We start from the raw sequence: 57,671 nt of genomic DNA, 5'->3' as shown, positions 1-57,671 counted from the left end.
GACCTAAGAAGCTCGTTACATCCGGCAATAGCCAGTTAAACATATCAATAAAAGATCCAAGGAAAAGTATATTCAACCAAGTACCCAGCTGTGGCAATTTCTTAGTTCCGATTATGGTTACGATGACAATAACTAAACCTGTTAAAATAGCCCAAGTACCAATGGATAAACCTAAATGACGAAAGAGGCCCACATGTAAAACATCCCACGGTCCTACCCCAAAACGTTGCCCTATTATCGTCATGGAAATACCTAAAGACATAGACATAATACCAACTACAAAAAATACCCAGCGCCAAACTAATTGTTTCATTTTTTTATCCTACTTTCTATAACCGAAAAAAATCCATTCGCAACAATGTTGGAATGGAATAAATTCTATTAAGTTCATTATAGCCTGTATGAGCTAAAATGCTAACCATTTTTAAATTTTACTAATAGTAGCAACTTGTCCCTTAGTTATCATAAGTAAATCTGATAAGGAAAGCTTTACCTGAAGTCCTATTCTTCCTCCACTCACAATAATAAAATCAAGATTTTGCGCGCTATCATCCACTATTGTAGGAAATAACTTTTTCATCCCAATAGGAGAGCATCCTCCACGAATATAGCCAGTAGTTGTTAGTAAATCCTTCAGGGGAAGTAATTCTACCTTTTTCTCTCCGATTACTTTTGCAACGTGCTTTAAATTTAATTCGTTACTTACTGGGATAATGCATACAAAATATTTATTGGAACCTGCCGTGATAAGTAGTGTTTTATACACAACATTTTCAGAGTAGCCTATTTTGTTCGCTACGGTTACCCCGTCTACTTGATCACCTGTGAGCTCATATTCAATTAATTCAAATGGTATCTTTTGCTGTTCCAACAATCGAACCGCATTGGTTTTTTGCTTTTTCACCATTTATTTATTCTCCTAAGCTATACGGAAGAAGCTAGGTTGTAGGTCGGTAAAACCATAGCGCTTCAAATGTACTTGATATGAATATTTGGCAATCGCTTGTTCTTTTAATCGTCTTTTCTGTAAGTTCTCCATATCTTCTTCTATTGATTTGGGAGATTGAAAATCTGATTGGATCGAGCGATTGAATACAGCTGCTTCATCTTCTATTTGTCTTTTAGCTTCTAATGTAATTTGACGAGATGCTTCTTGATTTAACGTAATTTGAGATTGAACTCTTTGTATTTTTGCAGATGCACTGGCAGCAACACGCAAGTCTTGTGGAGTTGGTTCAGTTGGTGCTAGTGCAGTACTTCTTACTTTCTCTAAAAGCTCAATCGTTTTTTCGAGCGTTGGCCCACCTAATGTTTGCACAGGAGTGCTAGGTCCTTTTATATCCAACATATTTTGGGGTCTATTATTTTGCTCTATTTGCTGATACTCTCTAACAGCCGCACTTAATTCAGGTGTGTCTTGTTCTCTTTCTTTATTCCCTAGAAGTAGATCTTCTAGTTCACCTAAAGAAGGCATTTTTGGTTGGAAATATTCCGCTTGTTTCCGATATGCTTCTCCAGCATCTTTACGCTGCAGTGCACGCTTTCTTTCCTCGAAGTTCGAAACACTATTGGACATACCGTTGCCTGTAGATTTTACCAAACTCATATCGTTCACCTCCATCTATAAAGTTCTCCTATATATCATTCTATCATTTTGTCAGAATAATCCAACTAACTATAGTCATAAGAAATATGAGAAATAAGATTCAAAATGAGATTTGCATTTCTATGTATGTATTAGTTCTATATACTCAAAAAAAAAAAAAAAAAAAATATAAAATGGTGCTGTCCCTAAAGTCATACATTGACTGAGAGATGGTCCCTTTTCCAATGTATTGATTTCCGTTCCAAGACGGACGCTTTCCGCGGGCATGGCTTCAGTCTCCTCAGGCCAACACGATGTTGGTCACGAAGGCGTTACCACAGGAGGTGGCGTTCTTAGCCTTCGTTCCTTTGTTCGCTCCTGCGGGGCCTTCAGCTCATGCTCATGCACCTGCCGCTTCGCTTTCGGTGCAGAAAACATCTGCTAATCCCGCTGGAGTCGCCGTCTTTCACTACAATCAATTGCCTACAAAATAGTAGTTTTAATAAAAAATATATAAAAAACAGGTGTAGAAAAAGACTCGCTTTTCTACACCTGATTCATTTTAAACTAAAAGATTAAATTGGCATAATTTGCTCCATATAATTCTTAATCATTTCTTCATTCATTTCCCCTGTAATTATTTTCTCTATTTTACCTTCAGGGTTAATAAGTAAAGTTGTTGGTAAAGGATTGATATTGTACGTCTCCATTACACTTTTATTGTCATCAATTAATACTGGAAAAGTTAAGCCTTTTCGATCGATAAATTTTTGCACAGCAAAATCAGATTCACCTACGTTTACAGCTAATATTTGAAGACCTTGGTCTTTATATTCTTGATATTGTTTGTCCATTAAAGGGAATTCTCTTTCACATGGTTTACACCAAGTTCCCCAAAAGTTCAAAAAGACACCCTGTCCTTTATATTCCGATAATTGATGCTTTTCTCCATTCATATCAACAAGTGCAAAGTCAGGAGCATCATCGCCTACCTGCAGTACCGCTGTTCTCTCTTTCGTTACGTTGGAATAAATAGTGAAGACGATTGCTCCAACCATTATTGCCAAAATGATCAGGCGCATGTAAAAGCGTTTTTTCTTTTTATTATCCATAGCTGCGATTGTCCTTTCTTCCCTAGAAGGAATAATTGAGAAAGTTGAATTATTTGCGTTTCCAAAGTATCAGCATCATTACTGTAATGAACGAAAATGCGATGAGCGCTAAAAATGGAATTGTTACAAATCCGAACCAGTTAATATATTGGCCTGAGCATGGAACCCCACTCGTACATGCACTGAATTCATGCATGGAAGGAATCTTTTGCAGCGCATAATGATAACTTGAAATACCCATACCGATGACAGACATCGGTAAAATGTATTTATAAATAGTTCGATCATTTCGATAAAAAGCGATACCTAGGAACATAACAAGTGGATACATCAAAATCCGTTGATACCAGCAAAGGGTACATGGAATAAAACCCATTCGCTCGCTAAAAAACAAACTTCCCACCATTGCTATAATGGACGCTATCCACGCAAGGAGAAGGGGTTTATTTACCACTCGTATCCGCCTCTTCCACCATTTTTTTCATATCATCCATTGTACTTCCAGTGAATTCTTTTCCACCAATATAGATCGTTGGCGTTGAGTTGACACCAAGATCATTTGCTGTACTCATATCTTTATCCCAAGCTTCCTTCCCTTTACCTTCACCGAAAGCTAGCATAACTTTTTCTGTTTCCTCAGGAGTTGCAACCTCTGATAATACTGCTTTTAAAAATTCCTCTGTCATAAAATTCGCTTGTCCAGATTCCGAATTTTGGTTTGTAAACAATAAGTGATGGAACTCCCAGAACTTTTCATTCCCTAGTTCCTTGTAAACTGTTTCCGCAAATTGTGCAGAAGTCGTTGAATCGGCAGCAATAAATGAATAGTTCATAAAGTAAAACTTCGCTTTCCCCGTTTCAACTAATTCCTGGTTGATGATTGGAAAAAGACTGTTGTTGAAATCTCCACAGTGAGGACATTTGTAATCGCCAAATTCAACTATTTCAACTGGTGCTGATTCTTCCCCTAAAAATGGTTGACCTTCATAATCTATCACTACTGACTCTTCTTTAGCATCGCTTAGCATTACAATTGCAATAAGGGCTACAGCCACAATACCGATTATCCAAAATATATTCTTAGACATATAAAACACTCCTATTATCAAATTTGCCTTGGCGAATTTGTGTTCAGATTTTGTATCCTGCTTGCCGGATAAACTCCTTTACAAAATCTGTAACATCCGCCGGCGGTTTTAACTACACTATGTAGTGTAATGGGGTAAAAAATTTACGCTAGCGCGTAAATAAAAAAGATACAAATTAAGATAAAAATTGCGAACGACAAGAATGCGTCTTTCAATGGAATCTTCCACTGAACATCCGTTAATGGGTTTAACATATATTCAATCCGATAATTTACGGATGTATCCGCAAATGAGGCATAAGCAAAAGGCATTTTTTCTAACTTTCCTACTTTTAACATTTTCAAAAGTGCACTGCCTAAATTCACAGATGTCTCTTGTTTTTCAATTGCAAATTCGTCTGCTAACACTTCCTGAATGATTCTATATTTTTGGTTAAACCATTTCAGAATGGGAATATAGCCCAACGTAGAAGAAAAAAGTGATAGCAAAAAGATTTTTAATGGATCCCGATTTACTTTATGATAGTTCTCGTGCGCAATGACCGCTTTTAATTCATCTTCCGTTAAAAGGTTTATCAAACCAGTTGTTACGATGATTTTAGGATGAATAAAGCCCATGGTTATCGCAAATGTTCCAGGATAGGAAATGACTAAAAAATCCTCATTTTTACTCTCATATGTTTCGTTCATTTCGATTGTCAGCACTTTCTCTTTATACTGCTGAAATCGTTTTTTCATTCGTGTAGCATAAATCAATTGAGATACCATTTTCCATAGTGAAAATAGTAGCGTATAGATGACTAGCGCATCTAGAACATATTCTAGGGATGACAAACCGAATGCTTTTAGCGTACTATGACAAACTTCAACGATGTTAAATTTGACGTTCCAGCCTGCCAACATGGAGATGACGTATAAAGCCATCTGTAGAAAAATTGTTCCTGAAATGACAAGAGAAACAATAAACATGAGCGATGATTGACGTTTTGTCATATGCTACATATCCTTTTTCAATTCTTTAATTTTTTGCTCGAGTTTTGCGACAAGATCATCATCCACGTCTTCAAGCGCATCTAACATATGGCTGACAACAACGTTTCCGAATTCATCCATCAATTCATTTGTCATTTCTTTTGACTGCGCACTCAAAAACTCAGCTCTAGTTTGAACTGGTTTATAAAGGGAGGATCTACCTTCTACCCTCTTTTGAAGAATTCCCTTTTCGACTAATCGGTTCATGACGGTCATAACTGTGTTAAAATTCGTCACTTTTTCCAGGTCAAGGACTTGCTGAACATCTTTTATGGTCATTTCCACATCGTTCCATAAGATATCCATAATCTTTGCTTCAAGAGGTCCGAAAAAGCGATTCAATCCACTTTCGTTTATTTTAAATTTTCGAATCAACATGGTTTATCCACCTCACATTACTCATTGTAGTGCGAGTAACTTTTCCAGTCAAGATTTGTTAATCGAAAATGATGAAATAAACATTTTTTAAAATCTTATAGCTGAATTTTCTTGCATCTCCTGTTACACTACGTAATGTAGTTTATATGAAAAAGGAGATTTATGCAAATGAATAACAAACGGATCATTATCGTGGGTATCGTCTTAGTGGTGGTGCTCATCTCACTTTTTTTCCTGTTTAAAAAGAAGGATACAACCTATGAAACATATAACACTGACACTCCTTCTAGATTAGAAGGAGTACACCTGATTGTTTCTGATCTTGATAAAATCTCTGCATTTTATCAACAAGTAATCGGCTTTGATATTTTAACGGAAGAGCAAAGTAAAGTTACGCTAACTGCTGATGGACATACCCCTTTGCTAGTGTTAGAAGAAGTTGAAGACACAGTGGAAAGACCTTTAGGAACAACTGGACTCTATCATCTCGCTATTCTGATGCCGGACCATGCCAGTTTAGGGAATATGCTTCTTCATTTGTCTGAAACCAAGTATCCGATGCAAGGAGCAGCAAATCATCAGTATAGCGACGCACTGTATTTAGCTGATCCGGACGGAAATGGAGTGGAAATTTACGCTGATCTCCCTCCTACTAGTTGGGAACGAGACAAGGATGGCGGATATGTAGGTGGTACTAACCAGATTGATTTCGAGAAATTAGTCGAAGAAGCATCCCCTTCATGGATGGGACTTCCGGAGGACACACGTGTTGGTCATATGCATTTGCAAGCCTCTGAACTTGAAATAACCGAACAATTTTACGTTGACGGGCTCGGTTTTGATATTACAACTAAAGGAAATGGAAGCTTGTTTTTATCAAAAGACAGCTACCATCACCACATTGCATTGAACACGTGGGCTGGCACCGACCTCCCTTCACCTCCATCTAACTCGAGAGGATTAAAGAAGTTCACGATTATTTTTACACAAGAGGAATTAGATGAAGCAAAGTTACAACTGAAACGTTTGGAGTTTCCTTTTGATGAAAAAGAAGATTCTATTATCGTTCAAGATCCTTCTGGGAATACCCTTCATATTGTAACCAAGTAATGCAAGGCTGCCACACCCTCCTTTATATCCGATGGTCTGGCAGCTTTCTTTTTTTATTCGGCTACGTGTCTTTCTACAAAACACTACGATTTATGCTATATTTAATCTCAATGGTTTCCGTGGAAAGGATGTTTTAACATGAAGAAAAGTGTAGTAATTGCAGAAAAACCTTCCGTAGCTCGTGATATCGCACGAGTATTAAATTGTCATAAAAAAGGGAATGGCTTTTTAGAAGGCGACAAATTTATTGTCACATGGGCACTAGGACATCTTGTTACACTAGCTGATCCTGAAGTATATGATACAAAGTATAAAACTTGGAATCTAGATGATTTACCAATGCTTCCAAATGACTTAAAGCTTGTTGTGATTAAGCAAACGAGTAAGCAATATAACGCTGTCAAAAGTCAGTTACTGCGCACGGATGTGAGTGACATTATCATCGCAACTGACGCAGGCCGTGAAGGTGAATTAGTTGCTAGATGGATTATTGAAAAAGCAAAAGTAAATAAGCCAGTAAAACGTCTTTGGATTTCCTCTGTTACAGACAAAGCGATTAAGGAAGGCTTTCAAAATTTAAAACCAGGTAAGGCTTATGAAAACCTATATCATGCAGCGGTTGCACGTTCTGAAGCAGACTGGTATATCGGATTAAATGCAACAAGAGCACTTACTAGTAAATTTAATGCTCAGCTGTCATGTGGGCGTGTGCAGACCCCTACTGTCGCTATTATTGCGCAAAGAGAAGATGAAATACGTAATTTTAAACCAAAAACGTATTACGGATTAGAAGCACATACGGACCAAAATTTAAAACTAACATGGATTGATGGCCAAACAAACGACTCTAGAACTTTCTCTAAAGAAAAAGTCCAACAGCTACTTGCAAATGTAGATAAAAAACAAGGCACAATTGTAGATGTTGATAAGAAACAAAAGAAAAGCTTCGCTCCACAGCTTTACGATTTAACGGAATTACAACGGGATGCAAATAAAATATTTGGCTACTCCGCTAAAGAAACACTTAGCATTATGCAAAAATTGTATGAGCAACACAAGGTTTTAACCTATCCTCGTACAGATTCCAGATACATTTCAAGCGATATTGTAGAAACACTTCCAGAGCGCTTAAAAGCCTGTGGTATTGGCCAGTACAGACAGCTTGCGAATAAAGTATTACAAAAGCCTATTAAAGTAACTAAATCCTTTGTAGATGATAGTAAAGTTTCCGATCATCACGCAATCATTCCAACAGAAGAAATTGTCAATCAAGCTAACTTCAATGATAAAGAACGCAAAGTCTATGATTTAGTTATCAAACGATTTTTAGCGGTATTGTTTCCTCCATTTGAATATGAGCAAATTACAGTGAAGGCTTCTATTGGAACGGAAACTTTTGTAGCCAAAGGTAAAACAATTCTTTCATCCGGGTGGAAGGAAGTATATGAAAATCGTTTTGAAGAGGACGAAAACGCGGACGATATGAAGGAACAAATACTTCCTCGTATCACAAAGGGCGATAAATTATCTATTAGATTAGTGACAGAAACTTCGGGTCAAACGAAAGCACCTGCCAGATTCAATGAAGGTACTTTACTTACAGCAATGGAAAGCCCAGCAAAATACATGGGTACACAAGATAAAGAATTAGCCAAAACACTTGATAAAACGGGTGGCTTAGGTACAGTTGCTACAAGAGCAGACATTATTGAGAAGCTCTTTAATTCATTCCTTATGGAGAAGAAAGGGAAAGACATTTACCTGACATCCAAAGGGAAACAGTTGCTTGATTTAGTTCCGGCAGATTTGAAGACCCCTGCTCTTACTGCGGAATGGGAGCAAAAACTAGAAGCAATTGCAAAAGGCAAGCTGAACAAAAATGTGTTTATTAACGAAATGAAAACTTATACAAAAACAATCGTCCATGATGTAAAAAACAGTGATAAGAAATTTAAACATGATAATATTTCAACGAAAAGCTGTCCTGATTGCGGCAAGCCGATGCTTGAAGTGAACGGCAAAAAAGGGAAAATGCTCGTATGCCAAGACCGTGAATGTGGTCACCGTAAAAATGTCGCAAGAGTGACAAACGCTCGCTGTCCGCAATGTAAGAAAAAGCTAGAGCTTCGTGGTGAAGGCGAAGGACAAATTTTCACTTGTAAATGTGGATATCGTGAAAAACTATCCGCTTTCAACAAACGTCGTAAAACGGATTCTGGCGGAAAAGCAGATAAACGCGATGTTCAAAAATATCTAAAAAAACAAGATCAAGAAGAAGAGCCTATGAATAACGCATTAGCAGAAGCTTTGAAGAAGTTGAATTTGGAATAACAAAAGAGTGACGCTAAAAACCGTTTATTACGGCTTTAGCGTCACTCTTTTTTTGGTGTTGTAATACCCTCTTTTGAGATGAGCGCTCTCGTTTCGAGGTCGATTGCTCTCGTATTGCAACAGCTTCCTCTCGAATAAAATACGCGCTTTCGCAAAGCTTACATTTCAAAATCAGCTATTACTACGAAATAATTAACAATCAAACATACAGACCAACTAACGTGATTATCAAAGCTAGGTAAATAATTATTATTTAATTTGAATCGAAACTGAACCATCCAAATAATTAGGATAAGCAATGAAAGGAATTTTCACTGGATTTATAATATCTTTAGCTTCTAATGTAATGGTGGAGTAGTTATAATCGACATCACTCCATGTGGCTTCCGTTGGTATGCTGACATCACCTCCATTTGCATTTTCTCCTTGAGAAAATAGAGAGTAAGTATGATTATCCCTTATTGGACGATATTTTACCTCGATAGAATTATTCTGGATATTTGTTACTTCGACTTTCTTGTTACTAGGTTGTTCCAAAACTTCCTTCTTTTCAAAGTCGACCAATAAATAACTTTCATCTTTAGATAGCGCCTGGACTTTGTTAAATTTTAAATACAATTCTTTTGGCTGTTTGAAATAGTTACTTTGTAAAAAGTATGTTCTTTCTTTATAACCTACTCCCCCAAAACCACTTATTCCATTTTGAATAGAACTCCAAATTTCCCCGTTTTCGTCCTCTAAACGTATATCTTCAAATTGTAAAATTTCCATCTCATTTTTTTCGTCATATTGAAGGGTGACTGCTACACGAAGTGGATATACTTTTACTTGTTTCACCACTATTTTTTGCCCGTCCATTGCTACTTCTTCATTAACTTCATAAACTTTCCCTCTCATCAAATCGTTTTTAATGGTAAAAGGAACTTGAAAAGTTGTTTTGTTATTTTTATCCACTTGAATTTCGAACATTATCTCAAAATCATTAGAAGTAAATTCCTGGATATCTTGAAAAACGAAACTAAATTCATCTACCTTTCGATTGGCATATTCTTGATTGGGTGAATTATAACCGATAGAACTGATTAAATTTTTATTATCATTTAATAAGTCTATTTTGTTGTAATCTATATTTTTTATGGAATGAGGAGCTTCTAATGTATAAAAAATTTCTGCTCCTGTTTCATCTATAATAACCCCGTCCAGTGTAAATGTAATATTGTCTTTCACTTGGCTAATACCTATAGGCTCGTAATAATCATTTTCAATAATCGCTTCTAACCCTTTATCATTCTGGAGTAAATGGACAAACCGTTCTAATCCTGGTATCGAGGCGACTGCACTTGCAAATACCGGAGAGACACGAACCGATGTGACAAACGTGAGAATTAAAATTGCCGCAACAGTAAGAGACCAAAGTGATTTTTTACGTTTTCGTTTTTTAGCTTTTGCATGAAGTAAGCCTAGCTGAATTGCATCATTCAGTTGCTGATCAGGAATTTCCATTTGCTCCATTTGCTTTCTTGATTCATTTAGCATCTCTTCTTCTTTTTCATACATGGTCTACCCCTCCTTTCTCTGTTAGAAAGTTCCTTAGCGACTTAAGTGCTTTGTTTAGTCTTGATTTCACGGTACCTTCCGGAATGTCATCTATTTCAGCTATTTCTTTGATTTTCGTATTTTGATAGTATTTTAAGTGAATTAGTTGTTGCTCTCTCATAGACAAAGAGGCAATCGCTTCTTCTATTTCCAAATAAGAAATGCCTGAGTCATCCCTCAACTTGTGAATTACTTCATTGGAAACAAAACGCTGATTCTTTTTCAACTGATCCTGACAATAATTCATCATAATTCGAACAAGCCAAGTTTTCACATATTTAGGTTCTTTAACTGTATGGATTTTTTGATAAGCCCTGAATGTCACTTCTTGCATAGCCTCTATTGCATCATGTTCATTCCTTAAAAAAGCAAAAGCTGTTCGATAGAGCGTGTCTTTATGTGCTTGCATTAATTGCAAGAAAGCCTGCTCATCTCGATTAATTGCTTTGCTTGCAACCTCTATTTCCTCCACTAAAACACCCCTTTCCATTTGCTCTTATACATTAGACATCTGAAAGCCGAAAAAGTTCATTTTTATTTTCAAATGGCTCCGTTAAACGAACATGGTTGTTATTTGGTAGAATTCGCTTGCTTTCCGCGGGCGAACCGACAAGCCTCCTCGGCTGCACATACGGGGTCTCGTCTGCTGACTTTCCCGCAGGAGTCTGCGCGGATTCAACCGCAAATTATATGCTAAAAAACAACAGTAAAATATAACAGCGTCTTTTAAATAAATAAAAATAGGGGCTGTCCAATAAGCCCATAAATTGAAGAAGGTGTAGAAAAAGGAGTATTTTTCTACACCTGTTTTTTGTATACTTTTCTATTTTTTTATAGGCAATTGATTGAAGTGGAAGACGGCGACTCCAGCGGGAATAGCAGATGTTTTCTGCACCGAAAGCGAAGCGGCAGGTGCATGAGCTGAAGGCCCCGCAGGAGCGAAAGTGACGAGGAGACTGAAGCCATGCCCGCGGAAAGCGTCCGTCTGGAACGGAAATCAATACATTGGAAAAGGGACCATCTCTAAGTCAGTATATGACTTTAGGGACAGCCCCTTCTATTAAATAATTAGTGCGTATCGATTGGTTCTTTGCTAAGCGTTTTGCTCATTTCTGCGTATTGTACAAAGACACGTGCTAATTCTCGAAGACGATTATGTACGTCTTCATCTACTATTATATTATTTTGATCGAAATGGCTAGAATGTGTGTACACATAGTTTGGTGTCACTAGGCATCTGAAGTAGTCTAAAATAGGTTTCAGCTGATTTTCGATTACTAGGTGATGCTGATATGTTCCACCATTTGCAACGATGGACACTGGTTTGTATCGCATTGATTTAGGATGTAAAAAGTCGAACGTGTTTTTTAATACACCAGGAATAGATCCTTGGAAGATTGGCGTCGCAATAATATAGCCATCTGCTTGATCGAACTTACTTACGAGCAATTTCATATCATCATTATATTGTTGAAATGGTCGGCCATCTACAAATTGATGCTCATAATTAGCAAGCTTAATTATTTCCAAAGTATGCTCTTTATTAATTTCTTCTATATAGTCTTTCACTTTTTCTAATATGACACCTGTTTTTGTGCCGATAATTGTTCCGTCTACAAGTAAAATTTTCATCTAACAGAACCTCCTTTATCCGTTCCTTATTGTATCAAAAAAGCAGCTTTATTTAAGTAAAAAAATGTCTGTTTGACAAAGTTCATCCTTAAGGCTGAGAAATTTATTACTTATTAATGTCCATCTCGTCCTTGAAAAATATATAAACAGATTAATGCATTATATGCATCTATATCAGTAACGGCAATTGTTAGGACACTTCATCTTTATCGCTTATTTTTCATCTTTGTCTACAAAAATATCTTTCCGTTTCTCCCAATTAAATAGCTCTTCTCTTGGAATCGGTGTCTCCTCGTTTACAACAATCGGTTTTACATTTAGAATATCTACCGATTTATACAGATTGAGTTTATTTTTCCTTCCATGGACCGCATAATGATACATGGCAAATGCAAGTTGTTTTCCTTCTATCGAGCGCATTCTTTTGAATGGACCTACTAAAATAGGATTTATTAACTGAAAAACGCCTTCTGATAGTCGTTCTGCAAATCGAAATTCCCCTCGATTTCCTGATAATAAGGAGGGACGGTATATAGATAAATAAGGTAGCTTTAATGCGATAAGCTCCTGCTCCATTCTTCCTTTTACACGGCTATAGAAAAAAGGTGATTTTTCATTCGAACCGACTGCTGAAATGACATGAAAATTGGGAATCCCACGTTTTTTAGCTAAGGAAGCTATTTGTAGAGGATATTCTAAATCAACTTTTTCAAAGTTTTCTTTCGTTTTTGCTTTTTTCATGGTCGTTCCTAAACAGCAGAATAAATCATCCGCAATTTCTAAATCGTTCTCTTCTAACTTATCGAAATCTCTTATTTTCACATCTAGTTTTTTATGTGTATATATAATATCTCTTCTCGCAATAACCGATATAGCTGCGTACTCTTCACTTTCACATAATTGTTTCACTAAATACTGCCCTGTAAATCCTGTTGCACCAACTACTATCGCAGTTCGCCTTACCATATCCATGCCTCCCTAATCGTAGAAAAAAATTGTAATTGTAGCGAAAGTCTCGAACTTAAACGGCATTCCTCTTAGTCTCCTCCTGCCACTTTTGTTAAAGAATAAGAAAATACGACTCTTCTATATAGTTACCGTCTAGTATCTATGCGCCGTCAGCTCAAGGTCAAATGCCAATTTTCCTATTGTCATATACACCTGTCCGTTTCCATACAATAAAAAGATATCTTTGGAAAGGAAGATGATGAAATTGAAAATAGCCTATCTATTAAACACATTTCCACATCGTGGACTATATCCTGCTGACCGAGCAAAAACGCTTCTCCCAGCGTTGAAAATGGAAGAGTACAAAATTTTTGTGCCTAGCTCAAATACAAGCCTCATTCAATATTTAGAAAAAGAACAAATCAAACCAACTTTATTTAGAAATAATGCACATTTATTAGAAGAAATAAAATTATTTAACCCGAATTGTATTATTCATGATAGCGGTAACTCGGAAAAAGATTTAATTCGTCGCTTAAAAACAATCAATTGTCCGCTGATCCATTTCGACGATCATGGAGATGGCGGAATGTTAGCCGATCTTGTTTTCCAAACATTATATGAAAATCCGAAAGACCTTTCAAAAGAGCATTATATATACGATACTATTGGATATATTCCAGCTCATAAAATTGCATTTACAAAAAATCACACGTCACATGATACACCACATATTGTCGTATTCTACCCACATGAGGACCCAGAAAATTTAACTTACCGAACTTTGAGACATCTCGTACAATTGCATATACCTTTGCGTATTAGTGTTTTAATAGATGAAAACTATAAACATGATATAAACGAGCTTAAAAGATTTGCACTTACTCGCAAATCCATTCAAATTATTTCAACGAGTGAACCTGAATCTATTATCCCTACTAGTGATATCGTCATTACTTCTGGAACTTATATGCCCTTCCTAGTTGTACAACTTCAAATCCCTTGCATTATTCTTTGTGCACACGAAGAAGAAGTCAACTACGCATTTGCAACAGAGATGAATGGCTTTGCCAATCTAGGGTTAGGGAGAAAAATTAAACAATCATACTTACAAAATGCCGTAATGGAGATTATTTTACATGAAAATCGAAGAAATGCTTATAAGCATAAACAAAAACACTTTGACTTTAGTTCTAATCTTTCTACAGTAGTAGAACTTATCGAACAAACGATAGCGAATAAAAAAGAGGAAGAAGAAATCGCACACTAGGAAAGATTTTATGCTACAATGAATGCAAAAAGCTGAAGGTGAACATTCATGACAAAACAACAGCTACAAGCGGAAATTGCTGAGTTAAAAATGGACTATATTCGATTACAAGATGACATGGAAAAACTTGAATCCAACGGCCATCCCACTCAAGTAGAAAATGCTGAACGTAGACTAGCCAAAATGGAAGAAGCCCTTGCAGAACTAAACAAACAGCTCGCGGAATTAATATAAGCCGTAGAGCTTTCTTTTTGGAGGAAATAATAGATGAGCTTATTAAACGTAGAAAATTTGGGACACACATTCGGAGATCGTACGCTTTTTAAAGAGGTTTCTTTCCGCTTAGTTGAGGGGGAGCATGTTGGACTTGTGGGAGCAAATGGTGTTGGTAAATCGACATTGATGAACATTCTAACTGGTGAGATTATTTATGATGAAGGCCGTGTAGAATGGCTACCTGGAACACATTATGGATATTTAGATCAGCATACTCGCCTGCAGCAAGGACGCTCGATGTTTGATACGCTTCGAGATGCATTTTTACCTCTTTATAAAAAAGAGGAAGAATTAAACGATATTATTGCAAAAATGGCAGATGCAACTCCGGAAGAATTAGAAGTATTACTGGAGCAAATGGCTGATATCCAAGATACATTAGATGCTGGTGACTTTTATTCGCTTGATATGAAAGTGGAAGAGGTTGCGCGTGGTCTTGGGCTAGATGCAATCGGTTTAGATCGTCCTGTAGAGGCTCTTTCAGGAGGACAACGTACAAAAGTTCTTCTAGCAAAACTATTATTAGAAAAGCCAAAAGTTCTTTTACTAGATGAGCCTACTAACTATTTAGACGAAGAGCATGTAAACTGGCTATCTAACTATCTGAAAAACTATCCACATGCATTTTTATTAATCTCGCATGATACGGAATTTATGAATGGAATTGTAGATGTTATCTTCCACCTAGAATTCTCTAAATTAACTCGCTATACAGCATCATATGATAAGTTTTTAGAGCTTGCCGAGTTAAATAAAAGACAGCATATCGATGCATATGAAAAGCAACAAGACTTTATTAAAAAGCAAGAAGACTTTATTGCCAAAAATAAAGCACGATATTCTACGACTGGACGAGCAAAATCTCGTCAGAAACAATTAGACCGAATCGAACGCATTGATCGCCCTGAAACAGCAGCGAAACCTGAATTTAACTTTAAAGAATCTCGTAGTTCGGGTCGTTATGTTGTAGAAGCAGACCATTTAGAAATCGGTTATGATAAAGCATTGCTTCCACCATTAACATTTACTATCGAACGCGGTGAAAAAATTGCACTTGTTGGGATGAATGGTATTGGTAAATCAACATTACTTAAAACGATGCTTGGTAAAATTCCTGCCCTAGGCGGAAAAGTAATACGTGGGGATTTCTTATACCCTTCTTACTTTGAACAAGAAGTAAAAGCAGGAAATATCACACCAATCGAATCGATTTGGGAAACATACCCAAGCATGGAGCAAAATCAGGTTCGTGGTGCATTAGCTCGTACTGGTTTGAAAAGTGAGCATATCTCCCGTCCACTTTCTAGTTTAAGTGGTGGTGAGCAAGCTAAAGTACGCCTATGTAAATTAATGATGGAAGAAAGTAACTGGTTAATCTTTGATGAACCGACTAACCACTTAGATATTCATGCAAAAGAAGAGTTAAAACGTGCGATGAAAGAATTCAAAGGCACGATCGTGCTTGTAAGTCATGAGCCTGAATTCTATGAAGGCTTAGTAACAAAAGTATGGAATGTAGAAGAATGGTTCTCTACTGGAAAAGAAGTAATTGAATAAAACGTGTGTCAGCCCCCTGCTCTGTTGCTCGGGGCTTTTTTTTAATAAATTCCTTAACGAGACCAATCGTCTTCGAACCGAGACCAATTTTCTGTAAACTGCAACCTATTTGCCCTTAACCGAAACCGTTTCTCAAAGTAAAGAGTTGCCTATTTGAGGGAATGCTTTACTCACTGTAATTATTTTCTTCTATTAGTTACGAAATGGCTTAATGAGACCAATTCAGCTGTAACCGAGACCAATCGACTTCGAACCGAGACCAATTTCCTGTAAACTGAAACCTATTTGCCCTAAACAGAGACCATTTCTCAAAGTAAAGAGTTGCCTATTTGAGAGAATGCTTTACTCACTGTAATTATTTTCTTCTAATAGTTCGGAAATGGCTTAACACCCCAAAACAAAAAAGAGCCATCCAACAATTATTTGTTGGTTAACTCTTTCTTTTTACACTAATATTAAGGAATCCATTGCTAGCTCATCATTCATAATTAATTCCTTTAAGCGTTGTTTTGCTCTGAATAATCTTGATTTCACTGTCCCAATGGAAACTTTCATCACTTCTGCAATTTCCACTAATGAATATTGGTGAACATAGAAATACATCACTGTCTTTTGATAAATGCCATCTAATTCCGCAACTTTCGAGCGAATAATTTCACCTACATCTTCTTTCTCTAGTTGCTCTTCTACTGATAACACATCTGAAGCAATTAAATCCAATAAAGAAACATCCAATTGCTCCGGTTGATGCGCCACATACTTACTACGTCTTACTTGTTTACGGTATCGATCACGAAATGTATTCATACAAATTGTTGTTAACCATGCTTTTACATGTTCAACCTCTTTCATATAGGATTCATATCGTACCACTTTCATCCATACCTCTTGCATTAAGTCTTCTGCTTCTACTTGATTTTTAGTTAGTTTTAAACATAAGTAATATATATATCGATTATACTCTTCATAAATATCTTCAATTTTAACTTGCATGTTTTATTCCTCCGGTCGGCTAAACTTTATATTTCTATAATGCCAAACCTAAACCTTACCCTCTATCGTATTCTCTTTCAGAAAAATTACAAACGTGTAAGAAAGAAAAAACGCAAGAGGAAGTATTACTCCTCTTGCGCTTCGTTATTAATACGTTCTTCGTTTTTCGTAATCGTCAATTTCACAATTCGACTACGATCCATTTCATTTACTTCGATCAATAAGTTCTCGTAAGTGAACTGCTCATTTTCTTCTGGAACATGCCCTAACCGTTCTAAGACAAATCCACCGATTGTTTCATTTTCATTAATAATAGATATATTAAACAGTTGGTTGACTTCTTCAATTTCTAAACGCCCTGCGCAAATTAAGCGACTTTCCGTCATTTCATGCACTAATATTTCTTCATTGTCATCTGTTTCATCTTCAATTTCTTGCCCAATCATTTCCTCGATTAAATCTTCATGCGTCACAATCCCAAGTGTTCCACCGTATTCATCTAACACAATGGCCATATGTTTTTTGTGCGTAAGCATTAGTTTAAAGACTTTCTCCACACTTAGTGTTTGTACTACAAACAGTGGATCTTTATCAATAATTGTTTCTAATTTAAACGATGGAGTCATGGACCATTCGATTAATTTCTTCGAATAAAACATCCCGACAATCGTATCCAGACTATCGTCATAAACCGGATACCTTGTGTAAAAATGCTCGAGAATGGTATCCCGCACTTCTTCGTACGTAGCATCTACTGGAATACCAACAACTTCTGTACGATGTGTTGATAAAACGTCCGATACATCTTTGTTTGGGAAGTCGAGAATACCTTTAATACGCTCTGATTCCTCATCTTCAAATGTACCATCCGTGGAAGCAAGATCTACCATAGAAAGAAGCTCTTCTTTCGTAATCATTGTTTCTTTAACAGCACCCTTCGAGCCAACTCGAATAAGCATATTCGTTAATCCAGCTATGAAAAATGTTAATGGACGCATAATTCCAATAAGCAAACGAACAAATGGTGCTACTAAATAGACAATTCTTTCTGAAAATGTTGCGGAAATTGTTTTCGGCAAAACTTCGCAAAATAAAATATTAAAAGCTGCTAATATGACAACGGACAAGCCAACATGCCATTTGTAATGTTCTGCAATTAATATTACTAGTAAAGTCATTGTAATATTTGCAATCGTATTCCCTACCAATATGGTTATAATCATTCGGTCCGGCTTCACTAGCTGAGCAAGTAATTTTTCAGCAGCTTTGTCCCCTTGCTCCGCTCTGAGCTGAACCTTCGTCCTATTTACTGTCATTAATGCAGTTTCACTACCCGATAAGAAAAACGAAGCGAGTACAGAAACGGCTAAAAGTACAAATTCTATGTACAATTTTGTATCCTCCTAAAATAAATTCGTGCAATATCTCTTCTTATAACTATAGCATACTGTGATTTTAGTTGTCATAAAACTTATGCTATACTATTTCTAAACACGAAATTATTAGAAAAGAGGGGTCCTAGTGAGTCAATTACCTACATTAGACAAATACTTCACAGAAAAAAGAGAAGAACATCTAGAAGAATTAAAACAGTTTCTTCGCATCCCAAGTATTTCATCTTTATCTGAACATAAAGATGATATGCAAAAAGGCGCACAATGGTTAGCTGAATCCTTAACAAGAGCTGGTTTAGAAAACGTAATGGTGGATAAAACTAGCGGCCACCCTGTTGTGTATGCCGACTGGCTTCATGCAGAGGGCAAACCAACCATGCTTATTTACGGACATTATGACGTTCAACCAGTGGATCCGTTAAACCTTTGGGAAACAGAACCTTTTGAACCACAAGTTCGCGATAATAAATTATATGCTCGTGGTGCTAGTGATGACAAAGGGCAAGTATTTATGCATGTGAAAGCTATAGAAGCTCTTCTTCAAACAGGCGGGTCCCTACCTGTTAATGTGAAGCTTTTAATCGAAGGCGAAGAAGAAGTAGGCAGTCCTAATTTAGAAGAATATATTGAAAATAATAAAGAAAAACTTGCAGCAGATGTTATCATCATTTCGGATACAGGTATGCAAGGTCCTGGCCAACCAGCAGTTTGCTACGGCTTACGTGGCCTTTGCGGCGTACAAATTGATGTAAAAGGTGCAAAAGGTGACCTTCACTCTGGTCTTTATGGTGGAGGGGTTCAAAACTCGATCCATGCACTCGTTTCCATTTTAGATTCTTTCCGTGATTCAGAGGGTACGATTGAAGTAGAAGGATTCTATGACAATGTCCGCCCTTTATTAGAAGAAGAGAAGCAAGCATACGCTGCACTTGGTTTTGATGAGGAAGAGTTGAAAAAAGAAGTCGGCGTGGACGAACTATTCGGTGAAAAAGGCTACACTCATTTAGAACGCACTTGGGTCCGCCCAACTTTAGAAATTAATGGTGTATTCGGAGGATTCTCTGGAGAAGGTATTAAGACTGTTTTACCAAGTGAAGCCGGAGCAAAAATCACTTGCCGTTTAGTACCAGACCAAGACCCAGATGAAATTGTCGCTAAACTAAGAGCACATATCGAAAAGAATAAACCAGTTGGTGTAACGGTAACTTTAACTGAATTCGATAAAGGAAAACCGTTCATTACACCATTTGACCACCCTGCTATTCAAGCAGCTGGTCGTAGTTATGAAAAAGTATATAATGTACCAACGGCATATACGCGCGGTGGCGGATCTATTCCAATCGTTGCAGCATTTGATGAGATCCTTGGATTGCCAGTCGTGTTAATGGGCTTCGGATTATCTTCAGAAAACTTCCATGCACCTAACGAGCATTTCCACTTAGAAAACTTTGATCAAGGACTGCGAGTAATCGGCGATTACTACTATGAACTTGCCGAACTTTCTAAGCAAGACTTAAAAAAATAATGTAACTAAAACACATGGGTATTCATACAATCCATGTGTTTTTTTATGTATTACTACTAGGGCTATCTACCATCGAGTTATCTCTTTACTATGAGAATTGGTCTCGGTCGTAAGGAAATTGGTCTCGCTTCAGTAGTTTTTGATCTCGGTTAGGAGTTAGTTGGTTGCGATTCTCTATGAATTAGTCTCGTTAAGCCATTTTATAACTAATAAAAGAAAATAATCCCAATAGAATTTATCATAAAAAGTGGCTATCTCTCCAAGAGATAGCCACTTACTTATTCTTATTCTCCAAATATAGTCACTAGTTGCTCGACACTTTTACGAGGTTTTGGTTTTGGCATTTCATCAAAATAACCAACTTGAAGCATACTAATAATACGTTCTCCTTGTTGTACACCAAGAGCTTCACGGAATTTAGGATTATCTAAAAATCCAGGTGTTTTCCAGCAAGATCCAATCCCACGATCCCATGCAAGTAACTGGATGTTTTGGATAAGCATACTAGCTGCTGCGAAGTCCTCTAAGCGTTCTTTTTGACGCGGATCCTCAGGCACAATGACAAATAAGTACCCACCAGGATTCGTAAATTTCTTCATTTGCTTCTCTAGGTCATCTTCAGATAATTCTTTCCATTTAGGTACTGCGAATTCTCTCAATAGCTCATGCAATTCTGAAATTTCTTTTCCACAAGCGACAACAAAACGCCAAGGTTCTCTTAATTGATGATTGGCAGCCCAGAAAGAATCTTCCATAATGGATAGTAATAATTCTCTTTCCACTGGTTGGCCATTAAATGCTTTAATCGATCTTCTTTGAATAATTGCGTCGCGAACAGTTAATGATTGCTCTATCATGTTATGTTAACTCCCTTTTTTCTTCATTCATAATTACTAACATCATACCAATTTATTCAGTACATTAAAAGAGTGACAACCTTCACAATAAGTAACCTGGTTTTTTCCATTACCCTTGGATGCATAGAACGCTTGATACAAGTAGTTTTTAATAAACTTATGATTTTATGTAGTAGCATAAGAAAAATATTTGTTGAAAAATTAACTAATGCTGCATGCCGTTTTCGATTACATGCTAAAATTAATACATATATTATGTAGAGAATAATTAATACTATTACTAGGTATCTAGGTTATTTTACCAGCAAAACATTCTTGTGCCAATATTAGCTTCTCCATTTATCACAACTGCCCTTCACTGGATGCACTTTACAAGAAGCAAATAGTAAATATATTGTTCAAGTTATGTTAACTCGCTTATTATTCATACACATTTTGGAGGTGATAGAATGCTTCTATACTGGTTTTTTAGTTACTTTATTGGCACTTTCCTAACTGCTTGGTGGATTGGTAAATGGAAAAAAACAGACTTACGTAAAATGCGCAGTGGAAATTTAGGTGCTAGAAATGCAGGTGCTGTCCTTGGAAAATCTGCGTTTTTATTAACCTTTTTAGGTGATGCACTAAAAGGAGTTTTCGTTCTATTCATTGGCTTTTATTATAGTTTTCCCGCTGTAATTATTGCAACTGGTGGATTTTGGGTTATTGTAGGCCACTTGTATCCTTTTTGGTTAAAATGGAAGGGTGGAAAAGGAATCGCTACTTTTGTTGGGGTCGCACTTCTCTTTAATCCATCGTTATTTGGGATTATGGCGGCTATTTTCATCTTTTTCATTGCTATATTAAGAAGTGCAACCTTAAGTATGATTATGGCGTTTAGTGCATACGCTATTTTATGTTGGGTAATTCCTACTTTTTGGAGCGCATGGCCTCTTTCACTTGCTGTTATCATTATTCTCATTCGCCATCGATTTGATATTGTTGAATCTTGGGATGAACGTTGGTGGAAAAAATAACAATAACTATTATCCATTCCATAACATTTGAGGAATAAAATGAAACACTAATATGCTATAATTATTATAAATTAAATAATAAATTAGATAGGATGTTCAGAATGATTATGAAAAAAATTGCTTGGGTAGTAGATAGTAGTGCATATATAAATACCCTTTTAAAAAATCATCCGGATGTTTATGTCATTCCCCTTAATATTCATTTTGGTCATGAGCAGTTTGTTGATGGCGTTGACCTAACTCCTGAACAGCTTTATGATCGTATTCGTAATGGTTCTGATTCAGTCAAAACTTCTCAACCTTCTGCTGGTGAATTTGCAGAGCTTTATACGAAGCTTAGTACGGAATACGAGTCTATTATCGCTGTCCATGTTTCAAATAGTTTAAGTGGAACGATATCTTCTTCACAAAGCGGTGCTCAGATAGCTCAAGTACAAGTAGAATGTGTCGATTCCCTTTCTTTATCAGCTGGCATAACAGGACTAGTTGTAAAAGGACTCCATTTGCAAGAGAAAGGCTTATCATTTGAAGAAATTGCAACTCAGTTAAGAACAGAAGCAACTAAATTTCGAAATTTCATTCTAATTGGCAATTTAACGCAGCTTTATAAAGGCGGAAGATTAAGTAGTGCACAGTTTTACTTAGGTAGTTTATTGAAAATCAAGCCAATTATTCAAATTAATAATAAAGGCGAACTACAAGAGCTTGATAAAGTAAGGTCTTATAAAAAGGCAATACAGTATTTAATTAATAAAGTTGTTGAATCCGTACAACAAGAAGACACAAAAACAGTATACATTATGCATGCGAATGCTCTAGAACAAGCAGAAAGTTTGAAAGAAGCTATTTTACTTCAAGCACCTAATGTCGAATTAGTTGTTGGAGAAATTAGCACCTCTTTAGCAGTTCATGCAGGGGAAGATACAATTGCAGTCCTTTGGTACTTGCCATAATGAGACACACGCAAGCTACTATGTAGAAAAGTTTATACTTTCTTTTCTGTTGAAAAGGGGCTGTCCCTAAAGTCATACATTGACTGAGAGATGGTCCCTTTTCCAATGTATTGATTCCGTTCCAGACGGACGCTTTCCGCGGGCATGGCTTCAGTCTCCTCGTCACTTTCGCTCCTGCGGGGCCTTCAGCTCACGCTATTCCCGCTGGAGTCGCCGTCTTTCACCACAATCAATTGCCTACAAAAATTAGTAGTTTTAATAAAAAGTATAGAAAAAACAGGTGTAGAAAAAGACTCGTCTTTCTACACCTGCTTCAATTTATGGGCTTATTGGACACCCCCTTTTGTTTTTCACTTATTTCCCATTAAAAATGATCCTTAACATGGATAAATACATACTTCGTATTTGGTGTATGTGCATAGGAGTCCATATAATTCCAAAACCTATCTTTACTATTGTTTGTGTGTGCGTTTACATAGGGCATGCCATCTTGAATGCTTGTTACAATTGTAGAATGATCGTATCTCCCATCTCCTTCAAAATCATAAAAAATAAGATCTCCTAATAGAAGTTTAGTTGGCGAGTCTACCTGCGTTCCTTGTAATCCAATTGTGGAACCTGCAAAGTACCACCGTAATGAATGAGGAGTACTCCAGCTAAGGCTCCACGTATTATTCCCTAACCACCACCCCTTCTCTCTATTAGGTTGACCTCGCATAGGAGCACCACCTGCATACAAACATTGAGAAATATAATTTGTACAATCGACATCAAATACAGGAAACTTCGGATTATAGCTATTCCACCATTTTTGTGCATAGGCTACCGCAGCTTCACGGTTATACGTTGTTGCCAATTTTCCACCTCCTTCTATTTTGTTTATATGTTTTGCGTGAAATTATATGCTAGTATTAATCTAAATAAAATAATTTTACATCGAAGAATTCTACTTTAATGAAAGGAAGATGGCTAATGCGGCAGCATGCAGAGAAAGAAATTACAGTGGCGACTTTGCTATGTGATGAAAAAGGAAATTTGAATCCAAAAGCGATTGGATATGCAAAAAAACCACTCATCCAAAGTAACTTGAAAGGTCACTATATGCGGAAGAAAAAGTGGAATTACTGGTGTGTATTTGGAGATGAAATCCTCTTTTCTGCAACAATTAGTCATTTAGATTTTGCAGCTGTTTGTATTGTATACTTTTTAAATTATGAAACGCAGAGATATGTAGAAAAAACGATTACAATTCCCTTAGGGAATAAAATAAAAATGGCTTCCAACGTATTAGAGAGCATTCAGTTTCATTCAAAAGAAATGTCTATTCAACTTTTATATATTCAAAATGAAACACATATGACCGTGACAATACCTGACTTTGATGGCGACCTATTACATGCGGACTTACATATTTCGCATCCACCAGATGATGAATCGTTGAATGTTGTAATCCCTTGGAACCGCACTCAATTTCAATTTACAGCGAAGCATCATTTATTACCTACTACTGGATTTGTAAAAATAGGAGATGCTCGCTACACTTTCCAAGCAGAGGATAATTTCTCTGTACTCGATTACGGTAGAGGGGTTTGGCCACGTGAAGCTACATGGAATTGGGGATTTGCTTCTCAGCGGGTAGGATCTAGGAGAATTGGATTAAACTTTGGTGGCAAATGGACGGACGGTACAGGTATGACCGAGAATGCCATTATTGTAGACGGCAAACTAACAAAAATTCATGAGGACTTATTGTTTACTTATAATACAAATGATTTTATGCAGCCTTGGAAAATAAAAACAAAATTTTCAAAGGACGTGAACTTAACCTTCACTCCCTTCTTCCATCGTATTGCCAAAACGGATGCAAAACTTGTGACCTCAGAAGTCCATCAAATGATGGGGTATTACAACGGGAAAATTCAGTTAGAAAATGGGCCAACACTTCATATTCAACAGCTACTCGGTTGTATTGAAGAGCATAAAGCTAAATGGTAAATAGCTTTTCTGCGACGAGCTTCGCGCAGGAGCATAAAGCTAAATGGTAAAAAAGCTGAGCGAATTGCTCAGCTTTTCTCATTTACGGCTCTGTTAAATTATATTATTGTTTTTTCGTAGAATTAATCTGCTTGCTTGTCGCAGGTGAACCAACAAGGCTTCGCAGTTTCTTTCTCAAATTATCTGCTAAGAAACAACAGTAAAATATAACATCGCTTATTTTATAAGTTCTTTTATCATTTTTTTGTTTTTTTCTTTAAAGATTTCATTATGGGAAGAAACCATTGCGACTCCACTTGCATCTGGTTGAATAAATTGTTTTGCTTTGTTTACTGCATTTGCAGCATCTTGAAATGTTCCTGCTATCAGATGCAGCTTACCAGGATGAGCCAAAATATCACCCGCCGCATAAATACCTGCCACTGATGACTCACTCAAGCACGTACCGTCCACATAGTAATCATCTTTAGTGGCAATTTGGACCGGACTATTACTCAGAAGCTCTGCGTCTCTTTCATATCCGTGATTAATAATGACTTCATCTATTTTTAAAAAGGACACTTCCCCAGTTTCATGATTTGTTAAGGCAACTCTCTCAATTTTGTCATGGCTCTTAGAAGCAATTAATTTGGAAATAGACGTATTAAAAAAACATGCGGCAGAACTATCTAACAATTGCGTCACTTGTGCTTCATGACCATTTAATGCATCTTTTCGATACGTGACGTACACTTTTTTAGCAATAGGTTCCAGCTCATTTGCCCAGTCAATCGCAGCATTTCCTCCACCTGAAATAATAACCGTTTTATCCTTAAATCGTTGAATAGATTTCACGGTGTAATTTAAGTTACTTAATTCAAAACGCTCTGCACCTTCAATATTAAGCTTCAATGGATTCAGAATTCCCCCACCAATTGCAAGAATAATCGTTTTGGAATAATGCATTTGTCCAGATGCGGTTTTCAAGCAGAAAATTTGCTGATCATCTCTTGTAACAGACTCGACTTTCTCATTTAACACTACCTCTGGATCAAAAGTTAATCCTTGTTGTACTAACTGACCAATTAATCGCTCCCCTGAAATAGGCGGTTGCCCTCCAACATCCCAAATCATTTTCTCTGGATATACATGTATTTTTCCGCCTAAGTGAGGTTGAAACTCAATAATTTTTGTTTTCAATTCCCGTAATCCGCTATAGAAAGCTGCATATAGTCCAGCTGGTCCTCCGCCAATAATCGTTACGTCCATTATTTCATTCATTTTTTAGTCTCCTAAAATATATATATTGACATTAGTCTTTTATTAAAATATAGTTACTTATGCGATAATGATAATCGTTATCACTTATTAATGCAATAATAAAGTTTGGAGGTTCAACATGGTCCGCTTATACACGGAGGATTTATCTATTGGTTATGGCGAACGTTTAATAGTGAAAGAACTATCTGTTCAAATTCCTGATCAACAGATTACAACCATTATTGGCCCGAACGGCTGTGGAAAATCCACTCTTTTAAAAGCTATTACTCGAATAATTTCTCATCAGTCTGGCTCCATCGTATTAGATGGGAAGAGTGTTACAAAACAAAATACGAAACAACTTGCAAAAAAAATGGCAATCTTGCCACAAACACCAGAGAGTGCAGCAGGTCTTACAGTTGGAGAGCTTGTTTCTTATGGAAGATTTCCTTATCAAACTGGTTTTGGACGTCTCACGACAAAAGATTATGAAATGATTGAGTGGGCTCTCGAAGTAACCGGAACACTTGATTTCAAATACTATCCTGTAGATTCACTATCTGGAGGACAACGCCAGCGTGTTTGGATTGCAATGGCTCTTGCCCAAGAAACAGAGATCATTTTTTTAGATGAACCAACTACTTATTTAGATATGGCTCATCAATTAGAAGTGCTCGAACTTCTACAAAAACTCAATCGAGAAGAAAAACGCACGATTGTTATGGTTTTACATGATCTCAATCAAGCAGCCCGCTTTGCTGACTATATTATTGCTCTTAAGGATGGACAAATTGTGAAAGCAGGTAGCTGTGAGGAAGTCATTACACAAAATGTATTACGAGATGTCTTCCAAATAGATGCTGAAATTGGATTGGATCCAAGAACAAATAAACCAATGTGTACTACATATAATTTACTTAAGGGAGAATAAAAATGAAAAAGCTTTTATTACCAATGTTATTTTTATTTGTACTAGTTTTAACTGCATGTAATAACGAATCCACTGAAACGAAAACAAACAATATATCTAACGATGAAAAAGAAGAGTCTACTACTATTACTTATCAGTCAGAAGAAGGCCCAATTGAAGTCCCTGCTAATCCACAACGTGTAGTTGTTCTATCTTCTTTTGCAGGTAACGTTGAAGCCCTTGGTGTTAATTTGGTTGGGGTGGATTCTTGGTCTAAACAAAACCCACGATATGATAGCTTTTTAAAAGATGTGGAAGAAGTATCTGATGAAAACTTAGAGAAAATTATTGAACTTGATCCAGACTTAATAATTGGACTTTCTACAGCACAAAATTTAGATAAGTTAAAAGAAATCGCACCTACTGTAACATTTACTTATGGTAAAGTAGATTATTTAACACAACACCTAGAGATTGGAAAACTACTAAATAAAGAAAAAGAAGCACAAGATTGGATTAATGACTTCAAAAAACGAACAAAATCAGCAGGTGAAGAAATCAAAGCCGCTATAGGTGAGGACGCTACCGTTTCGGTAATTGAAAACTATGACAAACAGCTATATGTATACGGCAATAACTGGGGTCGTGGAACGGAAATACTGTATCAAGAAATGGGTTTAAAAATGCCTAAAAAAGTAGAAGAAACGGCTTTAGCACCAGGATACTATGCATTGTCTTTAGAAGTGCTTCCTGAATTTGCAGGAGACTATGTGATTTTAAGTAAATCAGCAGGTACAGACAACTCATTCCAAGATACAGAAACTTATAAAAATATTCCTGCTGTACAAAATAATCGAGTTTTTGAAGCTAATATGGAGGAATTTTTCTTCAACGATCCACTTACATTAGATTTTCAACTTGAATTCTTCAAAGAACACTTTTTAAACAGTAAATAATGGTCGAGGAGGAATTCGAGTCTTGGATTCCTCCCTTCTTTTATGATAGGAAGGAAACGAACGATGAAATCTTCTATTCGTTTTAGTATAAAGTTCATAATCGGATTATCTTTACTTTTTGCTATGTTTATCGTTGCTATGGTTTTTGGAGCAGCCGAAACCTCCATTCAAGATGTGTGGAATGCTTTATTTTCTAATTTGAAAAGTGATCAGATAAATTTACTTCGTGAAATTCGTTTTCCTAGAGAAGTTGGAGCTATCGTTGTTGGAGCTGCGCTTGCTGTTTCAGGAGCTATTATGCAAGGTATTACTCGGAATCCTCTTGCTGACCCTGGACTACTAGGGCTTACCTCAGGAGCGAATGCTGCACTCGCGGTAACACTAGCATTACTTCCTACTACAAACTATTTAGGAATCACAATTGCCTGCTTTATTGGTGCTGCAGTTGGTGCCATTATGGTATTTAGTATTGGTGCAATAAAAAAAGGAGGATTTTCTCCTTTACGAATTGTGCTTGCTGGTGCGGCAGTTTCTGCGTTTTTATATGCAGTCGCAGATGGAGTTGGGATTTATTTCAAAGTTTCAAAAGACATCTCCATGTGGACTGCAGGAGGTCTAATTGGAACGAATTGGAGCCAACTGAATATTATAATTCCGTTTATTAGTATTGGTATTTTAATATCACTCTTACTTTCAAGACAGTTAACTATTTTAAGTCTAAACGAAGAAGTTGCCGTTGGATTAGGTCAGAAAACTGTTCAAATCAAAACAATTTTGTTTATCGTCGTAATATTACTAGCTGGAGCGTCTGTAGCACTTGTAGGTAATATGGCATTTGTTGGGTTAATGGTACCTCATATCGTTCGGGCGATTGTTGGAACTGATTATCGTTTTATCATTCCTATGTCTGTCATTGTTGGGGCTATTCTTATGCTAATTGCCGACACTCTCGGAAGAACGATTAACATTCCTTATGAAACACCTGTTGCAGCAATAATTGCAATAATGGGGTTACCTTTCTTCCTACTCATTGTTCGTAAAGGAGGAGGCGCATTCCGATGATTCAAAAAGAGCTCATTCACAAACAACGAATGATTGTTGTCATATTATCTTTCCTAGTTCTAGCCACTGCCATTATTAGCGCTGGCATTGGTTACTCTTCTTTATCTTTTGATCGTCTTTTACCTACTCTCCTAGGACATGGTACGTTTAAAGAAGAATTTGTATTGTTTTCCGTTCGTTTACCGCGAATTGTTATTACACTCCTTGCTGGAATGGCACTCGCATTGTCTGGTGCAATTTTACAGGGGATTACGCGCAATGATTTGGCTGATCCAGGTATTATCGGTATAAACTCTGGTGCTGGTGTAGCAATTTCTTTGTTTTTCTTATTTTTCCCTATTCAACCGGGATCTTTTGTATATATGCTTCCTTTTGTGGCATTTATCGGGGCTTTACTTACCGCATTCTTTATTTACATACTTTCATACAGTCGAAAAGTAGGTTTACAGCCAGAACGATTAGTTCTTGTAGGTATAGGATTTTCAATGGCATTGTCTGGATTAATGATTGTAATTATCTCATCAGCTGAACGCCAAAAAGTTGATTTTATCACTAAATGGTTAGCGGGTAATATTTGGGGGGCAGATTGGCCATTTGTTTTAGCCCTATTACCATGGCTAATTGTTCTTATCCCATTCATTTTTTACAAAGCAAATAAGTTAAATTTACTCGGATTAAGTGAACCAGTTGCAGTAGGTGTTGGGGTATCGATTGAGAAGGAAAGAATTGTTCTATTACTTGCTGCAGTTGCACTTGCAGCTTCTGCGGTTTCCGTTACAGGTGGGATTGCATTTATAGGATTGATGGCGCCGCATATTGCGAAATCATTAGTCGGTCCTAGATATCAATTATTTCTACCTGTTGCGATTTTAATCGGTGGTTGGCTTTTACTATTTGCAGATACAATTGGTCGAAATGTAATCGAACCAAATGGCATTCCTGCAGGAGTAATGGTTGCTTTGATAGGAGCACCGTATTTTATGTATTTATTGTTGAAAAAATGAAGAGTTAGTTGGAGAACACTCTATTATCCATATAGTTTGAAAAAAATAAGGATGTCTCATCAGTCGTTTGAAATCTGACTAATGGGACATCCTCTTTGTATTAATGGAGCGATCTATGGAAATTAATGTAACATATTCAAATAACGGTACATTTTCTCTGGATAATCTGTGAAAATTGCAGCTACACCTATTTCTTTCAGCATATCTGCATAGAGTTCATCATTTACCGTGAATACACGGACCTTTCTTCCACTAGCAACTACCTCTTGTCCCATTGGACGAAGAACTGTTGGAAAAAATGCATGTACTGCGTCTGCTCCTACAACTTTTGCGTATTCATGTGGGGCAATCATTACTTCCATAAACAAGATAGCCGTTTCGATTTGAGGAGCTATTTTTTTAAAGTTTCTTACCATCTCATGATTGAAAGAAGAAATAACAACACGTTCCTCTAATCTGTAATCCTTCAGCATTTGTAAAACTTTCTGCTCCATTCCATCATAAGGAAAAACATCTGATTTTAACTCAATGTTAAGATGATGATGCGTATCTTTAAATACATATAATACTTCTCTTAGAGTAGGAATTGTTTCTCCTTTAAATTTAGGAGAAAAGCCTTTACCGACATCATAGTGTTTTAGTTCTGTAAGCGTCATATCCTTAATAAAACCTTTTCCATTTGATGTGCGATCAATGGATTCATCATGAATGACTACAAGCTCCCCATCCTTCGTCATATGAATATCAAACTCTACACCATAAACAGGAAGTACCGCTGCAGCTCTAAATGCAGCTATTGTATTTTCTGGATGCGTCCCAGACGAACCTCTGTGTGCATAAACTTTCAAATGAAGGCCTCCCATCAATTTATTCTTCATTTCTTTATATATTTTCTATTATACAGTTAGAAAATAATAAAAACGCCATCTCCATAAGGGAAATGACGTATGATTCAAAATTTCCCTCGGCGTATTTGAGCCAACAGGAATTTGTTCACTCACGTATTGCCGCAAAAGTTCTTTTGGGGGATCTTAACTAGAGTTCCCCGATTCAGCATTGGTTTAAACCCTGCTAAATAAAGTTAGCTATTCTCTTGGTGGAATCGGGATATACTTCTTCTTTGGTGGACGCGCTTTTTTCAATAAAAACCATTGCAAACTAGTGCGTACTTTTTGTCTCACATAAGTGAATCGTATAGCATTCAACCGTTTATTCGAAACTTTCATTGTTACATTGCGTTCGTTTAAACCCAATAGTATCTCTCCTTTTCGATTGAACAATCTCTTCACCATTCATCCTATAACAAGTTTATGAAAATAATAGGCGTGTTATGTTTAGTCTTTGTAAAAGTGATTCTTATTATCACACGTGATTAACCAAAAGTACCCAGTAAATTGCAGTGATAACACACTAGGCACTCTATGTATAGGTGCTTTTGAAGTGCTTGGAACTGAACGAGTTCTACACCATTACCTGGATTTCTTGATGAAGAGGGGCTGTCCCTAAAGTCATACATTGACTGAGAGATGGTCCCTTTTCCAATGTATTGATTTCCGTTCCAGGCGGACGCTTTCCGCGGGCATGGCTTCAGTCTCCTCGTCGCTTCAGTCTCCTCGTCGCTTCGCTCCTGCGGGGCCTTCAGCTCACGCTATTCCCGCTGGAGTCGCCGTCTTTCACTACAATCAATTGCCTACAAAAAATAGTAGTTTTAATAAAAAGTATACAAAAAACAGGTGTAGAAAAAGACTCGTTTTTCTACACCTGCTTCAATTTATGGGCTTATTGGACAGCCCGCCCCTCCTCATTTTTTCGATAATCGTGTGGTAGTCGTTCGTCCGTCGCTCTCCATAGCTACTTTTAATAGAAGTGCCAAAGCTTTTGGAAATGAAAGAATAGGCCATTTCCTATTGATACAGTAAGCAGCCAAAGATGCAATTTTGCCTGCTCAGTCCTTCTCTAGCGTATTTCCGCCTTTTCGATTGGAAGGAAGTGTCCCTTTTCTATATAGCATCACCCTAAATTGCCGGCATTGACTTTGTAAAAATAAGCAAGGAACGCATAATTATTGGATGCGTGGTAGTCTAATTTCATATACTTTCTTTCAAAAAAGGATGACCCAGTGGGTCATCCTTTTCGATAAAAATGTGTGAAGTTGATTGTTTTAAACCCTACTTTTTTATAAACAGAAATTGCATCTTCGTTGTCTGTTTCCACATCTAGCAACACTTCTGCCTTTCCTAAACGATGAGCTTCATTTTTGGACCAATTTAATATACTAGTTGCTATTCCTTTCCCACGTGCTTTTTCATGCACTGCAAGGCCCGTAACCCATAGCTTCTCGGTTTCTTCCACAATCGAAACAGTTCCTACTACTTCCTTATTAATTAAAGCAAGCATCATATTACGATTGGGAGTTTGCGTATTAAAAGCGATAAGCTCTCTTGCTTCTTCCTCAGTATCTCCAAATGCACTTGCTAACAATTCAATTAGCTCCAATTCTTCTGATGAATATGGGGTAATTTCGATTTCACTGATCATTTCATTTTCTACTGCGTCCGCTGCCATCGTTCTTTCCGAGAAGTCATGAACATATCCAAATTTGCTTATTAATTGTTGTCCTGCTTTCGAAGCTTTTGGTACCAACGCTATATCTTCCGTTGCTCCCCTAAGGTCTAGATTTCTTGTAAGTTCCTTTATTAGTTGCTCCCCAATGCCTTGTCTTCGCACACTTGGTAAAACAACTGCACTCCACTCAAAATCTAATGTCGCTATTCGATCTATGGCAGATATTACACCCACTAATTTATCCGTGTCATCATCGTAAGCCAATACACAAAATCCCTTTAGAAAAGTATCGGATAGTTCATCAACACTTAATAATGCAGCATAATCTACTTGATCTTCTATAAACGCATAATGAATTAACTCTTGTATTTCTTTCAACGTATCGGTATCCACCGGAATCGACACTGTCATAATAGATATGTCCATACTTTCCTCCTTAAATTTTTGAATTTGTAAGCATGCCATAATATCGCCCTTGCTTTTGTAATAACTCTTCTTGTGATCCCGATTCAACTAGTTTTCCATTTTCCATGACAAATACTAAATCCGCTTTACGTACAGTATTTAATCGATGGGCAATAACGAAACTAGTTCGACCTTCCATTAAACGTTCCAGTGCTTCTTGTATTTTTAGTTCAGTTACTGTATCAATACTAGATGTCGCTTCATCTAATAACAGAATGGCAGGATCAGCTACAAGCGCTCGAGCAATCGATAATAACTGCTTTTGTCCTTGGCTAATTTCTCCACCATCTGCTGTTAAAATCGTATCATATCCATTAGGTAACTTCATGATGAATTCATGTGCATTTGCTTCTTTGGCAGCATGTAATACTTCTTCATCTGTTGCATTTAATTTACCGTATCGAATATTTTCTTTCACAGTCATTTCAAACAGAAATGGATCTTGTAATACAAATGCTGTTTGGCTGCGTAAAGTTTGCCTTGGCAACTTATCCATAGGTATATCATCTATTAAAATTGTTCCTTCATTTACTTCATAAAAGCGCGCAAGCAATTGCATGATGGTTGTTTTCCCTGCACCAGTTGCTCCAACTAAAGCAGCAGTTTTCCCTGCTTCTACATGGAAAGAGACTTGCTCGATCGTCGGGCTTTCATCGTCTTTATTGTACCGAAATGTTACATCCTCAAACGTCACATTTCCTTTCAGTTTATAGTCTTTATTTTCTTCTGCTTGATCTAATTCTGCAGGTTCATCGATAATTGCAAACACACGCTCAGCCCCTGCAATTGCAGAAAGGACCGTATTAAATTGATTTGCTAAATCATTTAGAGGGCGAGTGAACTGACGGGCATACTCTGTGAAGATCACGATTTCTCCAATTGTTACTTGATCATAATATGCTAATATACCACCGGCAGCAGCTACCAACGTAAAGCTTATATTATTTAATAGATTCATTACTTTTGGAATAAAGCCTGAGTACGTTAATGCCCAGAAGCCTGTTTTTTTCAAGCGTTCACTTTTTACTGAAAACTCTTCTAGCATACGACTTTCCTGCGAGAATGCTTTGACGATTCGTTGACCAGAAATCGTCTCTTCAATCATCCCATTTAATGCTCCAACTGCCTGCTGCTGCTCTTTAAACAGTTTAGAGGTACGTCTCGTAATCCAGCGCATTGCAAAATACATGAAAGGTACAATAATAAGCGTAATAGCTGTTAATAGCGGACTTAATAGAAGCATCACGCCCGTCGTTCCAACTAATGTTAGGATACTTGAAAATACTTGTATAAAGGAGGTGTTCAATGTTTGACTGACATTTTCAATATCATTTGTCATTCGACTCATTAGTTCTCCATGCTGTCGTTTATCAAAAAAGGTTACTGGAAGTTTTTGAAGATGATCAAATAAACCAGTCCGTAGTCTGTATATCGTTTGCTGTGAAATGCCAATCATCCAATAATTTTGTAAATACATTGTGACCGATAAAAAGACATACACAATGATCAATATACCAATCATATTCACTAATCCCGCAAAAATACTTTTTGAAATATATTGGTCTATCATAACACCGATTATATAAGGTCCTAGTAGCGCTAAAGCAGAACTGACTACAACTAAGAGCAGTACAACAATTAATAAAAAACGCTGTTCATCTACTAGCTTCCAAATTCGACTAAGAACGCCTCTCCAGTCAGAAGCTTTCTCCACTATCTTTTTATTATCCTTCTTCAAATCTTCCTTTGTAATAACAGGTTCATATCCAAAAGGTTTACGAATGAATTTCATCATACTCGTCTCCCTCCTGCTGTGATTCTGCAATTTCTCTATATAAAGAGGAGCTTTCCATCAGTTGTTCGTGCGTACCATATGCCGAAACTTCGCCTTCTTCTAATAGAAGAATTTGATCTGCCCCTTTAGCAGTTCTAATTTTTTGCGTAATGACCAGCATTGTTGCTTTTTCTTGTTCTAAGGCTTCCCATAATGCATTTTCCGTCGACACATCTAGCGCACTTGTACTATCATCTAGCAGTAAAATCTCTGGTTTTCTCACTAATGCACGCGCAATAGAAAGTCTTTGCTTTTGCCCGCCAGATAAATTGACTCCTTTTTGACCAACTCTTGTATCATATTGATCTGGAAATTGCTCAATAGAATTGTGAATTTGCGCTTGTTTAGCAGCCTCTTTTAGTAATTCTTCCGTTGCAGTTGAGTCACCCCAACCTAAATTTTCTTCAATGCTTCCTGTAAAGAGAATCGATTGCTGGGGAACTAACCCAATTACTTGTCTTAATTCCTTTAAAGACCAATCCTTCACTTCAACCCCATCGATGAAAATCTTACCTTCTGTTGCATCAAAAAAACGTGGAATTAAGTTCAATAATGTAGACTTTCCAGAACCTGTCGCTCCCATAATCGCAAGTTTAGAACCAGGCTTAACCGTGAAGGATACATCCTTCAAAACGGGTGCATCTGTCGTAGGATAATGAAAGGAAACATGTTGAAATTCAATTTCACCTATTCCAGGAATAGCTTCCATTAAGTCTGAGCTAATGTCTTCTATTCCTTCTTCTTCGATTAAAACTTCTTCCATACGTTCAGCTGAAGCTTTTGCTCTTGAGAAAAATATGATGATGAAGGCGAACATGGAAAAAGCACCTGTCATACGCATGGCGTAATTGACTATCGCGACAAGTTCTCCCATTTGCGCTCCCCCTGTTTGAATCTCTTTTGCTCCAAACCAAAGAACAGCCATTAAACTCACATTCATCACAAATAAAAGAACAGGTAATATTAACTCCATAATACGGAATGCCTTCACATTATCCATTTTCAGTGTATCTGTAACTCTAGCAAATCGAGTTGATTCAAAATTGCCACGCAAATAGGCTTTTATTAAACGAACTGCTTGGAGATTTTCTTGAATTTTACGGGTAACTTGGTCTACACTTTTTTGTACTTTCCCAAAAAGGGTTAAACCTTTGCGACTCATCGCATACAAGAAAATAACTAAAAATGGTGCGCCGATTACAAGAAACATAGCTAAATAAGGATGTACAAAAAAGGACATGATGATACTTCCAACGACTACTAAAGGAGAACGAAGCATTATTCTAAGCCCCATAAATATGACGTTTTGTGTAATTGTTACATCCGTTGTTAGTCGTGTGATTAGGCTCGATGAAGGAAACTTTAGAAAAGTGGCCATTGTAAACGATTGAACCTTTCTAAATAGTGCTTGGCGTATGTCAAATCCATAGCTTTGCACCGTGTGAGAGGCGATAAATGTGTTTATGACTCCGGCAAAAAAAGCAATAACCGAAAGCAGTAGCATGATACTTCCCCAAAAAATAATCGTTTGCTGGTCACCTGCTAGAATACCATCATCAATAATTATTGCTATTAATAAAGGTTGAACAAGTTCCACAGAAAGTTCGATTAGCATAAACAATAATGCAGTAACAACCAGCCACTTATAAGGCGATAAATAAGATAATACAGTTTTCACAATTACAACACCCCTAGATTCTTCGTCACTCGAATTAATCCTCTGTAAAACCTATTATGCCATATTCTTCTATTAAGATATAGAAAAAGGTTGCTTCATTATTAAAGTCATTTTCTCCTTTTAAATTTCCATTTTATTTCTCCTGCAACGGTTAGCCATGTGACGAATAAAAGCATTACTACTACTCCTATGTACTGCCAAGCTCCAAGTATTTGACCAAACCAAATGACCGAAATAATCATAGCTGTTAATGGCTCTACACTTGATAAGATACTTGTTTCTACTGCTGTTATGTATTTCATACTCGATAAGAAGAGCACAAAAGCAATCGTACCTACACTAATAATGCATAACACCATTATATTTATTGGGTAATGTACAAGTTGATCCCACTCATTCGAACGCCATGATCCTGAAATAATTGCAAGTGTTACTCCTCCTATTAACATTCCCCACCCTACAACGAGTAGGACTCCCCATTCTTTCATGAGTCGTGCTGGATACACCGTATAAATAGAAAACGTAACACCTACAGCTAACCCCCAAATTAATGCTTCATTACTTATTAATAGTTGATCCAACTTTGCATTGGTTAGTAATAAAAACAATCCAACTAGCGTTCCAATAATACCAATTATTTGATATTTAGGAGGGTACATTTTATTTTTCCATGAAACAAATAAAATGATATAGATAGGTCCTAAGAATTGAAGTAAAGTTGCAATTGATGCATTACTTTCCTCAATTGCTGCTACGAACGTATATTGGACACCGAGCATTCCTAACACACCAAAAATAATTAGTTGCTTCAGCCAACTAATTTCTTTCCATATTGTAAAGATTTGTTTTCTCTGTAACTTTAAAAAGACTAATATACATGTACCAGCAGCAACTAGTCGAATAGTAAGGAAGTAAGAAATAGACAAGTTACTATTGTTTAATACCCACTCCATCATCGGACCTGTTGCACCCCACATCATAGAACCCACTATAATAAGTAGTATGCCTTTCCAACGCTCCATTTACATCACCTTTTCCTCTTTTTTCTATAGTAAATTACATTGTTGTGATTTGTTAGAATCCGCTTGCTTTCCGCGGGAGTCTGCCGCAAATTATATGCTAAAAACAACAGTAAAATATAACAGCATTTTCGATATAAATATACAAGGTATTTTAGCCTATAAAACAAATGAACATGAATATATTGTTCTAGACTAATGACTAATTTCACTAAATTCTATATAATTAATAATAGTTAATTATATGGAGGCCGTGAATATGTATCTAAATGAAGAATTAATAGATTTTAGTAACACTGTGTTAAAACATTTACCTTATCCTACCTTTATAACAGACATAGATGGTCATATTATTTGGTGGAGTAGTGAGGCAGAAAAACAATTTGGCTATCACTTTGAGGATTTAAAAGGGTTAAAGTTACCGATATTTAATGAGTATACTAATGGACACCTATCCGCAAAATGGGAAACAATAGTACAAAATGTAGATCCCGTTCGTTTGAATCCAGTTGTTATTTATTCTAAAGATCGAGAAACTACTAAGACTTCTCTCATTGCAAAATCTTTCTCCATAAACGATAAATCTTATGTTTTATTTCAAATAGAGTCCAATACTATTCAAAATCAAGATTATTCATTTTTAGAATTACAGCTCCTAAAAAAAGGATTATCAGATTCTTTTATGGTCCTTTATTTAGACAATGAAGGACTTATTATTCACGCCAATGAATCATTTCTAAAGAAAAGTAACTGGACACCTAAACGTATAGTAGGAAAATCATTTTGGCAACTCTTTCCTAATACACCTGATCATATTAGCATTGCAGATGAAATTATCCATACTATCCAAAAAGGCAACAAGTTCCAGGGTACTATCGAAAAAATGACAAAAGATGGTCTTAACTATTGGGTGAACATACTTGCAATACCGATTACCGATACTGAAAATAATACGCTTTACTATTTGTTATTGGAAGAAGAAATTACAGAAAAAAAATTATTACAATCTAGACTTGAACAAATAGCTTATGTAGATACGGAAACAGGATTAATGAGTAGACATCGTTTAGAAGAAGTTGTCACGGAATATATTGAGGATAACAAACATTTTTCTTTTGTTTTTATTAGTATCGACCAATTCTATACCTTAAAAGATATATTTAACGATCAAACGAAATCTCTTTTGTTAATCGAGTTTACTAAAAGATTGAAGATCTATTTCGAAGATTCCATTATAGCTCGAGCGGATAGAGATGATTTTGCACTCATTACACCTTTAAGTGATTGGTATATACAAGGATTTGTGAACTTCTTAAAACAAAATCCTATCTATCTAGATAGTAGAGTTATCCCCATCACAGTTAGTGGAGCCATTACAAGATTCCCTGAAGATCAACAATCTTATTTACATTTATTAAAAGCAACCAATTCTACTATCCAAAAAGTAAAACTAGAAGGTGGAGGAATGATTTCGAGTCTTTCCCAATCAGACCACTACAAGCTCACTCGAAAAATTCAAATCGAAAAAAGATTACTAGTAGCACTTAATCATAATGATTTGCATGTTATGTATTTACCACAACGAGATCTAGCGACAGGCAAAATTACTGCTGTAGAAGCGCTTGTACGTTGGGAAGATGATGTCCTTGGTGTTGTTTCTCCTGATGAGTTAATACCAATTGCAGAAGAGACTGGGTTAATTAATGATATCGGTACTTTTATTCTTGAGAAGTCCTGTGAGCAAGCCGCTATTTGGCAGCAACAAGGTATCCAAGTAAAAGTAAGCTTTAACTCTTCCATTCGAGAATTTCGAGATAAAAACATGGTAAAAACCATTCGAAAAGTTTTGAAAAAGTATAATTGCTCACCTGAATTATTACAAATTGAATTTACGGAAAAGTTTGCTTTGGAAGCAGAAGCAGAGAAATCAATCATTCAACAAATGCAAACGCTTAAGGAAGAAGGAATAGTTTTCATTTTGGATGATTTCGGAACAGGCTATGCCTCGCTAAGATATTTGCAGCTTCTTCCTATTAAAAAGTTAAAAATCGATAAGTCGTTTGTAAGTTCCATAACTCAACAGGAAAAACTGCAAAAACTCGTACAAGGTTTAATCTATTTCGGACAATCTCTAAACGTCGGAGTAGTTGCAGAAGGAGTAGAAACGAAAGAACAGTATGATTTATTAACCCAAATGGGCTGTGACTCTGTCCAAGGCTATTATATTAGTCAGCCCATATCAGCTAAAGAAGTGGAAATGCTGCTTAAACTTAACTAAGAAAAGCGCAAGTTTACTTTAAGTGCAATACCTGTTTACTGACGATTACAGATTGCTTTGGAATGGACTTTAGCTACATCATTACCGAGCGATTTTAAGGAGAGAATAAATTCTTTCTTACTTATGTTGAAGGCTCCCGAAGATGCAATTTCGGGAGCTCTTTTACTGCCCTATAAGTTGGATGCTAACTATAGTGACTGAGAGATGGTCCCTTTTCCAATGTATTGATTTCCGTTCCAGACGGACGCTTTCCGCGAGCATGGCTTCAGTCTCCTCAGGCCAACACGATGTTGGTCACGAAGGCGTTGCCACACGAGGTGGCGTTCTTAGCCTTTGTTCCTTTGTTCACTCCTGCGGGGCCTTCAGCTCACGCTATTCCCGCTGGAGTCGCCGTCTTTTACTACAATCAATTACCTACAAAAAATAGTAGTTAAATAAAAAGTATACAAAAAGCAGGTGTAGAAAAAGACTCGTTTTTCTACACCTGCTTCAGTTTATGGGTTATCCTTTAGCTAAAAAACCGCGAGTAAAGGATTTCCTTTTTCTCACGGTTTTAATTTTAATTTCCCTATAACTTTTACCCAAATTTGTGTAATAATTTCTGCAAAAACTAATCCCATTGCAATTGACCCCGAAATCATTAATGCTAGTGCTGCATATTCTACAGCTACCCCATAGTCTTTTTCCACCACATGGCGCATTGCATTATACGCTGAGCCTCCTGGGACTAAAGGGATAATTCCTGCTACACTAAAAATAATCATTGGCATTTTAAACTTTTTAGCCATTAAATGCGCAACAAATGCAACAGAAAATGAACCAGCAAAGGAAGCAATCACTTGGTCATTATTTAAATGGTTTACAAATGAATAAACTAGCCATCCGGTCATCCCTACAAGCCCACAGTAAAAGAGGGACTTTTTCGGTGCATTAAATATTACTCCAAATGCCGAAGCAGCAATAAAGCTTAGTATTCCTTGCAATAAATATGTCATGTTAATTCCTCCTTACAGTGATAGTACGAGCGCTACTCCTGCGCCAATCGCAAAGGCTGTAAGAAACGCTTCAGCTCCCTTTGACAAACCCGATACAAAATGACCTGCCATTAGATCACGTACTGCATTCGTTATGAGTAATCCAGGAACAAGAGGCATAACGGAACCAATAATTATCTTATCTATTTCATACCCTAATCCATATGCTACGGAAAAAGTAGCCATCACACTTATAACTAAAGCTGCTAGGAACTCCGCAAAGAACTTGACTCTTGTTTTCTCTTCTAACATCTCAGCAACGGAGTATCCCACACCGCCCGCGATCATAGCTGAAGGAACATCAAACAAAGGGGCTCCAAATAACAACAAAAACGCTCCTGATGCTATGGAGGCAGCAATTATTTTAATCCAAAAGGGATACGTTTTATGCTCTTCATCAATTTTTTTTAGTTCTTCATATGCTTCTTCTAGTCTAATTTCTCCACTTGCTAATTTTCTGGAAACCCCATTTACAAGCGCAATCTTCTCTAAGTCAGTTGTCCTATTATTTATCCTAACTAACTTAGTAGGATGATTTTTGTTTCCACTAAAAATAATTCCAGTTGGTGTAACAAAACTTTGCGATTGGGTTAACTGCTGTGAGATCGCCATTCGGTCCATCGTATCTTCTGCTCGATACGTCTCCGCTCCACTTTCCATCATTAAACGACCTGCCATTAAACAGCATTCCACAGCTAATTCATAGTCTGTCATCAATCGAAACACCTTCCTTCTACCATGTAAAGTAATCTTATCGAACGTTGCACGTAAAAACAATCCAGACTAAACTTTATCACACATTCCTCTCGTTCATCTAATGAAATATGTATGTATTAGATAAGTAAAATAGTCGTGTTCACACGTTTAACTTACATTTGCAATTCGAAGTTATCATTTTATTATTCCCCCAAATAAAGGGGTTGTCCCTAAAATTGACTGAGAGATGGTCCCTTTTCCAATGTATTGATTTCCGTTCCAGACGGACGCTTTCCGCGGGCATGGCTTCAGTCTCCTCAGGCCAACACGATGTTGGTCACGAAGGCGTTGAGGCACACAGGATGTGGGTCATGTAATCGTTGCCACAAAAGTTCTTTTGCGACGAGCTTTGCGCAGGAGCAGGACGCGGCGAACTTAGATTGCCTTCCATTGGAGGTGGCGTTCTTAACCTTCGTTCCTTTGTTCGCTCCTGCTTGGCCTTCAGCTCATGCACCTGCCGCTTCGCTTTCGGTGCAGAAAACATCTGCTATTCCCGCTGGAGTCGCCTTCTTTCACTACAATCAATTGCCTACCAAAAATAATAGTTTTAATAAAAAGTATACAAAAAACAGGTGTAGAAAAAGACTCTTTTTTCTACACCTGCTTCAATTTATGGGCTTATTGGACAGCCCCTCATCTAATATGCTAGTTTTCCAATTTCTTCATATGTGTTCAGGTTGTACCTTTTAATCTCTTTCATTGCAATTGTATATAAAGAGTCTTCTACATACAGTATACGTTGAATCATTTCTTCCCAGTCCTCGTAAAGCTGAGCTGGATTTTCTGGTTTTAATAAATCCCCTTTTAGAACAATTCCTTTTTCGGGTGTTATTTCATATATTAATGCACCATCTTGTTTAAATTGATTATATTCTTGCCCTTCTTCTTTCCCATATATTGAAACTGGAAAACCGTACAAATTTTTATCACGATGTTGGAACAGTGCATGGTGATCATGTTGAATCGCTGAATAAGTTCCTTGTTCACCTATTATTTCTGTGTCCAATTCTTTCGGGTTTGCAAGATCCGTTACATCAAATAAAGATATTTTCATTCCTTCTGTCATGATACGTGGTTCTTTACTTCCTTCTTGTGGAACTACTTTTGTTTCATAGCCAAATCCTATTAAGTGATTTTCATCTAATGGATGTAAATAGTTGCTAAACCCAGGAATTTTTAATTCTCCCAATACTTTTGGTGCTGATGGAGTTGCGACATCAATTACAAATAGCGGATCTGTTTCCTTGAATGTCACCATATATGCTTTATCCCCCATAAATCTCGCGGAATAAATTCTTTCGTCTTTCGCTAAACCTGTTAAGGATCCAACTTGTTTCATTTTATTATCTAATATAAACAAATTGTTTTCTGAAACCTCATTTTCATCCCATCGGTTACCTTTCGTCGTTACCGCTCGGAAATATCCATCATGTTCATCCATTGAAAACTGATTTAGTATCGTTCCACTCAAACGACTTGATCCTACGAATTCTACAGACGTATTATTTAGAGCAAATTTAAATACTTCTGTATCCATTTTACCTGGGTTCCAAATCATTTCTCGGGCATTTTGATTCGTGTTAGATGAATCATAATAAGTAGAAGTTAAATATAAGTTGTCTTGTGACATGTATAGTTGTTCACTTCCGCCTAAATATGCTTTCGTTATCACTTTATTTTCCAACAGATTTTCTACGTCTATAGCTGTAATGACACTATAATTGGCTACTAAAGTACTCGGTAAAATAGAGATATCTGAATAGCTCAAAGGCTTCGGTAACAAATACCTACTAGAATCATGTGTATATGGACGAAGCTCAACATCTTCATTTCCTTCCATAATCGAGTATCTTGGATAAACAGATGTTACGTAATAGAGTATGTTATCCGTCAAACGCGCACCAACCATATACCCCTCTGTAGCAATTTCTCTTAGTAGTTGAGGATGTTTTGGATTGGAAATATCATAGAAATACACTGTCGTCATTGAATCTATTGGTTGGGCTATTTTCTTCGTTTCTTCTGTACTTTTTTGTTCCTTTTCTTCTGTGTTATCCGCTTCTATTACAAGAGGTATATTATTTTTTTGACCGATAACCATTAATGTTTTATCCGATAATAATAGTTGATTAGGATAAAATTCATCTGTAAATCTAATTTTTGCTTCTTCTTTCATGTTTACTGAATCTTCCACATTTACGATTACCACATTATTTTCACTTATAGAGAATATATGAGAACCGTTTGTTTTGACCATATCGGCCTCATCTACCCCTTCAACCTGATTATTTGTAGTAGAATAATCCCCACCTCGAGAACTGGAGGAGTCTTTAGCTTCTACACTTAAAACGGACGATTCTTCCGTTTCTGTAGTTACTTTATCTTCCTTCCCATTTCCTTGTACCTTTTTTACTAAATCAAAATAAGCAGTTAACTCTGCTCTGGAATTCACTGGTTGAATGTCTTCAAATACATTGAATTGAACTCTCGTTTTTCCCATTCCATACTTTTTTTTCATAAACATTGTATACGTTCCTTCACTTAATCCAGGAATTTCGATGTATTTTCCATTGTCAGATAGTTCGTAATCTACATCAATTTTCTTTCCTTGCTGATTCTTTACATATATATCTCCTTTTTCCCAGTCAGCCTCACTTATTGCTGAAGAAAATGTTGCATTAAATACTTGGTTAGACAATACTACGTTATGCGCATTTACCGATTGTTTCGTAGAATAAAACATACCCACCGAAATTAGTAGACATAACACAATAATTGAAATAATCCACTTTTTCATTTCAAACACCCTCTCTATTACATTGTTATACCATTAGACTCAAAATTATCCAATAGGTTTCACTTGGTATTATATATAATTAGAAAAAATATGTACAAACAATTTAGCAATACTAGAGTTCTGATATCTTAACAGGAAACAGCTAAAAAATTCACAAGAATAAAAAAAGCTCATTTTACAAATAAAAAGGTTTTCCTGAGTCTTTACTCAAGAAAACCTTTTTCAATTACTCTTCAAATGGCCATTTAGGTAACATATGAGAGAGCGTTTTATCCGCTCGATAGCCAAGTACATATTCGGCTTGCATAATCGTATGAATTTCTCGCGTTCCTTCATATATAACTGGTGCTTTAGAATTTCGCAAATATCTTGCCACTGGATAATCATCTGAATAGCCATAGGCACCATGAATTTGGACTGCATCATCTGCAGCTTTGTTTGCAAAATCACATGCTTGCCACTTCGCAAGTGATGTTTCTCGTGTATTGCGAACGCCTTTATTTTTTAATTCACCTACACGATAAACGAGTAAGCGACTCATTTGAAGACCTGCTTCCATTTTCGCAATCATTTGCTGCACTAACTGATGTTTGCCAATTTCTTTACCAAACGTTTCTCGTTCATGGCAATATTTTACGCTTGCTTCTAAGCATGCCAGCGAAAGACCTGCTGCTCCTGCTGCTACAGTAAATCGTCCATTATCTAGTGCAGACATAGCGATTTTAAAGCCATCTCCTTCTTTTCCAAGAAGATTTTCTTTAGGTACTCGCATATTTTCAAAGAATATCTCGCCTGTATTTCCTGATTTAATACCGTATTTACCTTTAATTGCTTTAGAAGAGAAGCCCGCCAACGTACGTTCCACGATAAAAGCACTGATTCCATGATGTTTCTTGGACTTATCAGTATAAGCAAAAACAATAAAGTGATCAGCAGCGTCACATAAAGATATCCATGTTTTTTGTCCATTAATAACATAATCTTCGTCATCGAGTACTGCTGTTGTGGACATCGCAGCAACGTCTGATCCCGCCCCTGGTTCGGTTAATCCAAAAGCTCCAATTTTTTCTCCTTTTGCTTGAGGAATTAAATACTTTTGCTTCTGCTCTTCTGTGCCCCACTGCATTAATGTCATAGAATTTAGTCCAGTATGAACGGAAACTGCCGTTCGAAATGCAGTATCTCCCCGTTCTAATTCTTCGCATACAATGGCAAGTGAATTGTAGTCCATGCCACTTCCGCCATACTTCTCTGGCACACAAACTCCCATTAATCCAAGATCCGCTAGTTTTTTCCATATCGCTGGATCAAATGCTCCTTGTTGCTCCCATTCAGCAATATTTGGGATAATTTCATTATCTACAAACTGCCGAACTGTTTTGCGGAGAAGCACTTGTTCCTCTGAGAATTCAAAATTCATCTTTACTCACCTCTTGCAACAGTTTCTTTTATTTTTTCAATTTCTTTTATTTCTTCAATTTCTTTTTGTTCATCACTTTCTTTTATTTCAATACTTTCTTTTATTTCATCAATTTCTTTTAATTCATCTCTCTCTTTTATTTCAATACTTTCTTTTATTTCATCAATTTCTTTTAATTCATCACTCTCTTTTATTTTCATACTTTCTTTTATTAAAACTCCTCTTGCAGCCATTTCCTTAATATATAGATCTCCAGGGACGATGAGCTCCGGAGCAAAAACACCGCGACTACTAATAACACCATTTCCAATCATTTGTGCAACGACTGAAATAGTATTAGCTGTTGCTCGAGCCATCGCTGTAACTCCAGAAAATGGATCTTTTTTTGTTGCCAATTCATACGTATATGTGGTGCTTTCTCCATCCTTTTTCCCTGCCACGATTACTCGAAGTAGAACTGCATCTTCTTTATCACCAAGTAACAATTGTGGAGTAAGTACCTCTTTTAATACGTCCCGTACTTTTACAAATATTCCTGCTGCTTTAACAACTTTATTTTTATTCGTTAAACCTAAATCCACGAGCAATTTAAATTTATCCGCATGCCCTTTATAGCGTATTGTTTTGTATTCGAGTGTTTCAACATGTGAAAATGATTTAGATAGTGTAGACGTACCGCCAGCTGTATGAAAAGCCTCTAACTCTCCGTAATTATCAAAGTAGATAGGTTCTACTTCCGTCAGTGACTCCACTTCTTGTAACTGACCATTTCGGATGACATGGGAAGGGTCTGTATAATGATCAAACACCCCTTCTAGCGAAAAAACGATATTGTATTTGAATACTCCTTCAGGCTCTATTGGAATTCCACCAACGAATAAACGAATGCTTGTTAGTTCGTCCAGCTTACTTGCACCGTAACCCGCTAAAATATTAATCATTCCGGGTGCTACTCCTAAATCTGGAATAAGTGTAATTCCTCTTTCTTTCGCCTTATCATTAAGTGCGAGAACTGCATCTGTCGCGCCACCAATATGGCCTCCTAGATCAATGGAATGCACCCCAGCCTCAACCGCTAGACGAGCAACCTTTTCATTGAAGGAATAAAATAATGCATTAATCACAACATCCACTTTTCTCATAATCTGAAGTATATTTTCATCATCATTTGCATCTAATCTTAAAACTTCAATCTTTGCATTTTGCATTTTTTCTTTAAACATATTTGCTTGTCCAACATCTAAATCGCATAATAAAACCTTTTCTACATTAGGACTTAATATTAAATCTCGAGCTGCTTCTTTCCCCATTAATCCTGCACCTAATACTGCTACTTTCATGTTGGTATCCCCCCTATTATTCTGTATCTATTTGTGCACGTTGTAATTTCCCACTAAAGTCTACGTAAATACTTTTCCACTCTGTATATACATCGAGCGCTGCTACTCCTGAATCTCGGTGTCCATTCCCCGTTCCTTTTGTTCCTCCAAATGGCAAGTGAATTTCAGCTCCTGTAGTACCAGCATTCACATAGACAATACCAGTATCTAAGTCCCGCTGTGCTCGGAAGATTTTATTTACATCTCGCGAAAAAATAGAACTAGAAAGTCCAAATTTTACTCCGTTATTAACTTCAATAGCTTCTTCTAGAGAACCTACTTCAATTAGAGATACAACTGGACCAAATATTTCTTCTTGTGCAATTCTCATCTGTGGTGTGACATCCGTAAATAGAGTGGGTGCATAATAATTTCCGTTCGCTAAATCCCCCTCTTCTAATATATTTCCACCAGTTAGAAGTTTGGCCCCTTCTTCTTTTCCGATCAGTGTGTAAGAGTGAATCTTTTCTAATGCTTGTTTATTAATAACAGGTCCGATTTTAACCGATTCATCTAACCCGTCTCCAATTGTGAGCTTCTCCATTTGTGCAAGAAGCATTTCTTCTAAATCCTTCTTTACATCTTTATGCACAATGACACGACTACATGCCGTACAGCGCTGACCTGCTGTCCCAAATGCGCTCCATAATATACCTTCCACTGCAAGAGGTAGGTCTGCATCATCCATTACAATAACTGCGTTTTTCCCACCCATTTCAAGTGACACTTTCTTTAAATGTTTTCCTCCGAGCTCCGCTACTTTACTACCCGTTTCGGTCGAACCTGTAAATGAAATAACTTTCACTTCTGGGTGCTCAATCATGGCAGTACCTACTTCTGATCCGGAGCCAAATACAATATTTGCAACACCCGCCGGTAGTCCAGCCTCCTCAAAAATCTTCGCCATTTCAAATGCCATCATTGGCGTTTCAGTTGCTGGTTTCCAAATGAATGCATTTCCTGCTACGATTGCCGGAAACGATTTCCATGTAGCAATCGCCACTGGGAAATTCCATGGAGTAATGAGTCCAACTACTCCTATCGGTGCGCGAACACTCATTGCAAATTTATCTGCAAGCTCAGAAGGAGTCGTTTCACCGAACAGTCGTCGTCCCTCTCCTGCCATGTAAAATGCCATATCTATCCCTTCTTGCACCTCTCCACGACCTTCTTCAATGACCTTTCCCATTTCTTTCGTAAGAACTTGCGCAAGATGTTCCTTCTTTTCTTTCATTAGTCTGCCAATTTCATATAAATAATCTGCTCGCTTAGGAGCTGGAACTAGTGCCCATTTTTTTTGTGCTTTAACAGCTGCTGCAACTGCTAGATCCACATCCTCTTTTGTGGACATTCTAACTTCTGCTAACTGTTCTCCGTTCGCTGGATTATATACATCTGTGTATGTTGCCTCTTCGTCGTTTTGCCACTTTCCATCAATAAAATTAGTTAAATTCATTTTCTAACCTCTTTTCCATTTGATTGAAAATTCCGTCATAATAATACATTCTATACATTCGCTTGAATTCCTTTAAAATCTTACAAATTTATATGTGAAACTTTTCACTTCGCTTTTCGTATTAATAGTTAATTAAAACATTTAGGAGGAAATTAAAAATGAACAATCATGAAATAGATTACAAATTATACGGTGACGATATGCAATTTGTAGAAATTGAACTAGATCCACAAGAAACCGTAGTTGCTGAAGCAGGAAGCTTAATGATGATGGAAGACGGTATTGATATGGAAACTATTTTTGGTGATGGCTCCAAATCTGGCGGTAGCGGCCTAATGGGAAAATTAATGGGTGCAGGTAAACGTATGATAACAGGGGAAAGTTTATTCATGACTACGTTTACAAATACTGGTGGCGGGAAGAAGCATGTTTATTTTGCGTCTCCATATCCAGGCAAAATAATTCCTATGGATCTAAGCGAATATCGCGGAAAAATTATTTGTCAAAAAGATGCATTTTTAGCGGCTGCTAAAGGTGTTTCAGTTGGAATTGAATTTCAACGCAAGTTAGGCACTGGATTTTTTGGTGGTGAAGGGTTTATTATGCAAAAGCTTGAAGGAGATGGCCTTGCTTTTGTTCATGCAGGTGGAACTATTCATAAAAAAGAGTTACAACCCGGTGAGGTTTTACGAGTGGACACTGGATGTTTAGTAGCGATGACTTCAGATGTAGACTACAATATCGAAATGGTAAAAGGAGTGAAAACAGCATTATTTGGAGGGGAAGGGTTATTCTTCGCAACTCTTCGTGGACCAGGTACTGTATGGATTCAATCGCTACCATTTAGCCGTTTAGCAAGTCGTGTGTTCGCAGCTGCCCCACAAACTATAGGCGGAGGATCTCCTGGAGAAGGTAGTATTGCTGGTGGACTATTTGACCTTTTAGGTGGGAAATAATATTTTTATTTTGAAAGAGGATGACTTACATCCTCTTTTTTTATATTTATCCTTATTCCGCGATTTGTTTATAGATTAGCACTCTTTCCTTCATATACTAATTGGTAAGAACAGGCTCTTATTATGTTCTTATAAAAGAGGAAGGGTGGTGTCTAAAATGAAAAGTTATTTAGGTTTGTGGATAGGGTGGATAGCAATAATTTTGGCTGTATTTGGTTTCTTTTTTGCTCCTTATTGGCTTGGTGGTGGTGCTGTTATATTAGGTATTATCTCTTTATATTACAAACAAAAAAACCTAGCGTATCTCTCTATTTTACTAGGAGTAATTGCTTTATCCCTTCCTCTGTTATAGTAACTTCGGAGATACAAAAAAGGCATGTACAGTCTTTCTATACATGCCTTTTATATTAATAAAGTTGTTGGAAAGGCTTTTCCTCACGCAGATATAAAACATTTAATAGAAGAACGAATTATGTTGTATCATTTCCAATTAAATAAACATATACATACAAAGAACAATCAGGAAATAAGAATACACAGAAAATCCTTTCTTACTATTTTTTTTAACAGAGCCAAAACAAAAAGAAATGGTTTTATGATTACTAACTACTCCTTTTGCTTTTCTAAAAATTTGAGTATATATGTAGGTAGCAATACAAGTAAATATTTTCAAATGGAAGATACATTATATAATATTTATAAACTTGTACAGATATGCTCTATGGACGTTGGCATAGGAACTTAGCTAACGTACATATGGATCCCCCTTGATCTTTGCCCCTATTCTAATAGATGCAGAAGTGTTGAAACTATATAAGTTGATAATTTTTAATAATATATTCTAAAGTAATGAATTTAACCATATGGATCCATCTTAATTACATCTTTAATATCCTAACTTTTTAGTTTCTTCAAGTAGGATATAAGACGTTTTTAAAATGGGTTCTTTTTCGTTAATAAACTTAAACCGGATAACAATTAGTTTTCTTAATAGATAATAGCAGGAAATATTTTGCCCTTAATAATCCCTGCTATTCAATTATTTCTATTAAATTAATAGGGTGAACTTCTCACAGTAATCTTCTTAACTTGCGTCATTACCCATATATTTAAATAATTCTTTTAAGGAACCATACACTCAATTTTAGATCTTGTAAATAGGTGGTTTATTAGGTAAATACCATTTGCACCCAAAAGTATAACAATGTCAACGTTACAATTGTTGATATTGGTATGACAATCAACGTTACGCTTAAATAATCTTTCCATGTGATTTTTATCTTACTTTTCCTTAGAATATGCATCCAAATAAGTGAAGCAAGGGTCCCAATAGGTAACAGCAATGAACCCATATCGCTACCAATAATATTGGCAAGGTAGATGGTCTTCAATGTGATTGGATCTAACCCCATTTCGGTTAAAGTGATTGTTCCAATCATTAGTGCTGGATGGTTATTAAAGAGGTTAGAAAGTACTGATACTAATCCCCCCATGATAAAACTAGCTTGAAATAAACCTTGATTTACGATTGGTTCAAACCATTGTACCAGCAAGGCTGTAAGTCCCACATTATTCAAGCCATATATAATCACATACATAGAGAAGGCAAAAATAAGAATGTGCCAAGGTGTCTTTTTCAAAATATCCACTGGGTTAGTACGTAAATGGTACCATCTCCATAAAAGCAGGACCACTGACCCAAGAACTGCAACGATTTCAATTGGGACATTGATATAAGATGCAACGAAAAGTAGACAACGCATGATAAAGACAAACAGCAATACCTTTAACATAAATTTAGTTCGTTTCTGTTTTGATTCTATAGAAATCTTCGTTTTTAAAGGGTGAAAATTTTTCGTGAAAAAGGATTCTTCTATATCAATAGCTGAATCTGGCAATGTTTTTGGCAGTTTTTTCTTTACTACGATATACATCAAGTAAGACATAAACAACAAACCTAATGTAGCGGGGACAAACATCATTGCTGTATGCATCCAAAGGGACATATGAACGATATTTAGTGCGATCAAGTTAACGATATTACTTACACCAATTGGGGCACTGGAAGCAGTGGCAATTAGTGCGCCACTTAACAAATAGGGAATTTGTTGATGAGATTTTAGTCGCAGGTTTTTAAGTAGCAGAATTAATATTGGGGTAGTTATTAAAATACTCCCATCGTTATTAAATAATAGAGTCATTAAAAAACATAGCAACTGGATATACCAATAAAGACGATAGCCAGAACCCTTCGCTAAATTTGCAAGCCTCGCAGCTGCCCAGTTAAAAAATCCGAAACTCTCTAATATTACAGCCATGACAATCGTTGCCATAATCGTTATAGATGCCCCACCAATTTTACTGATGATGTCCATAATGTCTGCTCTTGATACAATCCCTGCTAGTAAAATAATCACTGCTCCAATTGCCGCAGGCCATGCTTCGTTCAGTCCTCTAGGCCTCCAAAATATAACTAGCATAGTCGTTAGGAATACCAAACTGGCGATTCCAATCTGTAAACTCATACATATACCATTTCCTCTCTTTATAATCGTTTGTCCGTTTACTTGTATGTATATTCGCTTAAATCGTAAAGAAACGAGATGTCTGTCCTTAGCTATGAATAAATATAAATATTTCACCTGCATTTTACATTTTGCAACGAGGGGCTGTCCCTAAAGTCATATAGTGACTGAGAGAAGAGATGGTCCCTTTTCCAATGTATTGATTTCCGTTCCAGACGGACGCTTTCCGCAGGCATGGCTTCAGTCTCCTCAGGCCAACACGATGTGGGTCATGCAATCGTTGCCGCAAAAGTTCTTTTGCGACGAGCTTAGATTGCCTTTCATTTGAGGTGGCGTTCATAGCCTTTGTTCCTTTGTTCGCTCCTGCGGGGCCTTCAACTCATGCACCTGCCGCTTCGCTTTCGGTGCAGAAAACATCTGCTATTCCCGCTGGAGTCGTCATCTTCCACTACAATCAATTGCCTACAAAATATAGTAGTTTAATAAAAAGTATACAAAAAGCAGGTGTAGAAAAAGACTCGTTTTTCTACACCTGCTTCAATTTATAGGCTTATTGGACAAACTAATCGAACATTCTTTTTCATTTGGGGCTAGTCGATCAAATCAAAGGAAATAGGCTGTCGATATTTTCTCGTCAGCCAAAATGGTAGTTCTCTTCTTATAAACTATAGCTAAACTTAGATGAACTGTCAGTTCACGCTAAAACCATCGCATCCTGAGCAGAATTTTATCAAGTTTGTTTACACTTCATGTAAAGTTTTAATATGATCCAGATTTAGATAATAAGAATTTGTTCTTGCTCCTTTAATCTCAACTATCTGCTCTTCTACATTATTTATTTTCCCGATATGACTTTTATCTCCGCCAATATTAAGGACGACGATTGTATTTTGAAACTTTTCAACTTGTTCTTTAAAGGTGTTTGCTAATAACTGACCGTTCGATTGTACCAAGTTAGTTTGGTTGTTCATGCCGTATGGGCTTTCATTTTTGGAATAAGGAATAAGCCATTTTAGGTGCTGTATAGAAATATACATCGTTTTATAAATGGGAGAATAGAATATAAAGTAATCATTCATAAGACTCATAATATAGCCGTGAAGAGGTTGGCCATTTGTTACATAGATCTCAACATAATTTCCTTGCGCTTGTGTAAGAACCTCTCTAAAAGTTAACTCTTTTTCATTTTCTAATGCCGTAATGTTTGGAGACTCTGAAGGAGCCTGTATATCTTCTTCATTATCATCATAAATTCCAAAACGTTGTATATGGTCTACTGGAATATACACATAATCAATCCCGTTAAATAGAACAATTACGTCGCTACCAGAGTCAATAACCGTACCATTTATTAGTCTTTTCCCTGAAACCTCTACCCGAACAACTTCCTTTATAAGACTTTGAATAATATTATTCAAGGTTACCTCTCCTTTTAAATTATTATCCAAATTACTAATAGCTAAAGCCTCCAATTATCCCTGTAACTAATTGGGGGTACCAGTAATCTAATCTATTGCCTCACCATTAGTCATTTGGAGTGCTTCGTTTATTTACAGATGCTTTCAACGTATTACTGTAATTGTTCGCATCAAGATCTTATCACTTTTCTTTCTTCTCTTAATTCTTGGTACTTCTTAAATGTATATTTCATTAAAGCATAGTACTGCTTCTCTATCATTGTCTCTTCTTGTAAATATACTTGTATTACATTTATATGGCGTTTATTGGCTAGCTCATTGTTTGGATTAGTACTAGAGACATTCGTTTGAACTTTCCCAACCTTGTTTTTGTTTGTTCTTTGTGAATGATCATACATTCTGGCTGCATGATTCATTAAAGAATAATACTGCTGCTCTAACATTTCATTTTCTTCCATTGGACTTAATTTTCTAACTGGGATTTCAGGTGTAATTAATTTAATGGGCTCAGGTTTTTCCTTAATAAATGTATTTTTCTCCTCTATACCTAAATTACGAGTTGTCTTTTTTTTATGCATGAGATGTTTAGAAAAACGTTGTTTCATCTCAGTAGTATTTCTGTCATGCACTAGAAATTGATTTACTTTAACGGATTTTTTTTGATTTTTATTTCCATGTTTGTGTCTTTTAAATGTGTTTGGAAGGAATTGTTTTGGGGGTTGATTGTCGTTGGAACTATTAGGGATATATTGCCCCTTGCGAGTATGGCCTTTATTACCTTCTAAATCTCCTTTTTCGCACCGTAAACTTTGCTTATCCATTTGTAAGGTGTCATTGTATTCTGAAATTACCACCTCTTCATTAACCACTAAATCGCCGTCTTCCTTTACTTTTCCAGAGATTTGCTCTCTAAAAGGAACTACAACCTTCTTTTTCATTTCTTTTTCATGAGTTACTTCTATATGTTTATCAACAATTGGCTTCTCTTGATGATTTTCTTCTACCTCTTGAACAGCAACTTCCTGTTTCATGATCACTTCAAGCAAAAGTTCTTCATTTTCACTAGGTAAAACTTGTTCATCCAGTTGTAAGGCTGCGTAGTGTTCTGCAATTATTACCTCTCCATCAACCGGTAAATTTCCGTCTTCTTTTACTTTTTCAGAGATTTGTTCCGTAAAGGTTACGTCAACCTTTTTGTCCACTTCTATTTCATTCGTTACTACTATTGGTGTATCAACAATTGGCTCCTGCTGATCTTCTTGATTTTCGTCTACTTCTTGATCAGTATCTTCCTGTTTGATCACTTTATAAATACTAGATATATTTGATTTTTTTACAAAGGTTACTTCCTTTTCATTTATTAAGACAATACAATCCTTGGATATTTTGGTTAGCACCCCTATTAATGCACGATTACTTAAACTATTAACGTTGACCCAGTTGTATTTCATTTCTTTTAATATATTTGTGAAGTAATTACTGTCCAGATAAGGAACTACTTTAGAATAAATATGATAGTCTTTTGCGTTCTTTGAAATAGCCTTAATATGTTTGAGTGCTATATAATATACGTCTTTATCCACTTCAAAAATAATATGATCTTGTTTAAAATTTAACAAGATTCCTTCTACCAATTGATTTTCACTAAGAAACAAGGTAATTTTCATACCTTGAAGGGCGTCTAATGCTTTTTCCAAGTTTTGAGCTTGCAATTTGGTAGTGCCTCCTTCATAGAATATTCGTCGGCTCTGACCTGCAGAAGCGACGAACGCATCTTTTAGCTATTCATTTTCATTTATGCTTCTTGTAAGTCTTTCCCTCAACTTATTTATTTTTTTCTCATGATGCGGTTTTTCTTCTTTACCTAGTATTTCCTCGTGATTCATTTTTACGTCCTTATTTACCTTTTCTTCTATATTTACTTTTTCATCATTACTTGTCTTTTCTTCTTTTCCTTTTTCGTTCTTATTTGTTTGATCACTGGAAATTTCTTTTTCATGTTGCTTCTGGTTTCCAACTATTGCTTTATGACTGACGTTACGCATATGGAACATCGAAAAACGAACTACTTCTTCGTTTGATATAATGGTTACAAAATGTTCATTAACCTCATCCATTATACCCTCTAGCATTTCAGGTCCACCGCGGTTAATTTTTACCCATCGATATCTTAAGCATTCTAAAACACTCGCAAAATCTTTAGCCTGTATAAACTCAAAATCCTCTAACTCCATATCGAGTTGTACTAAATTTTTAGCGTTATGTGTTAAACTCTTGATGTGGTGTCTATTATAATAGATAATTCCATCCTCTTTAGTAAGCAATGTAATGTAATCCTTTTCTACTGCAAGTAGCTTACCGACACGGGATTCTGGACCACCCCTATCTATTTTAACTATTTCATTAACGAAGAATAGCATCATATCGTTTTCCATAATATCCCGACCGCCTTTTTTATTATTCTAGTATCTATATGTATCAAGGGATAACTAGGTAAGGGATAAAAGCCCATTTAAGCATAATAGGCCAAGAAATTCGAAATTATTATGTTTAGAATTCGCCGATTCTGACTAGCAGAAACGACGAATAAATAAAAATCTAATTTTTCTCTCTTATTTTTTATTTCCCTCTGCTTTTTTTGCTTTTTCATCATCTTTATTTGCATTTTCATCATCTTTGGATTTCTCAATTTTTACCCCGTAGCTGATGTTACGCATATGAAACATGGAAATCCTAATAACTTCTTCGTTTAACACAATTGTTATAAAATCGTCATGTACTTCATCCATAATTCCCTCTAGTGTTTCTGGACCACCACGATTAATTTTTACCCATTTGTATTGTAAAGCTTTTAATACACTCTTATAGTCTTTAGCTTGAATGAACACAAAATCCTCAGGAACTTGAAGATCAAGTTGTACCTCATTTTTCGCATTAACAGTTAGACTCTTAATGTGATGTGTATAATAATAAATAACCCCGTCCTCTGCAGTAAGCACTGTAATATGATCTTCTTCTGCTGCAAGTAGCTTACCGACACGGGATTCTGGACCACCTCTATCTACTTTAATCGTGGAATTAACTAGAGAATGCAACATTTCTTTATCCATTTACTTTTAACCCCCTTTTTTGTATTATCCATGTATCTATATGTCTTGGAGTAATTCAAGTAACGGACATATGCCTACTTTAAGATAATTGGGCAAGCATTATTTTTCCTACTAATAGGTATACTAATTCCAGATGAAATCTTAATTACTACCAAGGTAATAAGAAGAAAGCAGGGAAAAAATAAAATTGGAAAGCAATGGTTTCTCTTATTAATCTGAGATGAAGTCTTAAATTTCCAGCTTGTATTTGCATTTTTACCATGGTAAACTGATTTAAATTAACATTTAGAAAATTTAATATTTATTTCTTATCAAGAGAGACGGAGGGATTGGCCCAAAGATGTCTCAGCAACCAGCCAAATATAGGTGTGGTGCTAATTCCAATAGACGGTAACCGTCTTGAAGATAAGAGGACTAACTTCAGTATATTATTGAGGATTCTCTTCTTATTAGAGAATCCTCTTTTTAATTGGTCCGAAAGTATAACTTTTCTACATAGTAACTATCCAGACCCCAGCACCTAATACTGAGAGCACTGAAAAAGTGGTGTTCTAATAAAATTCCTAATAAATATCCGCTAATTGGATTTAGAACGGCTCTGTTCGCTTTCCGTGGGCGAGCGCCGAGCCTCCTACGCTACGCTTTGTGCGGGGTCTCAGCTGTCTCGCTTTCCCACCGGAGTCTCACGCCGCCGTGCTAAATCCTATAGTACACAGTATTGTTACATCAAATATTTATCATGAAAAATTCTGTAATAGAGTTTTTCAGTGCCCTCCTAATACTCGTGTGGTTACTCGTTTCTAAAGAATGTAGCTACATTGGCTGGAGAGCCGCCTCGTAGCAGTAATAGGCACTTACGATTTCTTATTTTAATAGTAGAGGATGATTAGCATTGACTAAAAAGAGTATAGAAACACAGTTAGTTCAATTAGGTAACCACAGTGATGCAAAGACTGGTGCAGTTAATCCACCGATTTATTTATCCACCGCATATAAACATAACGGACTTGGTCAGTCTACAGGTTATGACTATACACGTACTAAAAACCCTACTCGAGCAATTTTAGAAGAAGGAATTGCAAAACTGGAAGGTGGAGATGCTGGTTTCGCCTGTAGTTCCGGTATGGCAGCCATTCAATTAGTATTATCTCTCTTCCGTTCTG

Annotated in this window: 51 protein-coding genes and 1 riboswitch (2 of these 52 cut by a window edge); of the genes, 17 read left to right on the top strand and 34 right to left on the bottom strand. The window is 36.5% G+C overall.

Features of this window, described 5'->3' with window-relative positions; all coding sequences use genetic code 11:
- The 8 genes from MHH81_RS02915 to MHH81_RS02880 form a co-directional block, all read right to left on the bottom strand.
- Positions 1-313, bottom strand: the start of a protein-coding gene (locus MHH81_RS02915) for a YczE/YyaS/YitT family protein (RefSeq protein ID WP_340917676.1). It extends 335 nt beyond the left edge of the window; the window shows 313 of its 648 coding nt (coding positions 1-313); it begins with the start codon at positions 311-313; the stop codon falls past the left edge of the window.
- A gap of 111 nt (positions 314-424) precedes the next feature.
- A complete protein-coding gene (gene ybaK, locus MHH81_RS02910; protein ID WP_340917674.1) occupies positions 425-907 on the bottom strand; it encodes a Cys-tRNA(Pro) deacylase in 483 nt (160 codons plus the stop codon).
- Positions 908-919: 12 nt separating this feature from the next.
- The gene (locus MHH81_RS02905) at positions 920-1,606 is read right to left on the bottom strand and encodes a hypothetical protein (RefSeq protein WP_340917672.1); all 687 of its coding nucleotides are present in this window, start codon (positions 1,604-1,606) and stop codon (positions 920-922) included.
- Positions 1,607-2,160: 554 nt separating this feature from the next.
- Complete coding sequence (gene resA, locus MHH81_RS02900) at positions 2,161-2,697, bottom strand: thiol-disulfide oxidoreductase ResA (protein WP_340917670.1); 537 nt, start codon at positions 2,695-2,697, stop codon at positions 2,161-2,163.
- A 49-nt stretch (positions 2,698-2,746) separates the two neighbouring features.
- Positions 2,747-3,151: a disulfide oxidoreductase gene (locus MHH81_RS02895; RefSeq protein WP_340917668.1), complete on the bottom strand. Its 405-nt coding sequence runs from the start codon at positions 3,149-3,151 to the stop codon at positions 2,747-2,749.
- Positions 3,141-3,785 (bottom strand): DsbA family protein, encoded by a 645-nt coding sequence (locus MHH81_RS02890; RefSeq protein ID WP_340917666.1) that lies wholly within the window; start codon positions 3,783-3,785, stop codon positions 3,141-3,143. Before MHH81_RS02890 ends, MHH81_RS02895 begins: the two co-directional genes overlap by 11 nt.
- A 143-nt stretch (positions 3,786-3,928) precedes the next feature.
- On the bottom strand, positions 3,929-4,777 hold the full coding sequence (locus MHH81_RS02885) for a M56 family metallopeptidase (protein ID WP_340917664.1): 849 nt from the start codon (positions 4,775-4,777) through the stop codon (positions 3,929-3,931).
- 3 nt (positions 4,778-4,780) lie between these two features.
- Entirely contained in the window at positions 4,781-5,194 is a 414-nt protein-coding gene (locus MHH81_RS02880) for a BlaI/MecI/CopY family transcriptional regulator (protein ID WP_340917661.1), read from the bottom strand.
- Between the two features lie 168 nt (positions 5,195-5,362).
- Here MHH81_RS02880 and MHH81_RS02875 point away from each other — a divergent pair, with 168 nt between their 5' ends.
- Positions 5,363-6,304 carry a VOC family protein gene (locus MHH81_RS02875; protein WP_340917659.1) on the top strand — a complete coding sequence of 314 codons (942 nt, stop codon included), beginning with the start codon at positions 5,363-5,365 and terminating at the stop codon, positions 6,302-6,304.
- A gap of 138 nt (positions 6,305-6,442) precedes the next feature.
- The gene (locus MHH81_RS02870) at positions 6,443-8,635 is read left to right on the top strand and encodes a DNA topoisomerase III (protein ID WP_340917655.1); all 2,193 of its coding nucleotides are present in this window, start codon (positions 6,443-6,445) and stop codon (positions 8,633-8,635) included.
- Between the two features lie 249 nt (positions 8,636-8,884).
- Here the strand turns inward: MHH81_RS02870 and MHH81_RS02865 are convergent, their stop codons facing one another.
- The 4 genes from MHH81_RS02865 to MHH81_RS02850 all read right to left on the bottom strand — a co-directional run bounded on the left by MHH81_RS02865 (position 8,885) and on the right by MHH81_RS02850 (position 12,829).
- Complete coding sequence (locus tag MHH81_RS02865) at positions 8,885-10,192, bottom strand: DUF4179 domain-containing protein (protein ID WP_340917653.1); 1,308 nt, start codon at positions 10,190-10,192, stop codon at positions 8,885-8,887.
- On the bottom strand, positions 10,185-10,703 hold the full coding sequence (locus MHH81_RS02860) for a sigma-70 family RNA polymerase sigma factor (RefSeq protein ID WP_340917651.1): 519 nt from the start codon (positions 10,701-10,703) through the stop codon (positions 10,185-10,187). The genes MHH81_RS02865 and MHH81_RS02860 overlap by 8 nt, the downstream gene beginning before the upstream one ends.
- Positions 10,704-11,299: 596 nt before the next feature.
- A complete protein-coding gene (locus tag MHH81_RS02855) occupies positions 11,300-11,863 on the bottom strand; it encodes an NADPH-dependent FMN reductase (RefSeq protein WP_340917649.1) in 564 nt (187 codons plus the stop codon).
- A gap of 213 nt (positions 11,864-12,076) precedes the next feature.
- Positions 12,077-12,829, bottom strand: a complete 753-nt coding sequence (locus MHH81_RS02850) for an NAD(P)H-binding protein (protein WP_340917647.1) — start codon at positions 12,827-12,829, stop codon at positions 12,077-12,079.
- Between the two features lie 238 nt (positions 12,830-13,067).
- On the opposite strand from MHH81_RS02850, the gene MHH81_RS02845 reads away from it, so the two are divergent.
- Genes MHH81_RS02845 through MHH81_RS02835 form a run of 3 tightly spaced genes read left to right on the top strand, consistent with a single transcriptional unit; the run spans position 13,068 to position 15,914 of the window.
- Positions 13,068-14,081, top strand: coding sequence for a hypothetical protein (locus MHH81_RS02845; protein WP_340917645.1), 1,014 nt, complete (start codon positions 13,068-13,070; stop codon positions 14,079-14,081).
- Between the two features lie 48 nt (positions 14,082-14,129).
- Positions 14,130-14,315: an SE1832 family protein gene (locus MHH81_RS02840; RefSeq protein WP_340917643.1), complete on the top strand. Its 186-nt coding sequence runs from the start codon at positions 14,130-14,132 to the stop codon at positions 14,313-14,315.
- 33 nt (positions 14,316-14,348) lie between these two features.
- Complete coding sequence (locus tag MHH81_RS02835; RefSeq protein WP_340917641.1) at positions 14,349-15,914, top strand: ABC-F family ATP-binding cassette domain-containing protein; 1,566 nt, start codon at positions 14,349-14,351, stop codon at positions 15,912-15,914.
- Between the two features lie 444 nt (positions 15,915-16,358).
- Here the strand turns inward: MHH81_RS02835 and MHH81_RS02830 are convergent, their stop codons facing one another.
- Both MHH81_RS02830 and MHH81_RS02825 read right to left on the bottom strand, forming a co-directional pair.
- Positions 16,359-16,907 carry an RNA polymerase sigma factor gene (locus MHH81_RS02830; protein WP_340917639.1) on the bottom strand — a complete coding sequence of 183 codons (549 nt, stop codon included), beginning with the start codon at positions 16,905-16,907 and terminating at the stop codon, positions 16,359-16,361.
- A 125-nt stretch (positions 16,908-17,032) separates the two neighbouring features.
- Positions 17,033-18,298, bottom strand: coding sequence for a hemolysin family protein (locus tag MHH81_RS02825; RefSeq protein WP_340917637.1), 1,266 nt, complete (start codon positions 18,296-18,298; stop codon positions 17,033-17,035).
- Positions 18,299-18,428: 130 nt separating this feature from the next.
- On the opposite strand from MHH81_RS02825, the gene MHH81_RS02820 reads away from it, so the two are divergent.
- Positions 18,429-19,826, top strand: coding sequence for a dipeptidase (locus MHH81_RS02820; RefSeq protein WP_340917636.1), 1,398 nt, complete (start codon positions 18,429-18,431; stop codon positions 19,824-19,826).
- A 284-nt stretch (positions 19,827-20,110) separates the two neighbouring features.
- Here MHH81_RS02820 and MHH81_RS02815 read toward each other — a convergent pair whose 3' ends face one another.
- Positions 20,111-20,683, bottom strand: a complete 573-nt coding sequence (locus MHH81_RS02815) for a nitroreductase family protein (protein WP_340917634.1) — start codon at positions 20,681-20,683, stop codon at positions 20,111-20,113.
- A 449-nt stretch (positions 20,684-21,132) separates the two neighbouring features.
- Here MHH81_RS02815 and MHH81_RS02810 point away from each other — a divergent pair, with 449 nt between their 5' ends.
- Complete coding sequence (locus tag MHH81_RS02810) at positions 21,133-21,699, top strand: glycerol-3-phosphate acyltransferase (protein ID WP_340917632.1); 567 nt, start codon at positions 21,133-21,135, stop codon at positions 21,697-21,699.
- 101 nt (positions 21,700-21,800) lie between these two features.
- Positions 21,801-22,652, top strand: coding sequence for a DegV family protein (locus MHH81_RS02805; protein WP_340917630.1), 852 nt, complete (start codon positions 21,801-21,803; stop codon positions 22,650-22,652).
- Positions 22,653-23,016: 364 nt separating this feature from the next.
- Here MHH81_RS02805 and MHH81_RS02800 read toward each other — a convergent pair whose 3' ends face one another.
- Entirely contained in the window at positions 23,017-23,508 is a 492-nt protein-coding gene (locus MHH81_RS02800) for an amidase domain-containing protein (protein WP_340917628.1), read from the bottom strand.
- Positions 23,509-23,624: 116 nt separating this feature from the next.
- Between MHH81_RS02800 and MHH81_RS02795 the strand changes: the two genes are divergently transcribed.
- On the top strand, positions 23,625-24,647 hold the full coding sequence (locus MHH81_RS02795) for a DUF2804 domain-containing protein (protein WP_340917626.1): 1,023 nt from the start codon (positions 23,625-23,627) through the stop codon (positions 24,645-24,647).
- A gap of 216 nt (positions 24,648-24,863) precedes the next feature.
- Here the strand turns inward: MHH81_RS02795 and MHH81_RS02790 are convergent, their stop codons facing one another.
- Positions 24,864-25,907, bottom strand: coding sequence for an NAD(P)/FAD-dependent oxidoreductase (locus MHH81_RS02790; RefSeq protein ID WP_340917624.1), 1,044 nt, complete (start codon positions 25,905-25,907; stop codon positions 24,864-24,866).
- Between the two features lie 118 nt (positions 25,908-26,025).
- Here MHH81_RS02790 and MHH81_RS02785 point away from each other — a divergent pair, with 118 nt between their 5' ends.
- From MHH81_RS02785 to MHH81_RS02770, 4 genes are all read left to right on the top strand, one after another.
- Positions 26,026-26,817 carry an ABC transporter ATP-binding protein gene (locus MHH81_RS02785; RefSeq protein ID WP_340917622.1) on the top strand — a complete coding sequence of 264 codons (792 nt, stop codon included), beginning with the start codon at positions 26,026-26,028 and terminating at the stop codon, positions 26,815-26,817.
- 2 nt (positions 26,818-26,819) lie between these two features.
- Positions 26,820-27,752, top strand: coding sequence for an iron-hydroxamate ABC transporter substrate-binding protein (locus tag MHH81_RS02780; RefSeq protein WP_340917619.1), 933 nt, complete (start codon positions 26,820-26,822; stop codon positions 27,750-27,752).
- Between the two features lie 63 nt (positions 27,753-27,815).
- Positions 27,816-28,814, top strand: a complete 999-nt coding sequence (locus tag MHH81_RS02775) for a FecCD family ABC transporter permease (protein ID WP_340917616.1) — start codon at positions 27,816-27,818, stop codon at positions 28,812-28,814.
- Complete coding sequence (locus tag MHH81_RS02770) at positions 28,811-29,818, top strand: FecCD family ABC transporter permease (RefSeq protein ID WP_340917614.1); 1,008 nt, start codon at positions 28,811-28,813, stop codon at positions 29,816-29,818. Before MHH81_RS02775 ends, MHH81_RS02770 begins: the two co-directional genes overlap by 4 nt.
- A gap of 122 nt (positions 29,819-29,940) precedes the next feature.
- Here MHH81_RS02770 and MHH81_RS02765 read toward each other — a convergent pair whose 3' ends face one another.
- The 6 genes from MHH81_RS02765 to MHH81_RS02740 all read right to left on the bottom strand — a co-directional run bounded on the left by MHH81_RS02765 (position 29,941) and on the right by MHH81_RS02740 (position 37,382).
- The gene (locus MHH81_RS02765) at positions 29,941-30,666 is read right to left on the bottom strand and encodes a glycerophosphodiester phosphodiesterase (RefSeq protein WP_340917610.1); all 726 of its coding nucleotides are present in this window, start codon (positions 30,664-30,666) and stop codon (positions 29,941-29,943) included.
- 237 nt (positions 30,667-30,903) lie between these two features.
- The gene (locus tag MHH81_RS02760; RefSeq protein ID WP_340917606.1) at positions 30,904-31,071 is read right to left on the bottom strand and encodes a hypothetical protein; all 168 of its coding nucleotides are present in this window, start codon (positions 31,069-31,071) and stop codon (positions 30,904-30,906) included.
- A gap of 871 nt (positions 31,072-31,942) precedes the next feature.
- Entirely contained in the window at positions 31,943-32,809 is an 867-nt protein-coding gene (locus tag MHH81_RS02755; protein WP_340917603.1) for a GNAT family N-acetyltransferase, read from the bottom strand.
- Positions 32,810-32,819: 10 nt separating this feature from the next.
- The gene (locus MHH81_RS02750; protein ID WP_340925099.1) at positions 32,820-34,640 is read right to left on the bottom strand and encodes an ABC transporter ATP-binding protein; all 1,821 of its coding nucleotides are present in this window, start codon (positions 34,638-34,640) and stop codon (positions 32,820-32,822) included.
- Complete coding sequence (locus MHH81_RS02745; RefSeq protein WP_340917600.1) at positions 34,624-36,360, bottom strand: ABC transporter ATP-binding protein; 1,737 nt, start codon at positions 36,358-36,360, stop codon at positions 34,624-34,626. Before MHH81_RS02745 ends, MHH81_RS02750 begins: the two co-directional genes overlap by 17 nt.
- 107 nt (positions 36,361-36,467) lie before the next feature.
- The gene (locus MHH81_RS02740; RefSeq protein WP_340917597.1) at positions 36,468-37,382 is read right to left on the bottom strand and encodes a DMT family transporter; all 915 of its coding nucleotides are present in this window, start codon (positions 37,380-37,382) and stop codon (positions 36,468-36,470) included.
- Between the two features lie 256 nt (positions 37,383-37,638).
- On the opposite strand from MHH81_RS02740, the gene MHH81_RS02735 reads away from it, so the two are divergent.
- Complete coding sequence (locus tag MHH81_RS02735) at positions 37,639-39,657, top strand: EAL domain-containing protein (RefSeq protein WP_340917595.1); 2,019 nt, start codon at positions 37,639-37,641, stop codon at positions 39,655-39,657.
- A gap of 545 nt (positions 39,658-40,202) precedes the next feature.
- Here MHH81_RS02735 and MHH81_RS02730 read toward each other — a convergent pair.
- From MHH81_RS02730 to MHH81_RS02705, 6 genes are all read right to left on the bottom strand, one after another.
- Positions 40,203-40,652 carry a threonine/serine exporter family protein gene (locus MHH81_RS02730; RefSeq protein WP_340917594.1) on the bottom strand — a complete coding sequence of 150 codons (450 nt, stop codon included), beginning with the start codon at positions 40,650-40,652 and terminating at the stop codon, positions 40,203-40,205.
- Positions 40,653-40,664: 12 nt separating this feature from the next.
- Positions 40,665-41,405, bottom strand: a complete 741-nt coding sequence (locus MHH81_RS02725; protein WP_340917592.1) for a threonine/serine exporter family protein — start codon at positions 41,403-41,405, stop codon at positions 40,665-40,667.
- Positions 41,406-42,084: 679 nt separating this feature from the next.
- Positions 42,085-44,244, bottom strand: a complete 2,160-nt coding sequence (locus tag MHH81_RS02720) for a beta-propeller domain-containing protein (protein ID WP_340917590.1) — start codon at positions 44,242-44,244, stop codon at positions 42,085-42,087.
- A gap of 226 nt (positions 44,245-44,470) precedes the next feature.
- On the bottom strand, positions 44,471-45,664 hold the full coding sequence (locus MHH81_RS02715; protein ID WP_340917588.1) for an acyl-CoA dehydrogenase family protein: 1,194 nt from the start codon (positions 45,662-45,664) through the stop codon (positions 44,471-44,473).
- A 2-nt stretch (positions 45,665-45,666) separates the two neighbouring features.
- Positions 45,667-47,004 (bottom strand): saccharopine dehydrogenase family protein, encoded by a 1,338-nt coding sequence (locus tag MHH81_RS02710; RefSeq protein WP_340917586.1) that lies wholly within the window; start codon positions 47,002-47,004, stop codon positions 45,667-45,669.
- A 16-nt stretch (positions 47,005-47,020) separates the two neighbouring features.
- On the bottom strand, positions 47,021-48,499 hold the full coding sequence (locus MHH81_RS02705; RefSeq protein WP_340917583.1) for an aldehyde dehydrogenase family protein: 1,479 nt from the start codon (positions 48,497-48,499) through the stop codon (positions 47,021-47,023).
- A 158-nt stretch (positions 48,500-48,657) separates the two neighbouring features.
- On the opposite strand from MHH81_RS02705, the gene MHH81_RS02700 reads away from it, so the two are divergent.
- A complete protein-coding gene (locus MHH81_RS02700; RefSeq protein WP_340917581.1) occupies positions 48,658-49,455 on the top strand; it encodes a TIGR00266 family protein in 798 nt (265 codons plus the stop codon).
- Positions 49,456-49,612: 157 nt separating this feature from the next.
- Positions 49,613-49,807 carry a hypothetical protein gene (locus MHH81_RS02695; RefSeq protein ID WP_340917579.1) on the top strand — a complete coding sequence of 65 codons (195 nt, stop codon included), beginning with the start codon at positions 49,613-49,615 and terminating at the stop codon, positions 49,805-49,807.
- A gap of 817 nt (positions 49,808-50,624) precedes the next feature.
- Here the strand turns inward: MHH81_RS02695 and MHH81_RS02690 are convergent.
- From MHH81_RS02690 to MHH81_RS02670, 5 genes are all read right to left on the bottom strand, one after another.
- Complete coding sequence (locus MHH81_RS02690; protein ID WP_340917574.1) at positions 50,625-51,980, bottom strand: arsenic transporter; 1,356 nt, start codon at positions 51,978-51,980, stop codon at positions 50,625-50,627.
- A gap of 740 nt (positions 51,981-52,720) precedes the next feature.
- Positions 52,721-53,398: a DUF2642 domain-containing protein gene (locus tag MHH81_RS02685; RefSeq protein ID WP_340917572.1), complete on the bottom strand. Its 678-nt coding sequence runs from the start codon at positions 53,396-53,398 to the stop codon at positions 52,721-52,723.
- A 170-nt stretch (positions 53,399-53,568) separates the two neighbouring features.
- Complete coding sequence (locus tag MHH81_RS02680; RefSeq protein WP_340917570.1) at positions 53,569-55,110, bottom strand: hypothetical protein; 1,542 nt, start codon at positions 55,108-55,110, stop codon at positions 53,569-53,571.
- Between the two features lie 69 nt (positions 55,111-55,179).
- Positions 55,180-55,833, bottom strand: coding sequence for a hypothetical protein (locus MHH81_RS02675; protein ID WP_340917568.1), 654 nt, complete (start codon positions 55,831-55,833; stop codon positions 55,180-55,182).
- Between the two features lie 177 nt (positions 55,834-56,010).
- The gene (locus MHH81_RS02670; protein ID WP_340917567.1) at positions 56,011-56,508 is read right to left on the bottom strand and encodes a hypothetical protein; all 498 of its coding nucleotides are present in this window, start codon (positions 56,506-56,508) and stop codon (positions 56,011-56,013) included.
- A gap of 305 nt (positions 56,509-56,813) precedes the next feature.
- A riboswitch (SAM riboswitch) is annotated at positions 56,814-56,920 on the top strand.
- A 480-nt stretch (positions 56,921-57,400) separates the two neighbouring features.
- Between MHH81_RS02670 and MHH81_RS02665 the strand changes: the two genes are divergently transcribed.
- Positions 57,401-57,671, top strand: the 5' portion of a protein-coding gene (locus MHH81_RS02665) for a methionine biosynthesis PLP-dependent protein (protein WP_340917564.1). 848 nt of this gene lie beyond the right edge of the window; only the first 271 of its 1,119 coding nucleotides appear in the window; its start codon is at positions 57,401-57,403; the stop codon falls past the right edge of the window.

Origin of the sequence: Psychrobacillus sp. FSL H8-0484, assembly GCF_038005325.1 — a bacterium.
In the GTDB taxonomy this organism is placed as follows: Bacteria; Bacillota; Bacilli; order Bacillales_A; family Planococcaceae; genus Psychrobacillus.
The sequence above is the reverse complement of the archived record's forward strand: the minus strand, read 5'-3'. Positions and strand labels throughout refer to the sequence as shown.

What these genes read in the sequence shown, in the direction of transcription:
- MHH81_RS02690 (WP_340917574.1), bottom strand. Translation starts at nt 51,980, where the DNA reads ATGAGTTTACAGATTGGAATCGCCAGTTTGGTATTCCTAACGACTATG.
- MHH81_RS02670 (WP_340917567.1), bottom strand. Translation starts at nt 56,508, where the DNA reads ATGGATAAAGAAATGTTGCATTCTCTAGTTAATTCCACGATTAAAGTA.
- MHH81_RS02855 (WP_340917649.1), bottom strand. Translation starts at nt 11,863, where the DNA reads ATGAAAATTTTACTTGTAGACGGAACAATTATCGGCACAAAAACAGGT.
- MHH81_RS02890 (WP_340917666.1), bottom strand. Translation starts at nt 3,785, where the DNA reads ATGTCTAAGAATATATTTTGGATAATCGGTATTGTGGCTGTAGCCCTT.
- MHH81_RS02730 (WP_340917594.1), bottom strand. Translation starts at nt 40,652, where the DNA reads ATGACATATTTATTGCAAGGAATACTAAGCTTTATTGCTGCTTCGGCA.
- MHH81_RS02835 (WP_340917641.1), top strand. Translation starts at nt 14,349, where the DNA reads ATGAGCTTATTAAACGTAGAAAATTTGGGACACACATTCGGAGATCGT.
- MHH81_RS02780 (WP_340917619.1), top strand. Translation starts at nt 26,820, where the DNA reads ATGAAAAAGCTTTTATTACCAATGTTATTTTTATTTGTACTAGTTTTA.
- MHH81_RS02875 (WP_340917659.1), top strand. Translation starts at nt 5,363, where the DNA reads ATGAATAACAAACGGATCATTATCGTGGGTATCGTCTTAGTGGTGGTG.
- MHH81_RS02880 (WP_340917661.1), bottom strand. Translation starts at nt 5,194, where the DNA reads ATGTTGATTCGAAAATTTAAAATAAACGAAAGTGGATTGAATCGCTTT.
- MHH81_RS02870 (WP_340917655.1), top strand. Translation starts at nt 6,443, where the DNA reads ATGAAGAAAAGTGTAGTAATTGCAGAAAAACCTTCCGTAGCTCGTGAT.
- MHH81_RS02840 (WP_340917643.1), top strand. Translation starts at nt 14,130, where the DNA reads ATGACAAAACAACAGCTACAAGCGGAAATTGCTGAGTTAAAAATGGAC.
- MHH81_RS02885 (WP_340917664.1), bottom strand. Translation starts at nt 4,777, where the DNA reads ATGACAAAACGTCAATCATCGCTCATGTTTATTGTTTCTCTTGTCATT.
- MHH81_RS02905 (WP_340917672.1), bottom strand. Translation starts at nt 1,606, where the DNA reads ATGAGTTTGGTAAAATCTACAGGCAACGGTATGTCCAATAGTGTTTCG.
- MHH81_RS02715 (WP_340917588.1), bottom strand. Translation starts at nt 45,664, where the DNA reads ATGAATTTTGAATTCTCAGAGGAACAAGTGCTTCTCCGCAAAACAGTT.
- MHH81_RS02725 (WP_340917592.1), bottom strand. Translation starts at nt 41,405, where the DNA reads ATGACAGACTATGAATTAGCTGTGGAATGCTGTTTAATGGCAGGTCGT.
- MHH81_RS02705 (WP_340917583.1), bottom strand. Translation starts at nt 48,499, where the DNA reads ATGAATTTAACTAATTTTATTGATGGAAAGTGGCAAAACGACGAAGAG.
- MHH81_RS02710 (WP_340917586.1), bottom strand. Translation starts at nt 47,004, where the DNA reads ATGAAAGTAGCAGTATTAGGTGCAGGATTAATGGGGAAAGAAGCAGCT.
- MHH81_RS02790 (WP_340917624.1), bottom strand. Translation starts at nt 25,907, where the DNA reads ATGAATGAAATAATGGACGTAACGATTATTGGCGGAGGACCAGCTGGA.
- MHH81_RS02750 (WP_340925099.1), bottom strand. Translation starts at nt 34,640, where the DNA reads ATGAAATTCATTCGTAAACCTTTTGGATATGAACCTGTTATTACAAAG.
- MHH81_RS02805 (WP_340917630.1), top strand. Translation starts at nt 21,801, where the DNA reads ATGATTATGAAAAAAATTGCTTGGGTAGTAGATAGTAGTGCATATATA.
- MHH81_RS02810 (WP_340917632.1), top strand. Translation starts at nt 21,133, where the DNA reads ATGCTTCTATACTGGTTTTTTAGTTACTTTATTGGCACTTTCCTAACT.
- MHH81_RS02795 (WP_340917626.1), top strand. Translation starts at nt 23,625, where the DNA reads ATGCGGCAGCATGCAGAGAAAGAAATTACAGTGGCGACTTTGCTATGT.
- MHH81_RS02675 (WP_340917568.1), bottom strand. Translation starts at nt 55,833, where the DNA reads ATGGAAAACGATATGATGCTATTCTTCGTTAATGAAATAGTTAAAATA.
- MHH81_RS02815 (WP_340917634.1), bottom strand. Translation starts at nt 20,683, where the DNA reads ATGATAGAGCAATCATTAACTGTTCGCGACGCAATTATTCAAAGAAGA.
- MHH81_RS02865 (WP_340917653.1), bottom strand. Translation starts at nt 10,192, where the DNA reads ATGTATGAAAAAGAAGAAGAGATGCTAAATGAATCAAGAAAGCAAATG.
- MHH81_RS02830 (WP_340917639.1), bottom strand. Translation starts at nt 16,907, where the DNA reads ATGCAAGTTAAAATTGAAGATATTTATGAAGAGTATAATCGATATATA.
- resA (WP_340917670.1), bottom strand. Translation starts at nt 2,697, where the DNA reads ATGGATAATAAAAAGAAAAAACGCTTTTACATGCGCCTGATCATTTTG.
- MHH81_RS02785 (WP_340917622.1), top strand. Translation starts at nt 26,026, where the DNA reads ATGGTCCGCTTATACACGGAGGATTTATCTATTGGTTATGGCGAACGT.
- MHH81_RS02720 (WP_340917590.1), bottom strand. Translation starts at nt 44,244, where the DNA reads ATGAAAAAGTGGATTATTTCAATTATTGTGTTATGTCTACTAATTTCG.
- MHH81_RS02755 (WP_340917603.1), bottom strand. Translation starts at nt 32,809, where the DNA reads ATGGACATATCTATTATGACAGTGTCGATTCCGGTGGATACCGATACG.
- MHH81_RS02700 (WP_340917581.1), top strand. Translation starts at nt 48,658, where the DNA reads ATGAACAATCATGAAATAGATTACAAATTATACGGTGACGATATGCAA.
- ybaK (WP_340917674.1), bottom strand. Translation starts at nt 907, where the DNA reads ATGGTGAAAAAGCAAAAAACCAATGCGGTTCGATTGTTGGAACAGCAA.
- MHH81_RS02845 (WP_340917645.1), top strand. Translation starts at nt 13,068, where the DNA reads ATGATGAAATTGAAAATAGCCTATCTATTAAACACATTTCCACATCGT.
- MHH81_RS02775 (WP_340917616.1), top strand. Translation starts at nt 27,816, where the DNA reads ATGAAATCTTCTATTCGTTTTAGTATAAAGTTCATAATCGGATTATCT.
- MHH81_RS02735 (WP_340917595.1), top strand. Translation starts at nt 37,639, where the DNA reads ATGTATCTAAATGAAGAATTAATAGATTTTAGTAACACTGTGTTAAAA.
- MHH81_RS02770 (WP_340917614.1), top strand. Translation starts at nt 28,811, where the DNA reads ATGATTCAAAAAGAGCTCATTCACAAACAACGAATGATTGTTGTCATA.
- MHH81_RS02740 (WP_340917597.1), bottom strand. Translation starts at nt 37,382, where the DNA reads ATGGAGCGTTGGAAAGGCATACTACTTATTATAGTGGGTTCTATGATG.
- MHH81_RS02695 (WP_340917579.1), top strand. Translation starts at nt 49,613, where the DNA reads ATGAAAAGTTATTTAGGTTTGTGGATAGGGTGGATAGCAATAATTTTG.
- MHH81_RS02850 (WP_340917647.1), bottom strand. Translation starts at nt 12,829, where the DNA reads ATGGTAAGGCGAACTGCGATAGTAGTTGGTGCAACAGGATTTACAGGG.